The sequence below is a fragment of the Actinomadura sp. NBRC 104425 genome (assembly GCF_030269545.1).
GTDB lineage: Bacteria > Actinomycetota > Actinomycetes > Streptosporangiales > Streptosporangiaceae > Spirillospora > Spirillospora keratinilytica.
Genome location: NZ_BSTN01000006.1, coordinates 243888 through 299545 on the forward strand (window position 1 = coordinate 243888; position 55658 = coordinate 299545).

Annotated in this window: 61 protein-coding genes and 3 tRNA genes (1 of these 64 only partly in view); 3 read left to right on the top strand and 61 right to left on the bottom strand. The window is 70.0% G+C overall.

What is annotated here, in order from left to right:
* Positions 1 to 148 precede the first annotated feature (148 nt).
* Complete coding sequence (locus tag QSK22_RS12480) at positions 149 to 961, top strand: phosphodiesterase (RefSeq protein ID WP_285494261.1); 813 nt, start codon at positions 149 to 151, stop codon at positions 959 to 961.
* A gap of 52 nt (positions 962 to 1013) precedes the next feature.
* Here QSK22_RS12480 and QSK22_RS12485 read toward each other — a convergent pair whose 3' ends face one another.
* The 53 genes from QSK22_RS12485 to QSK22_RS12745 all read right to left on the bottom strand — a co-directional run bounded on the left by QSK22_RS12485 (position 1014) and on the right by QSK22_RS12745 (position 48382).
* A complete protein-coding gene (locus tag QSK22_RS12485; RefSeq protein ID WP_285494262.1) occupies positions 1014 to 1442 on the bottom strand; it encodes a DUF1707 SHOCT-like domain-containing protein in 429 nt (142 codons plus the stop codon).
* 20 nt (positions 1443 to 1462) lie between these two features.
* Positions 1463 to 2284, bottom strand: a complete 822-nt coding sequence (gene map / locus QSK22_RS12490; RefSeq protein ID WP_285494263.1) for a type I methionyl aminopeptidase — start codon at positions 2282 to 2284, stop codon at positions 1463 to 1465.
* A gap of 194 nt (positions 2285 to 2478) precedes the next feature.
* The gene (locus tag QSK22_RS12495; RefSeq protein ID WP_285494264.1) at positions 2479 to 3129 is read right to left on the bottom strand and encodes an adenylate kinase; all 651 of its coding nucleotides are present in this window, start codon (positions 3127 to 3129) and stop codon (positions 2479 to 2481) included.
* Positions 3129 to 4436, bottom strand: a complete 1308-nt coding sequence (secY, locus tag QSK22_RS12500; RefSeq protein ID WP_285494360.1) for a preprotein translocase subunit SecY — start codon at positions 4434 to 4436, stop codon at positions 3129 to 3131. Before secY ends, QSK22_RS12495 begins: the two co-directional genes overlap by 1 nt.
* A gap of 253 nt (positions 4437 to 4689) precedes the next feature.
* Positions 4690 to 5172 (bottom strand): 50S ribosomal protein L15, encoded by a 483-nt coding sequence (gene rplO, locus QSK22_RS12505; protein WP_285494265.1) that lies wholly within the window; start codon positions 5170 to 5172, stop codon positions 4690 to 4692.
* Positions 5173 to 5174: 2 nt separating this feature from the next.
* Entirely contained in the window at positions 5175 to 5357 is a 183-nt protein-coding gene (rpmD, locus tag QSK22_RS12510; RefSeq protein ID WP_285494266.1) for a 50S ribosomal protein L30, read from the bottom strand.
* Complete coding sequence (rpsE, locus tag QSK22_RS12515; RefSeq protein ID WP_378270532.1) at positions 5357 to 5977, bottom strand: 30S ribosomal protein S5; 621 nt, start codon at positions 5975 to 5977, stop codon at positions 5357 to 5359. The genes rpmD and rpsE overlap by 1 nt, the downstream gene beginning before the upstream one ends.
* 43 nt (positions 5978 to 6020) lie before the next feature.
* Positions 6021 to 6407, bottom strand: a complete 387-nt coding sequence (rplR, locus tag QSK22_RS12520; RefSeq protein ID WP_285494267.1) for a 50S ribosomal protein L18 — start codon at positions 6405 to 6407, stop codon at positions 6021 to 6023.
* A gap of 2 nt (positions 6408 to 6409) precedes the next feature.
* Positions 6410 to 6946 (bottom strand): 50S ribosomal protein L6, encoded by a 537-nt coding sequence (gene rplF, locus QSK22_RS12525; protein WP_285494268.1) that lies wholly within the window; start codon positions 6944 to 6946, stop codon positions 6410 to 6412.
* 14 nt (positions 6947 to 6960) lie between these two features.
* On the bottom strand, positions 6961 to 7359 hold the full coding sequence (rpsH, locus tag QSK22_RS12530) for a 30S ribosomal protein S8 (RefSeq protein ID WP_285494269.1): 399 nt from the start codon (positions 7357 to 7359) through the stop codon (positions 6961 to 6963).
* A gap of 106 nt (positions 7360 to 7465) precedes the next feature.
* Positions 7466 to 7651, bottom strand: a complete 186-nt coding sequence (locus QSK22_RS12535) for a type Z 30S ribosomal protein S14 (RefSeq protein WP_285494270.1) — start codon at positions 7649 to 7651, stop codon at positions 7466 to 7468.
* Positions 7652 to 7703: 52 nt separating this feature from the next.
* Positions 7704 to 8279 carry a 50S ribosomal protein L5 gene (gene rplE, locus QSK22_RS12540; RefSeq protein ID WP_285494271.1) on the bottom strand — a complete coding sequence of 192 codons (576 nt, stop codon included), beginning with the start codon at positions 8277 to 8279 and terminating at the stop codon, positions 7704 to 7706.
* 5 nt (positions 8280 to 8284) lie between these two features.
* The gene (gene rplX, locus QSK22_RS12545; protein ID WP_285494272.1) at positions 8285 to 8593 is read right to left on the bottom strand and encodes a 50S ribosomal protein L24; all 309 of its coding nucleotides are present in this window, start codon (positions 8591 to 8593) and stop codon (positions 8285 to 8287) included.
* Positions 8593 to 8961, bottom strand: coding sequence for a 50S ribosomal protein L14 (gene rplN, locus QSK22_RS12550; protein ID WP_067912161.1), 369 nt, complete (start codon positions 8959 to 8961; stop codon positions 8593 to 8595). Before rplN ends, rplX begins: the two co-directional genes overlap by 1 nt.
* Positions 8962 to 9046: 85 nt before the next feature.
* Positions 9047 to 9325, bottom strand: a complete 279-nt coding sequence (gene rpsQ, locus QSK22_RS12555; protein ID WP_285494273.1) for a 30S ribosomal protein S17 — start codon at positions 9323 to 9325, stop codon at positions 9047 to 9049.
* Positions 9318 to 9575, bottom strand: a complete 258-nt coding sequence (gene rpmC, locus QSK22_RS12560; RefSeq protein ID WP_285494274.1) for a 50S ribosomal protein L29 — start codon at positions 9573 to 9575, stop codon at positions 9318 to 9320. The genes rpsQ and rpmC overlap by 8 nt, the downstream gene beginning before the upstream one ends.
* A complete protein-coding gene (rplP, locus tag QSK22_RS12565; RefSeq protein ID WP_285494275.1) occupies positions 9575 to 9994 on the bottom strand; it encodes a 50S ribosomal protein L16 in 420 nt (139 codons plus the stop codon). The genes rpmC and rplP overlap by 1 nt, the downstream gene beginning before the upstream one ends.
* Positions 9995 to 10000: 6 nt before the next feature.
* Positions 10001 to 10828, bottom strand: a complete 828-nt coding sequence (gene rpsC / locus QSK22_RS12570; protein WP_285494276.1) for a 30S ribosomal protein S3 — start codon at positions 10826 to 10828, stop codon at positions 10001 to 10003.
* On the bottom strand, positions 10828 to 11205 hold the full coding sequence (gene rplV / locus QSK22_RS12575; protein ID WP_285494277.1) for a 50S ribosomal protein L22: 378 nt from the start codon (positions 11203 to 11205) through the stop codon (positions 10828 to 10830). The genes rpsC and rplV overlap by 1 nt, the downstream gene beginning before the upstream one ends.
* A 61-nt stretch (positions 11206 to 11266) precedes the next feature.
* Positions 11267 to 11548 (bottom strand): 30S ribosomal protein S19, encoded by a 282-nt coding sequence (gene rpsS, locus QSK22_RS12580; protein ID WP_067912145.1) that lies wholly within the window; start codon positions 11546 to 11548, stop codon positions 11267 to 11269.
* A 12-nt stretch (positions 11549 to 11560) separates the two neighbouring features.
* Positions 11561 to 12394 carry a 50S ribosomal protein L2 gene (rplB, locus tag QSK22_RS12585; protein WP_285494278.1) on the bottom strand — a complete coding sequence of 278 codons (834 nt, stop codon included), beginning with the start codon at positions 12392 to 12394 and terminating at the stop codon, positions 11561 to 11563.
* Positions 12395 to 12435: 41 nt separating this feature from the next.
* The gene (rplW, locus tag QSK22_RS12590; protein WP_067912139.1) at positions 12436 to 12735 is read right to left on the bottom strand and encodes a 50S ribosomal protein L23; all 300 of its coding nucleotides are present in this window, start codon (positions 12733 to 12735) and stop codon (positions 12436 to 12438) included.
* Positions 12732 to 13361 (bottom strand): 50S ribosomal protein L4, encoded by a 630-nt coding sequence (gene rplD, locus QSK22_RS12595; RefSeq protein ID WP_285494279.1) that lies wholly within the window; start codon positions 13359 to 13361, stop codon positions 12732 to 12734. The genes rplW and rplD overlap by 4 nt, the downstream gene beginning before the upstream one ends.
* On the bottom strand, positions 13358 to 14008 hold the full coding sequence (gene rplC / locus QSK22_RS12600) for a 50S ribosomal protein L3 (RefSeq protein ID WP_285494280.1): 651 nt from the start codon (positions 14006 to 14008) through the stop codon (positions 13358 to 13360). Before rplC ends, rplD begins: the two co-directional genes overlap by 4 nt.
* Before the next feature lie 14 nt (positions 14009 to 14022).
* Positions 14023 to 14331 carry a 30S ribosomal protein S10 gene (gene rpsJ, locus QSK22_RS12605; protein ID WP_018657599.1) on the bottom strand — a complete coding sequence of 103 codons (309 nt, stop codon included), beginning with the start codon at positions 14329 to 14331 and terminating at the stop codon, positions 14023 to 14025.
* Between the two features lie 105 nt (positions 14332 to 14436).
* Entirely contained in the window at positions 14437 to 15630 is a 1194-nt protein-coding gene (tuf, locus tag QSK22_RS12610) for an elongation factor Tu (protein WP_285494281.1), read from the bottom strand.
* Between the two features lie 78 nt (positions 15631 to 15708).
* On the bottom strand, positions 15709 to 17820 hold the full coding sequence (gene fusA / locus QSK22_RS12615) for an elongation factor G (RefSeq protein WP_285494282.1): 2112 nt from the start codon (positions 17818 to 17820) through the stop codon (positions 15709 to 15711).
* Positions 17821 to 17860: 40 nt separating this feature from the next.
* Positions 17861 to 18331: a 30S ribosomal protein S7 gene (gene rpsG / locus QSK22_RS12620; RefSeq protein WP_285494283.1), complete on the bottom strand. Its 471-nt coding sequence runs from the start codon at positions 18329 to 18331 to the stop codon at positions 17861 to 17863.
* Positions 18331 to 18705 (bottom strand): 30S ribosomal protein S12, encoded by a 375-nt coding sequence (gene rpsL / locus QSK22_RS12625; RefSeq protein ID WP_019632621.1) that lies wholly within the window; start codon positions 18703 to 18705, stop codon positions 18331 to 18333. The genes rpsG and rpsL overlap by 1 nt, the downstream gene beginning before the upstream one ends.
* A gap of 559 nt (positions 18706 to 19264) precedes the next feature.
* A complete protein-coding gene (locus QSK22_RS12630; protein WP_285494284.1) occupies positions 19265 to 20800 on the bottom strand; it encodes a hypothetical protein in 1536 nt (511 codons plus the stop codon).
* A gap of 424 nt (positions 20801 to 21224) precedes the next feature.
* A complete protein-coding gene (locus QSK22_RS12635; protein ID WP_285494285.1) occupies positions 21225 to 25097 on the bottom strand; it encodes a DNA-directed RNA polymerase subunit beta' in 3873 nt (1290 codons plus the stop codon).
* 20 nt (positions 25098 to 25117) lie between these two features.
* A complete protein-coding gene (rpoB, locus tag QSK22_RS12640; protein ID WP_285494286.1) occupies positions 25118 to 28585 on the bottom strand; it encodes a DNA-directed RNA polymerase subunit beta in 3468 nt (1155 codons plus the stop codon).
* Between the two features lie 478 nt (positions 28586 to 29063).
* Entirely contained in the window at positions 29064 to 30224 is a 1161-nt protein-coding gene (locus QSK22_RS12645; protein ID WP_285494287.1) for an Rv1363c family protein, read from the bottom strand.
* Entirely contained in the window at positions 30221 to 30742 is a 522-nt protein-coding gene (locus QSK22_RS12650) for an Rv1363c family protein (protein ID WP_285494288.1), read from the bottom strand. The genes QSK22_RS12645 and QSK22_RS12650 overlap by 4 nt, the downstream gene beginning before the upstream one ends.
* A 71-nt stretch (positions 30743 to 30813) precedes the next feature.
* On the bottom strand, positions 30814 to 32316 hold the full coding sequence (locus QSK22_RS12655; RefSeq protein WP_285494289.1) for an MCE family protein: 1503 nt from the start codon (positions 32314 to 32316) through the stop codon (positions 30814 to 30816).
* Positions 32313 to 33674 (bottom strand): MCE family protein, encoded by a 1362-nt coding sequence (locus QSK22_RS12660; protein WP_285494290.1) that lies wholly within the window; start codon positions 33672 to 33674, stop codon positions 32313 to 32315. Before QSK22_RS12660 ends, QSK22_RS12655 begins: the two co-directional genes overlap by 4 nt.
* Entirely contained in the window at positions 33671 to 34957 is a 1287-nt protein-coding gene (locus tag QSK22_RS12665) for an MCE family protein (protein WP_285494291.1), read from the bottom strand. Before QSK22_RS12665 ends, QSK22_RS12660 begins: the two co-directional genes overlap by 4 nt.
* Before the next feature lie 21 nt (positions 34958 to 34978).
* The gene (locus QSK22_RS12670; RefSeq protein WP_285494292.1) at positions 34979 to 36055 is read right to left on the bottom strand and encodes an MCE family protein; all 1077 of its coding nucleotides are present in this window, start codon (positions 36053 to 36055) and stop codon (positions 34979 to 34981) included.
* Positions 36056 to 37120, bottom strand: a complete 1065-nt coding sequence (locus QSK22_RS12675) for an MCE family protein (RefSeq protein WP_285494293.1) — start codon at positions 37118 to 37120, stop codon at positions 36056 to 36058.
* Positions 37117 to 38460 (bottom strand): MCE family protein, encoded by a 1344-nt coding sequence (locus QSK22_RS12680; RefSeq protein WP_285494294.1) that lies wholly within the window; start codon positions 38458 to 38460, stop codon positions 37117 to 37119. The genes QSK22_RS12675 and QSK22_RS12680 overlap by 4 nt, the downstream gene beginning before the upstream one ends.
* A gap of 7 nt (positions 38461 to 38467) precedes the next feature.
* The gene (locus QSK22_RS12685; protein ID WP_285494295.1) at positions 38468 to 39316 is read right to left on the bottom strand and encodes an MlaE family ABC transporter permease; all 849 of its coding nucleotides are present in this window, start codon (positions 39314 to 39316) and stop codon (positions 38468 to 38470) included.
* Positions 39317 to 39319: 3 nt separating this feature from the next.
* Positions 39320 to 40171, bottom strand: coding sequence for an MlaE family ABC transporter permease (locus tag QSK22_RS12690; protein ID WP_285494296.1), 852 nt, complete (start codon positions 40169 to 40171; stop codon positions 39320 to 39322).
* Positions 40171 to 41301, bottom strand: a complete 1131-nt coding sequence (locus tag QSK22_RS12695) for an ABC transporter ATP-binding protein (RefSeq protein ID WP_285494297.1) — start codon at positions 41299 to 41301, stop codon at positions 40171 to 40173. Before QSK22_RS12695 ends, QSK22_RS12690 begins: the two co-directional genes overlap by 1 nt.
* Positions 41302 to 41738: 437 nt before the next feature.
* On the bottom strand, positions 41739 to 42131 hold the full coding sequence (gene rplL / locus QSK22_RS12700; protein WP_285494298.1) for a 50S ribosomal protein L7/L12: 393 nt from the start codon (positions 42129 to 42131) through the stop codon (positions 41739 to 41741).
* A gap of 78 nt (positions 42132 to 42209) precedes the next feature.
* A complete protein-coding gene (rplJ, locus tag QSK22_RS12705) occupies positions 42210 to 42785 on the bottom strand; it encodes a 50S ribosomal protein L10 (protein ID WP_285494299.1) in 576 nt (191 codons plus the stop codon).
* A gap of 612 nt (positions 42786 to 43397) precedes the next feature.
* Positions 43398 to 43844 carry an SCO4651 family lipoprotein gene (locus QSK22_RS12710; protein WP_285494300.1) on the bottom strand — a complete coding sequence of 149 codons (447 nt, stop codon included), beginning with the start codon at positions 43842 to 43844 and terminating at the stop codon, positions 43398 to 43400.
* Positions 43845 to 44237, bottom strand: coding sequence for a hypothetical protein (locus tag QSK22_RS12715; RefSeq protein WP_285494301.1), 393 nt, complete (start codon positions 44235 to 44237; stop codon positions 43845 to 43847).
* 151 nt (positions 44238 to 44388) lie between these two features.
* Positions 44389 to 45270 (bottom strand): hypothetical protein, encoded by an 882-nt coding sequence (locus tag QSK22_RS12720; protein ID WP_285494302.1) that lies wholly within the window; start codon positions 45268 to 45270, stop codon positions 44389 to 44391.
* A 161-nt stretch (positions 45271 to 45431) separates the two neighbouring features.
* Positions 45432 to 46148 (bottom strand): 50S ribosomal protein L1, encoded by a 717-nt coding sequence (gene rplA, locus QSK22_RS12725; protein ID WP_285494303.1) that lies wholly within the window; start codon positions 46146 to 46148, stop codon positions 45432 to 45434.
* Positions 46149 to 46232: 84 nt separating this feature from the next.
* A complete protein-coding gene (gene rplK / locus QSK22_RS12730) occupies positions 46233 to 46661 on the bottom strand; it encodes a 50S ribosomal protein L11 (protein ID WP_285494304.1) in 429 nt (142 codons plus the stop codon).
* Between the two features lie 365 nt (positions 46662 to 47026).
* Positions 47027 to 47818, bottom strand: coding sequence for a transcription termination/antitermination protein NusG (gene nusG / locus QSK22_RS12735; RefSeq protein WP_285494305.1), 792 nt, complete (start codon positions 47816 to 47818; stop codon positions 47027 to 47029).
* A gap of 131 nt (positions 47819 to 47949) precedes the next feature.
* Positions 47950 to 48198, bottom strand: coding sequence for a preprotein translocase subunit SecE (gene secE, locus QSK22_RS12740; protein ID WP_285494362.1), 249 nt, complete (start codon positions 48196 to 48198; stop codon positions 47950 to 47952).
* Between the two features lie 111 nt (positions 48199 to 48309).
* Positions 48310 to 48382: transfer RNA gene (locus QSK22_RS12745), tRNA-Trp, on the bottom strand.
* Positions 48383 to 48644: 262 nt separating this feature from the next.
* Between QSK22_RS12745 and QSK22_RS12750 the strand changes: the two genes are divergently transcribed.
* Positions 48645 to 49856 carry a pyridoxal phosphate-dependent aminotransferase gene (locus tag QSK22_RS12750; RefSeq protein ID WP_285494306.1) on the top strand — a complete coding sequence of 404 codons (1212 nt, stop codon included), beginning with the start codon at positions 48645 to 48647 and terminating at the stop codon, positions 49854 to 49856.
* Positions 49857 to 50301: 445 nt separating this feature from the next.
* Entirely contained in the window at positions 50302 to 51399 is a 1098-nt protein-coding gene (locus QSK22_RS12755) for an adenosine deaminase (protein WP_285494307.1), read from the top strand.
* Between the two features lie 38 nt (positions 51400 to 51437).
* Here the strand turns inward: QSK22_RS12755 and QSK22_RS12760 are convergent, their stop codons facing one another.
* The 8 genes from QSK22_RS12760 to QSK22_RS12795 form a co-directional block, all read right to left on the bottom strand.
* Positions 51438 to 52142: a GntR family transcriptional regulator gene (locus QSK22_RS12760; protein ID WP_285494308.1), complete on the bottom strand. Its 705-nt coding sequence runs from the start codon at positions 52140 to 52142 to the stop codon at positions 51438 to 51440.
* Between the two features lie 159 nt (positions 52143 to 52301).
* Positions 52302 to 53384 carry a UDP-N-acetylmuramate dehydrogenase gene (locus QSK22_RS12765; protein ID WP_285494309.1) on the bottom strand — a complete coding sequence of 361 codons (1083 nt, stop codon included), beginning with the start codon at positions 53382 to 53384 and terminating at the stop codon, positions 52302 to 52304.
* 189 nt (positions 53385 to 53573) lie between these two features.
* Positions 53574 to 53999 (bottom strand): MaoC family dehydratase, encoded by a 426-nt coding sequence (locus QSK22_RS12770; RefSeq protein ID WP_285494310.1) that lies wholly within the window; start codon positions 53997 to 53999, stop codon positions 53574 to 53576.
* Positions 53999 to 54436 (bottom strand): MaoC family dehydratase N-terminal domain-containing protein, encoded by a 438-nt coding sequence (locus QSK22_RS12775; RefSeq protein WP_285494311.1) that lies wholly within the window; start codon positions 54434 to 54436, stop codon positions 53999 to 54001. Before QSK22_RS12775 ends, QSK22_RS12770 begins: the two co-directional genes overlap by 1 nt.
* A gap of 307 nt (positions 54437 to 54743) precedes the next feature.
* Entirely contained in the window at positions 54744 to 54908 is a 165-nt protein-coding gene (gene rpmG / locus QSK22_RS12780) for a 50S ribosomal protein L33 (protein WP_285494312.1), read from the bottom strand.
* Positions 54909 to 55047: 139 nt separating this feature from the next.
* Positions 55048 to 55121 (bottom strand) — tRNA-Met (locus QSK22_RS12785).
* 258 nt (positions 55122 to 55379) lie between these two features.
* Positions 55380 to 55455: transfer RNA gene (locus QSK22_RS12790), tRNA-Thr, on the bottom strand.
* 129 nt (positions 55456 to 55584) lie between these two features.
* On the bottom strand, positions 55585 to 55658 hold the 3' end of the coding sequence (locus QSK22_RS12795) for an acyl-CoA dehydrogenase family protein (protein WP_285494313.1). The gene runs 1054 nt beyond the window's last position; the window shows 74 of its 1128 coding nt (coding positions 1055–1128); its start codon lies off the right edge, out of view; the stop codon is at positions 55585 to 55587.

The window sequence follows — 55658 nt, forward strand, 5'->3', positions numbered from 1 at the left end:
ACGGTCCCGCGGTGGGATGGCTCACGTCCCCGGGCGGCGAGTCGACACGGCGGCCGCGCGGCAGCCAAGATCAACAAATCCGGCACAGGAGACGGACGCCGCACGGCCGTCCGGACGCTTCGTGGTATGCCGGGAGAAGGGGGGACGAATGGCGATCATCGCGCAGCTCAGCGACATCCACCTCGCGGCGGGCCGGGACGGCGCGGTCGACGACGCCTCGGGCCCGGTGCGGGCGCTGCGGGCGGCGGTGGCGAGCCTGCTGGCGCTGCCCGCCCGGCCCGACGCCGTGGTGCTGACCGGCGACCTGGCCGACGGCGGCCGACCCGCCGAGTACGAGCGGCTGCACGCGCTGCTGTCGCCCCTGCCGATGGCCGTCTACCCGCTGCCCGGCAACCACGACGACCGCGACGCCCTCCGCGCGGCCTTCAGCGACCACCCCGCCGTCGCCGCCACCGGCGGGGAGCCCCAGGCCCCGGTGCAGTACGCCGTGGACGTGGCCGGCACGCGCCTGGTGTGCTGCGACACCAGCGTCCCCGGCAAGTCGCACGGGTCCATGGACGACGGGCGCCTGGAATGGCTCGACCGCACGCTGGCGAAGCAGCCCGACACCCCCACGATCGTGGCCACGCACCACCCGCCGTACCCGATCGGCATCCGCTTCATCGACGACATGCGCTTCGCCGAGACCGCCGAGTTCGCCGAGATCATCGCGCGGCACCCGCAGGTCGTGCGCGTCATCAGCGGGCACGTGCACCGGGGGACCGTCGGGTCGCTGGCCGGGACGGTCGGCACCACCTGCCCCAGCACCTACCGGCAGCTGTTCCTCGACATGACCCGCCCGGGACGCGCCGCGCTCACCGGCGAACCCGCCGGATTCGCCGTGCATCTGGTCGCCGACGGGACGGCCACCACGCACTTCGTGCCGACCGGCAACTACCGGCCGCTCATGCAAGTGGAATGACCCCGCCGCCGGGAAGGCCGGGGCTGCCCGGACGACTGCCTCGGGCGCGGGCTCAGCGCCGCCGCCCCAGCACCGTGATGAGGAGCAGCACCGCGCCCCACGGCCCCGCCACCCAGATCCACCACGGGTAGACCATGGTGCCGGTGACCGCCAGCAGCAGCCAGATCGCCAGATTGATCCCGCTGACGGCGGCCCACGCACCCCATGCCTCCCGGCCGTGCCGCTCCAGGACGCCCGAAGCGCGCACGGGCTCCACGGTGGCGCGCTGCGACTCGGGGACGGGCAGCTCGTACAGGTCCTCCTCGGGCAGGTCCGCGGTGACCTCCTGCAGCTGCCCCAGCGTCTTGGACGCGTAGACGGTCTCCAGCCGCTCGTTCAGCTCGTCCACGGTGATGCGGCCCTGTGCACAGTGCTCGCGCAGCAGCTCGGCCACCCGGTCGCGGTCGGCGTCGGAGGCGCGGATGTCAGGGTTCGGCGGCATGCCAGCCCCTTCACGTCTTCTCAAGAAGTACTACTACCCGCCGGCTTGGCCGGCCACTCGCGCCCCTCGTCAATGGCCGTCAGCACCCGCGGGCCCTGCGGCGTCACCGCGAAGGTGTGCTCGAAATGCGCCGACACGCTGCCGTCGACGGTGACCACCGTCCAGCCGTCGGCCAGCTCCCGGGTGTCCTTGCCGCCCAGGTTGACCATCGGCTCGACCGCGAAGCACATGCCCGGCCGCAGCACCGGCCCGTGCCCCGGCTCGCCGTGGTTGGCGATCAGGGGGTCCATGTGCATCTCGGTGCCGATGCCGTGCCCCCCGTACCCCTCGACGATGCCGTAGCGGCCCTGAGATCGGATGTGCGACTCGATCGCGTGCGAGATGTCGGTCAGGTGCGCCCCCGCCACTCCGGCCGCCAGACCAGCCCACAGGGCCGCCTCGGTGACCTCCAGCAGCCGCCGCCGCTCGGCGGAGATCTCCCCCACCGGGACGGTCACCGCCGAGTCGCCGTGCCAGCCGTGCACGATCGCACCGCAGTCGATGGAAATCACGTCGCCGTCCCGCAGCACCTTGTCGGCCCGCGGGATGCCGTGCACGATCTCGTCGTTCACCGACGTGCAGATCGTCGCCGGGAAGCCGTGGTAGCCCTTGAACGACGGCACCCCGCCGTGGTCGCGGATGTGCGTCTCGGCCAGCACGTCCAGGTCCATCGTGGTGATGCCCGGCTTGACCGCCTCGCGCAGCAGCTCCAGGGTGCGGGCCACCAGCAGGCCCGCCTCCCGCATCAGCTCGACCTGCTCGGGCGTCTTGATCTGGATCGCGGGCCTACGCCATCGGAACATGCCACTCCCTTGCCGCGCGCCGGAGCCGCCTGCGCGGCCTTCCTGCCCGTGGGGGCGCGCCGGTGCGGGGCCGGGGCGCCGTCCCCTTTGACCGCCCTCGATCACTTCGGGGGCATGCGTCCAGCGTACGCGCGCGCCGCCGCTGCGACGGACGCGCGCGTACGCCGGAACCGCCTGCTGCTAGCCCCGGAGGGTCACCGGTCCAGCGGGCGCAGCGCCGCCAGTGCCCGGTTGGTCACCTCTTCGATCGGCCCGGTGGCGTCGATGCCGACCAGGATGCCCTCGTCGGCGTAGAACTGGACCAGCGGCGCGGTCTGCTGCTGGTACACCTCCAGCCGGTGCCGGACGACCTCCTCGCGGTCGTCGTCGCGCTGGAACAGCTCGCCGCCGCAGTCGTCGCAGATGTCGTCCTGCTTGTCGTCGAAGTCGACATGCCAGATGCGACCGCAGCGCGAGCAGGTGCGGCGACCGGACAGGCGGCGCACCACCTCGTCCTCGTCGACCACGAGTTCCAGCACGATGTCCAGGCGGGCATCCCACTCGGCCAGGATCTTCTTGAGCGTCTCCGCCTGCGGGACGTTGCGCGGGAAGCCGTCCAGCAGGAAGCCATCCCGGGCGTCGTCCTGCGCCAACCGGTCGCGCACCATGGCGATGGTGATCTCGTCAGGAACCAGGTCGCCGCGGTCCATGTACGCCTTGGCCTTGCGGCCGAGCTCGGTGCCGCTGCTCACGTTCGCCCGGAAGATGTCACCTGTCGAGATCTTCGGGATGGACAGATGCGATGCGATGAACTGGGCCTGCGTCCCCTTGCCCGCGCCCGGGGGGCCCACCAGGACGATACGCACTACCGGAGGAAGCCCTCGTAGTTGCGCTGCTGGAGCTGACTTTCGATCTGCTTCACGGTATCCAGTCCCACGCCGACGACGATGAGGATGCTCGTGCCCCCGAAGGGGAAGTCCTGGGTGGCGTTCAACAGCGAGAACGCCACCATCGGGATGAGGGCGACGAGCCCCAGGTACAACGCGCCGGGCGTGGTGATCCGGGTGAGCACATAGTCGAGGTACTCGGCGGTCGGCCGGCCCGGACGAATACCCGGGATGAACCCACCATACTTCTTCATGTTGTCGGCCACTTCGGTGGGGTTGAAGGTGATGGCGACGTAGAAGTACGTGAAGAAGATGATGAAGGCGAAGAACACCGCCATGTGCCAGGGGTTGTCCTGCTGCAAGTAGGGCGAGATGCTCTGCAGCCACTTGGTGTCCGGCCACAGCTGCGTGGCCAGAACCGGCAGGTACAGCAGCGACGAGGCGAAGATGACCGGGATGATGCCGGCCTGGTTGACCTTCAGCGGGATGTAGGTGGACGTGCCGCCGTACATCCGCCGGCCGACCATCCGCTTGGCGTACTGCACCGGGATCCGGCGCTGGGCCTGCTCGACGAACACCACGCCCGCCATGATCGCCAGACCCACCAGAATCACCAGGGAGAACACGAAGACCCGGCGGTCCTCCGGCTGGCCCTGGTAGATCGCCCAGAACTGGGCCGGGAACACCGCGACCACCTGGGTGAAGATCAGGATGGACATGCCGTTGCCGACCCCGCGGTCGGTGATCAGCTCGCCCAGCCACATGATGACCGTGGTGCCCGCGGTCATGCAGATCACGATCGTGATGATCGTGGTGAGGTCGTTGTTGTAGAGGACGTCGCCGCCGGTCGTCGTGCCCTGGAACAGCTGCCCGGTACTGGCCATCGCCACGATGCCGGTCGCCTGCAGGATCGCCAGCCCCACGGTCAGGTACCGGGTGTACTGGGTGATCTTCGTGGTGCCGGCCTGGCCCTCCTTCTTGAGGGCCTCCAGCTTGGGGATCACGACGGTCAGCAGCTGCAGGATGATGCTGGCGGTGATGTAGGGCATGATGCCCAGCGCGAACACCGACAGCTTCAGCAGCGCGCCGCCGCTGAACAGGTCCACCAGGCCGTAGAGCTGGTTGCTCTGCTTGGCCTGGTCGGCCGTCTCGCGCAGGACCTCGGTGTTCACGCCCGGGGACGGCAGTACCGACCCGATGCGGAAGACCACGATGATGAAAAGCGTGAAGAGTATTTTCTTACGCAGGTCAGGCGTACGAAATGCCCGAACGAACGCGGTCAGCACCATTCCTCCTGCGCGACTGGTGTATCCATGGCCGCCGAGGGGCCGGTTACAGGTCCTAGACGGCGGACGCCGAAAGATACCACCGCCGTCGCCCTGACTCTAACAGGACGCGACACCGGGGCCGTGGCGCCGACCACACCGACCCGAAGGTCGCCCCCGCCCCGGAGGCCGGGGGTCCGCGGAGGGCGCTCCCCCCGCGGAATGTTCGGCCGCATCGCCAACGGCCCCGGTGTCACTGTGCCGGTGTCCTTCTTTACAGCGTCTCGGCCGACCCGCCGGCCGCCTCGATCTTCTGCTTGGCCGAGGCGGAGAAGGCGTGCGCCCGGACCTGGACGGCCACGGAGATGTCGCCGTCGCCGAGCACCTTGACCGGACGGCCGCGGCGCACCGCGCCCCGCGCCGCCAGGTCCTCGGCGGTCACCTCGCCGCCCTGCGGGTACAGCTCGGCCAGCTTGTCCAGGTTGACCACCTGGTACTCGACCCGGTTCGGGTTCTTGAAGCCCTTGAGCTTCGGCACCCGGCGGATCAGCGGCATCTGGCCGCCCTCGAACCCGACCGGCACGGTGTCGCGGGCCTTGGTGCCCTTGGTACCGCGGCCGGCGGTCTTGCCCTTGGACGCCTCGCCGCGGCCCTTGCGGATCTTGCGGCGGTTGGCGCCCGGCGCCGGACGCAGGTCGTGCAGCTTGAGCGGAGCGCCCTCGGCGCCGGCCGAGTCCTTGCTCAGATCGGTCGCCATGGTCAGTCGACCTCCTCGACGGCGACCAGGTGGTTCACCGTCCGGATCATGCCGCGCAGCTGCCGGGAGTCCTCCCGGACCACGCTCTGCCCGATCTTCTTCAGACCGAGCGTGCGCAGCGTGTCACGCTGGTTCTGCTTCTCGCTGATCACCGACTTGATCTGGGTGATCTTCAGCTGGGCCATTACGACGCCACCTCCGCCCGCGGCTCGCTGCCGGCGGCGCGCGCCCGCAGCATGGCGGCCGGGGCCACGTCCTCCAGCGGCAGCCCGCGCTTGGCCGCGATCTCCTCGGGCCGCTTGAGCTGCTTGAGCCCGGCGATCGTGGCGTGCACGATGTTGATCGCGTTGTCGCTGCCCAGCGACTTGCTCAGCACGTCGTGGATGCCCGCGCACTCCAGCACCGCGCGCACCGGGCCGCCGGCGATCACGCCGGTACCGGGGCTGGCCGGCCGCAGCAGGACCTCGCCCGCCGCGTCCCGCGCCTGCACCAGGTGCGGAATGGTGCCCTGGATGCGCGGCACCTTGAAGAAGTGCTTCTTGGCCTCCTCGACGCCCTTGGCGATCGCCGCGGGCACCTCCTTGGCCTTGCCGTATCCGACGCCGACCGTGCCGTTGCCGTCACCGACGATCACCAGAGCGGTGAAGCTGAAGCGCCGGCCGCCCTTGACGACCTTGGCGACCCGGTTGATCGCCACGACCTTCTCGATGTACGACTGGCCCTTGTCGGCGCCACCGCGGCGGTCGTCGCGGCGGCCGTCGCGACGGTCGCCACCCTGACCGCCACCGCGCCTCTGCGCTGCCATCAGTGGTACCTCTTCTCGTCTTGCGGTTCGTGGGCCATGAGTCTCAGAACTCCAGCCCGCCCTCGCGCGCACCGTCCGCCAGGGCGGCGATGCGGCCGTGGTACTTGTTGCCGCCGCGGTCGAAGACCACGACGCTGATCCCGGCCTGCTTGGCACGGGCGGCGACCAGCTCGCCCACCTTGCGGGCCTTGGCGGTCTTGTCGCCGGAGTCGGCGCGCAGCTCGGCCTCCATGCTGGACGCCGACACCAGGGTGTGCCCCCGGTCGTCGTCGATCACCTGCGCCCGGATGTGCAGGTTGGAGCGGGTCACGACGAGGCGAGGCCGCTCGGCGGTGCCGTAGACCTTCTTGCGGACCCGCAGGTGCCGGCGCCGCCGGGCCTTCACCCGCGCCGAGGTGTTCTTCCTGGCCAGGGTCTTGGTGCCCGCCATGATCACTTACCAGCCTTTCCGACCTTGCGGCGGATCTGCTCGCCCTCGTACCGCACGCCCTTGCCCTTGTACGGGTCGGGCTTGCGCAGCTTGCGGATGTTGGCGGCGACCTCGCCGACCTTCTGCTTGTCGATGCCCTCGACGACCAGCTGGGTCGGCTTCTCGACGCGGAAGGTGATGCCCTCCGGCGGCGACACGTTGATCGGGTGGCTGTAGCCCAGGGAGAACTCCAGGTCCTTGCCCTTCTGCTGCACCCGGTAACCCACGCCCTGGATGACCAGGGTCTTGCGGTACCCCTCGGTCACGCCGATCACCATGTTGTTGATCAGCGTGCGGGTCAGGCCGTGCAGCCCCCGGACGGTGTTGATGTCGTTCGGCCGGGTCACGGTGACCTTGCCGTCCTCCAGCTTCACCTCGATGGGCTCGGCGACGGTGTGCCGCAGCTCACCCTTGGGCCCCTTGACGGTGACCTCCCGGCCGTCGATCCTGACCTCGACGCCGCTGGGCACGGTGATGGGGAGTCGTCCGATACGCGACATGTCCTACAACCCCCTCACCAGACGTAGGCGAGGACTTCGCCGCCCACGCCGCGCTTAGCCGCCTGCCGGTCGGTCATCAGACCCGAGGACGTCGAGATGATCGCGACGCCCAGGCCGCCCAGGACCTTGGGCAGGTTGTCCTTCTTGGCGTACACCCGCAGACCCGGCTTGGACACCCGCTTGATGCCGGCGATCGAACGCTCCCGGGTCGGGCCGAACTTCAGCTCGATCACGAGCTTCTTGCCGACCTCGGCGTCCTCCACCTGCCAGCCGGAGATGTAGCCCTCCTGCTGCAGGATCTCGGCGATGTGCGCCTTGATCTTCGAGTACGGCATCGCCACGGTGTCGTGGTAAGCCGCATTCGCGTTGCGCAGACGCGTCAGCATGTCTGCGATCGGGTCGGTCATCGTCATGGCCTAGTGGCCCTCCCTCGCCACGGTTTCCTCCACGGACCTTTGGCGTGGTCGTGGGCACCCGCGCTGCCGCGGGCGCCCGGTGGTTATTACTGGCTGGTGATCGTCACCAGCTGGACTTGGTGATGCCGGGCAGCTCGCCCCGGTGCGCCATCTCCCGGAAGCAGACCCGGCACAGGCCGAACTTCCGGTAGACCGAACGCGGCCGTCCGCAGCGCGAGCACCGGGTGTACGCACGCACCTTGAACTTGGGCCGGCGGGCCGCCTTGGCGATCAGTGCCTTCTTCGCCATCCTCAGCTCTCCTTGTCGCGATCCTCAGCCGGATCCCCGGCTGCCAGGAAGCTCAGGCTTCCTTGAAGGGGAAGCCCAGGAGCTTGAGCAGCTCGCGGCCCTCCTCGTCGGTCGTGGCGGTGGTCACGATGGTGATGTCCATGCCCCGCTGCCGGTCCACCTTGTCGGGGTCGACCTCGTGGAACATGACCTGCTCGGTGAGCCCGAACGTGTAGTTGCCGTTGCCGTCGAACTGCTTGGGCGACAGCCCGCGGAAGTCGCGGATGCGGGGCAGCGCCAGCGTCAGCAGACGGTCGAGGAACTCCCACATCCGGTCGCCGCGCAGCGTGCAGTGCGCGCCGATCGGCATGCCCTCGCGCAGCTTGAACTGCGCGATGGACTTGCGCGCCCGGTTCACCCTCGGCTTCTGCCCGGTGATCAGGGACAGGTCGCGGATCGCGCCCTCGATCACCTTGGCGTCGCGGGCCGCCTCGCCGACCCCCATGTTGACCGTGATCTTGGTCAGCGTGGGGATCTGCATCACGTTCTTGTAGCCGAAGCGCTCGCGCATCGCCGGGGCGATCTCGTCCCGGTAGCGCAGCTTCAGCCGCGGCTTCGGCACGGGCCGCTCGGTAACGGTCTCGGTCATCGAAATCAGATCTCCTTACCGCTGCGGCGCGAGATCCGGACCTTCGTGCCGTCTTCCTTGATGCGGTACCCGACCCGGACCGGCTTGCCGTCCTCGACGAGCGCGACATTGCTGACGTGCAGCGGCGCCTCGACCGTCACACGGCCGGTCTGCTTGCCCGGACGCGCCTGGTCGGCCTTGACGTTCTTGGTGATGAGGTTGACGCCCTCGACGACGACGCGCTCCTCGCGCGGGAGGACGCGCAGGACCTTGCCGGTCGCGCCCTTGTCCTTGCCGGCGATGACGATGACCTCGTCGCCCTTCCTGATCTTCATCACAGCACCTCCGGCGCGAGCGAGATGATCCGCATGAACTTCTTCTCGCGCAGTTCGCGGCCCACGGGGCCGAAGATACGGGTGCCGCGGGGGTCGCCGCCGTCCCGGATGAGCACGGCCGCGTTCTCGTCGAAGCGGATGTAGGAGCCGTCCGGGCGCCGGCGCTCCTTGCGGGTGCGCACGACGACCGCCTTGACGACGTCGCCCTTCTTCACGCCCGCGCCGGGAAGGGCATCCTTCACCGTCGCGACGATGACGTCGCCGACTCCCGCGTAGCGCCGACCCGAGCCGCCGAGCACCCGGATGCAAAGGATCTCCTTGGCACCCGTGTTGTCGGCGACCTTGAGTCGCGACTCCTGCTGGATCACGTCAACTCCTGTTCGTCACACCGGTTCTCCTCCAGGGCCGGGCCTGGAGGAGCCTGGCGGAACCAATGGGTTTACCTGGCCTCGATCACTTGGCCTTTTCGAGGATCTCCACCACGCGCCAGCGCTTGGTCGCCGACAGCGGGCGGGTCTCCATGAGGCGGACGCGGTCGCCGACGCCGCACGCGTTGGCCTCGTCGTGCGCCTTGTACTTCTTCGTGCGCCGGATCACCTTGTGGTACTTGGGGTGCTTGACGCGGTCCTCGACGGACACGACCACGGTCTTGTCCATCTTGTCGCTGACCACAAGCCCCTCCAGCACCTTGCGGGTGCCGCGCTGCGCCTGCCCAGTCGTGGTTTCAGTCATCGTCGCCCTTGCCCTCCGCGGACTCCGTCTCTTCGGCGACCGTGACGATGCCGAGCTCACGCTCCCGCATCACGGTGTAGATGCGGGCGATCTCACGCTTGACGGTGCGCAGCCGCCCGTGGCTCTCCAGCTGGCCGGTGGCCGCCTGGAAGCGGAGGTTGAAGAGCTCCTCCTTGGCCTCCTTGAGCTTCTTGACCAGCTCATCCTGGGGCTCTGCGCGCAGCTCTTCGGCGGTAAGACCCTTGGCCATCAGCCCTCACCGACCTCTCGCTTCACGATCTTGCACTTCATCGGCAGCTTGTGGATGGCGCGCTGCAGCGCCTCCCGGGCCACCTGCTCGTTCGGGTAGGAGATCTCGAACATCACCCGGCCCGGCTTGACGTTGGCCACCCACCACTCGACCGAGCCCTTACCGGAACCCATCCGGGTCTCGGCGGGCTTCTTGGTCAGCGGACGGTCCGGGAAGATGTTGATCCACACCTTGCCGCCACGCCGGATGTGCCGGGTCATGGCGATACGTGCGGCCTCGATCTGCCGGTTGGTGACGTACGACCCCTCGACGGCCTGGATGCCCCACTCGCCGAACGTCACCTTGGTGCCGCCCTTGGCCATCCCCTTGCGCTTGGGGTGGTGCTGCTTGCGGTGCTTCACCTTCCGGGGGATCAGCATGGTCGATCAGCTCCCCTCACCGCTGGGAGCGGACTCGGCGGCCGACGCCGACTGCTCCTGGCTCTGCTGCTGCTTGGGCGCGCGGTCGCCGCCGCCCTGGCCCTGGCCGCCGCCGCGGCCCCGGCCGCCGCGCCCGCGGCGCTCGCCGCGACGCTCCCGGCCGCCGGCCGCCCGCTGCTGGGCGGCCTGCTGCTCGCGCTCAAGGCGGGTCTGCGCGGCCTCGCCCTTGTAGATCCACACCTTGACGCCGATGCGGCCGAACGTCGTACGGGCCTCGTAGAACCCGTAGTCGATGTCGGCGCGCAGCGTGTGCAGCGGCACCTGGCCCTCGCGGTAGAACTCCGACCGCGACATCTCCGCGCCGCCGAGGCGGCCGGAGCACTGCACCTTGATGCCCTTGGCGCCGGACTTCATCGCCGACTGGATCGCCTTGCGCATCGCGCGGCGGAACGCCACCCGGCTGGACAGCTGCTCGGCCACGCCCTGCGCGACCAGCTGCGCGTCCACCTCGGGGTTCTTGACCTCGAGGATGTTCAGCCGCACCTGCTTGCCGGTCAGCTTCTCCAGGTCGCCGCGCAGCCGCTCGGCCTCCGCGCCGCGGCGGCCGATGACGATGCCCGGCCGGGCGGTGTGGATGTTGACCTCGACACGGTCACGGGTCCGCTCGATCTCCACCTTGGAGATGCCCGCCCGGTCCATGCCCTTGTTGAGCATGCGCCGGATCTGGACGTCTTCCTTGACGTAGTCCTTGTAGAGCTTGTCGGCGAACCAGACGCTCTTGTGGTCGGTGGTGACGCCGAGCCGGAACCCGTGCGGGTTGATTTTCTGACCCACTACCGGGCCCTCCTCTGCTTCCTGCCGCCGCCCGCCGAAGCCTCCTCGCGCGACTCCAGCACCACGGTGATGTGGCTCGTGCGCTTGTTGATGCGGTAAGCCCGGCCCTGGGCGCGGGGCCGGAACCGCTTCAGCGTCGGCCCCTCGTCCACCCACGCGCGGCTCACGACCAACGTGTCGGTGTCGAGCTTGAAGTTGTGCTCGGCGTTGGCGATGGCGCTCGCCAGCACCTTGCCCACCGGCTCACTCGCAGCCTGGGGGGCGAACCGCAGCACCGCCTGAGCCTCCGTGGCCGGCAGGCCGCGGATGAGGTCCACCACGCGGCGGGCCTTCCTGGGCGTGACGCGGATGTACCGCGCCTGGGCCCTGGCTTCCATCGCTAGTTCCTCTCCGTGTTGCGATCCTCGCCCGCCGCGACGGGCGAGACCCTCTGCCTGCTCAGCCGCGACGGCTGCGGCGGTCTTCCTTGACGTGGCTGCGGAACGTGCGCGTCGGCGCGAACTCGCCGAGCTTGTGCCCCACCATGGCCTCGGTGATGAACACCGGGACGTGCTTGCGGCCGTCGTGCACCGCGATCGTGTGCCCGATCATCTCGGGAATGATCATGGAGCGCCGCGACCACGTCTTGATGACGTTCTTGGTCCCCTTCTCGTTCTGCTCCTCCACCTTCTTCAGAAGGTGGTCGTCCACGAAGGGGCCCTTCTTAAGGCTACGTGGCATGACGAGCGACTCCTACCGCTTCTTCTTCGTGCGCCGACGGACGATCAGCCGGTCGCTGGGCTTGTTGGCCCGGCGGGTGCGGCCTTCCTTCTTGCCCTTGGGGTTGACCGGGTGCCGACCGCCGGAGGTCTTGCCCTCACCACCACCGTGCGGGTGGTCGATCGGGTTCATGGCCACACCGCGGACGGTCGGGCGCCGGCCCTTCCAGCGCATGCGGCCCGCCTTGCCCCAGTTGATGTTGGACTGCTCGGCGTTGCCGACCTCGCCCACGGTGGCGCGGCAGCGCACGTCCACCATCCGCATCTCACCGGAGGGCATGCGCAGCGTGGCGTACTTGCCCTCCTTGGCCAGCAGCTGCACGCCCGCGCCCGCACTGCGGGCGATCTTGGCGCCGCCGCCCGGCCGCAGCTCGATGGCGTGGATGACGGTACCGGTCGGAATGTTGCGCAGCGGCAGGCAGTTGCCCGGCTTGATGTCGGCGTTCGGGCCGTTCTCGACCCGGTCGCCCTGCTTGAGCCCGTGCGGGGCGAGGATGTAGCGCTTCTCGCCGTCCACGTAGTGCAGCAGCGCGATGCGGGCGGTGCGGTTCGGGTCGTACTCGATGTGCGCGACCTTCGCCGGGATGCCGTCCTTGTCGTCCCGCCGGAAGTCGATGATCCGGTAGGCGCGCTTGTGCCCACCGCCCTGGTGCCGCGTGGTGATGCGACCGTGGTTGTTGCGCCCGCCCTTCTTCGGCAGCGGGCGCAGCAGCGACTTCTCCGGCTCGGTGCGCGTGATCTCGACGAAGTCGGACACGCTCGCACCGCGACGGCCGGGCGTCGTCGGCTTGTACTTACGGATGCCCATCTTTTTCGTTCATCCCTTGTCTGCTCCGGCGATCCCGGCCGTCAGGCCGGGGTCCCGAAGATGTCGATCCGGTCGCCCTCGGCGAGGCTGACGATGGCGCGCTTGGTGTCCTTGCGCTTGCCCCAGCCGTACCGCGTGCGCTTGCGCTTGCCCGGCCGGTTGAGGGTGTTCACGTTCGTCACCTTGACGTTGAACACCTCCTCCACGGCCTGCTTGATCTGCGTCTTGTTGGCGTCCGGGCGGACGATGAAGGTGTACTTGTTCTCGTCCAGCAGCCCGTAGCTCTTCTCCGAGACGACCGGCGCGATGATGATGTCGCGAGGGTCAGCGATCTTGTTCATTCGGCCACCGCCTCCGAAGCACGGGACTTCTTGGTAGCGCGCGCGATGAACTCGTCGTAGGCGGCCTTCGTGAAGACCACGTCGTCGTTCACCATCACGTCGTAGGTGTTGAGCTGGTCGGACACCAGCAGGTGGACGCTGGGCTCGTTGCGCAGGCTCTTCCAGGTGACCTCGTCCTCGCGGTCCAGGACCACCAGCACCCGCCGCGCATCGGTCACGCCGCGCAGCGCGGCCAGCGCCGTCTTGGTCTTGGGCGTGTCGCCCTCGATCAGGTGGTCGACCACGTGGACCCGGCCGTGGCGGGCCCGGTCCGACAGGGCGCCGCGCAGCGCGGCGGCCTTCATCTTCTTCGGCGTCCGCTGGGTGTAGTCGCGGGGCTGCGGCCCGTGGACGGTGCCGCCGCCGGCGAACTGCGGCGCGCGGGTCGAGCCCTGACGGGCCCGGCCGGTGCCCTTCTGCCGGTACGGCTTCTTGCCGCCGCCGCGCACGTCCCCGCGGGTCTTCGTGGCGTGGGTGCCCTGCCGCGCCGCGGCCTGCTGCGCCACCACGACCTGGTGGATCAGCGGCACGCTGGTCTTGGCGTCGAAGATCTCGGCAGGCAGGTCGACATCCAGCTTGCTGGTCACTTGCCCGCTCCCTTCACTGCGTTGCGAACCATGACCAGCCCGCCGTTCGGGCCGGGAACCGCGCCCTTGATGAGCAGCAGGTTCTTCTCCGGGTCGATGGCGTGGATGGTCAGGTTCTGCACGGTGGTCCGGGCGTTGCCGTGCCGCCCCGCCATGCGGAGGCCCTTGAAGACGCGACCGGGGGTCGCACAGCCGCCGATCGAGCCCGGCGAACGGTGCTTGCGCTGGGTGCCGTGCGAGGCGCCGAGGCCGCCGAAGCCGTGGCGCTTCATCACACCAGCGGTGCCCTTGCCCTTGCTGGTGCCGGTGACGTCGACCTTCTGCCCGGCCTCGAAGACCGTAACGGTGATCTCCTGGCCGAGTTCGTACTCGGAGGCGTCATCGGTCCGGATCTCGGCCAGGTAGCGGCGCGGGGTGACACCGGCCTTCTCGAAGTGGCCCGTGCGCGGCTTGTTCACCTTGCGCGGGTCGATCTGGCCGTACCCGAGCTGCACGGCGCTGTAGCCGTCGCGGTCCTGGGTGCGGATCTGGGTGACGACGCACGGCCCGGCCTGGACGACGGTCACCGGAACGATCCGGCCCTCATCGTCGAAGACCTGGGTCATGCCGAGCTTCTCGCCCAGGACGCCCTTCCTGTTCCTACTCATCTTCGGTGCGTCCCTCAGAGCTTGATCTCGATGTCAACGCCGGCCGGAAGGTCGAGCCGCATGAGCGAGTCGACCGTCTTGGGCGTGGGATCGATGATGTCGATCAGCCGCTTGTGCGTGCGCATCTCGAAGTGCTCGCGCGAGTCCTTGTACTTGTGCGGCGAGCGGATGACGCAGTACACGTTCTTCTCGGTCGGCAGCGGCACCGGGCCCGCGACCTTGGCGCCCGTCCGCGTCACCGTCTCAACGATCTTCTTCGCGGAGGTGTCGATGACCTCGTGGTCGTAGGCCTTGAGCCGGATGCGGATCTTCTGTCCCGCCATGGTGGCCTCGGTGTCCTTTGCTGGTAGTGCCGCTGGGTGTTCGATCGCGACGCGGCGGCCCGGCCAGTGGTTCTGGCGGCCGGGCCGCCGCGTCGACGAGAGGTGTTACTTGATGACCTTGGTGACGCGACCCGCGCCCACGGTCCGGCCACCCTCACGGATGGCGAACTTCAGGCCCTCCTCCATGGCGACGGGCTGGATCAGCTCGACGCGCATCTCGGTGTTGTCGCCCGGCATGACCATCTCGGTGCCCTCGGGCAGGTTGACGACGCCGGTCACGTCCGTGGTCCGGAAGTAGAACTGCGGACGGTAGTTGTTGAAGAACGGCGTGTGCCGGCCACCCTCGTCCTTGGACAGGATGTAGACCTGCGCCTCGAACTCGGTGTGCGGGGTGTTGGTGCCCGGCTTGATGACACACTGGCCGCGCTCCACCTCCTCGCGCTTGACACCGCGCAGCAGGAGGCCGACGTTGTCGCCCGCCTGGCCCTGGTCGAGGAGCTTGCGGAACATCTCGACGCCGGTGACGGTCGTCTTGAGCGACTCCTCCTTGATGCCGATGATCTCGACTTCCTCGTTGACGTTGATCACGCCACGCTCGATGCGGCCGGTCACCACGGTGCCGCGGCCGGTGATCGAGAAGACGTCCTCGATCGGCATCAGGAACGGCTTGTCGGTGTCGCGCTGCGGCTCGGGGACGTTCTCGTCCACGGCCTTCATGAGCTCCTTGATGGACTCGGCCCACTTGGCGTCGCCCTGCAGGGCCTGGAAGGCCGAGACGCGGACGACCGGAACCTCGTCGCCGGGGAACTCGTACTCGCTGAGCAGCTCGCGGACCTCGAGCTCGACCAGCTCCAGGATCTCCTCGTCGTCGACCATGTCGCACTTGTTCAGGGCGACGACGATGTAGGGCACGCCGACCTGGCGGGCCAGCAGCACGTGCTCCTTGGTCTGCGGCATCGGGCCGTCGGTGGCGGCCACGACCAGGATCGCGCCGTCCATCTGGGCGGCACCGGTGATCATGTTCTTGATGTAGTCCGCGTGACCCGGGCAGTCCACGTGCGCGTAGTGCCGAGCCTCGGTCTGGTACTCGACGTGCGCGATGGAGATGGTGATACCGCGCTCGCGCTCCTCGGGGGCCTTGTCGATGTCCTCGAAGGGCGTGAACGGGTTGAGGTCGGGGTACTCGTCGTGCAGCACCTTGGTGATCGCCGCGGTAAGGGTGGTCTTACCGTGGTCGATGTGCCCGATGGTGCCGATGTTTACGTGCGGCTTGGTCCGCTCGAACTTGGCCTTCGCCACTGGTTGCTCCTTGTTGCGATCGTCGGCCGGCTGGACCGGCCGCCTGATGCTGCTGGCTGGTGACCTCGGGCTCGGGTGCTACTCGCCCCGCGCCTTGGCGATGATCTCCTGCGCGACGTTGCTGGGCACCTCCGCGTAGGAGTCGAACTGCATCGTGAAGACCGCCCGGCCCTGGGTCTTGCTGCGCAGGTCGCCCACGTAGCCGAACATCTCCGAGAGGGGCACGAGCGCCTTGACGACCCGCATCCCCGCGCGCTCGTCCATGGCCTGGACCTGACCGCGCCGGCTGTTGAGGTCACCGATGACATCGCCCATGTTGTCCTCGGGGGTGGTGACCTCGACCGCCATCAGCGGCTCCAGCAGCGTCGGCGCCGCCCTGCGGGCGGCCTCCTTGAACGCCATGGAACCGGCGACCTTGAAGGCCATCTCCGAGGAGTCGACCTCGTGGTAGGCGCCGTCCTGGAGGGTGACCTTCACACCCACCATCGGGTAACCGGCGAGCACACCGAACTCGGCCGCCTCCTGGCAGCCGGCGTCCACCGACGGGATGTACTCCCGCGGGATGCGCCCACCGGTGACCTTGTTCTCGAACTCGTAGCCGTCGTTGCCCTCGCCCAGCGGCTCCAGGTCGATGATCACGCGGCCGAACTGGCCCGAGCCACCCGTCTGCTTCTTGTGGGTGTACTCGACCTTCTCCACCTTCTTGGTGATCGTCTCCCGGTAGGCCACCTGCGGCTTGCCGACGTTGGCGTCGACCTTGAACTCCCGCTTCATGCGGTCGACCAGGATCTCCAGGTGCAGCTCGCCCATGCCGGAGATCACCGTCTGGCCGGTGTCCTCGTCGGTGCGGACCTGGAAGGACGGGTCCTCCTCGGCCAGCCGCTGGATCGCCGTGGACAGCTTCTGCTGGTCGGCCTTGGTCTTCGGCTCGATCGCCACGTGGATGACCGGAGCCGGGAAGGTCATCGACTCCAGGACGATCGGGTCCTTGTCGTCGCACAGCGTCTCGCCGGTGGTGGTCTGCTTGAGACCCATCACCGCGACGATGTCGCCGGCGCCGACCCGGTCGATCTCCTCACGCTTGTTGGCGTGCATCCGGTAGATCTTGCCGATCCGCTCCCTGCGCTCCTTGACGGAGTTCAGGACCTGGGAGCCGGACTCCAGGACGCCCGAGTAGACGCGGATGAAGGTCAGCTTGCCCAGGTGCGGGTCGGACACGATCTTGAAGGCCAGCGCGGAGAAGGGCTCCTCCTCGCTGGGCTTGCGGGCCAGCGTGGTCTCCTCGTCGCGAACCGCGTGCCCCTCGATGGCCTCCACGTCCAGCGGCGAGGGCAGGTAGCGGACGATCGCGTCCAGCAGCGGCTGCACGCCCTTGTTCTTGAACGCCGTGCCGCACAGCACCGGGGTCACGTTGCCCGCGATGGTGGCGCGCCGGATCGCCGGGTAGAGCTGCTCCACGGTGGGCTCGGTGCCCTCCAGGTACAGCTCCATGATCTCGTCGTCGTTCTCGGCGAGGGTCTCGATCAGCTTGTCGTGCCACTCGCGGGCGATCTCGACGTGGGTGTCGGGGATGTCCACGACGTCGTACATCTCGCCGAGCTTGGCCTCCTCGTTCCACAGGAGGGCCTTCATCGTGACCAGGTCGACGACGCCCCGGAAGTCGGCCTCGGCGCCGATCGGCAGCTGCATGGCCAGCGGGGTGGCCTGCAGCCGGTCACGGATCATGTCGACGCAGCGGTGGAACTCGGCGCCGACCCGGTCGAGCTTGTTGACGAAGCAGATCCGCGGGACGCCGTAGCGGTCGGCCTGACGCCAGACGGTCTCCGACTGCGGCTCGACGCCGGCCACACCGTCGAACACCGCGACCGCGCCGTCCAGGACCCGCAGCGACCGCTCGACCTCGATGGTGAAGTCGACGTGGCCCGGCGTGTCGATGATGTTGATGGTGTGCTTGACGTCGTCGACCGGCCAGGTGCAGGTGGTCGCGGCGGAGGTGATGGTGATCCCCCGCTCCTGCTCCTGCTCCATGTAGTCCATGGTGGCGGCGCCGTCGTGGACCTCGCCGATCTTGTAGCTGATGCCCGTGTAGTACAGGATCCGCTCGGTCGTCGTGGTCTTGCCCGCGTCGATATGGGCCATGATCCCGATGTTGCGGACCTTGGCCAGGTCTACACCGGTCTTGGTAGCCACTGTCGTCCTCGCGTAAGTCGTAGTGGGTCGGTGACCGCGGTCACCAGCGGTAGTGGGCGAACGCCTTGTTGGACTCCGCCATCTTGTGCGTGTCCTCGCGCTTCTTCACCGAGGCGCCGAGTCCGTTGCTCGCGTCCAGCAGCTCGTTCATCAGCCGCTCGGTCATGGTCTTCTCGCGGCGCTGCCGGGCGTACTGCACCAGCCAGCGCAGCGCCAGCGTGGTGCTGCGGGCCGGCCGCACCTCCACCGGGACCTGGTAGGTCGCGCCACCGACGCGACGGCTCTTGACCTCGATGGTCGGCTTGACGTTGTCGAGGGCGCGCTTGAGCGTGACGACAGGGTCGTTGCCGGTCTTCTCGCGGCAGCCCTCCAGGGCGTCGTAGACGATGCGCTGCGCCAGCGAGCGCTTGCCGTCCAGGAGCACCTTGTTGATGAGCGCGGTGACCAGCGGCGAGTTGTACACCGGGTCGGCGATGAGCTGGCGCTTGCCAGCAGGGCCCTTGCGCGGCATCAGCTCTTCTCCTTCTTCGCGCCGTAGCGGCTGCGCGCCTGCTTGCGGTTCCGCACGCCCTGGGTGTCCAGCGAACCGCGGATGATCTTGTAACGAACGCCCGGGAGGTCCTTCACACGACCGCCGCGCACGAGCACGATGGAGTGCTCCTGCAGGTTGTGGCCGACCCCGGGGATGTAGGCGGTCACCTCGATCCCGCTGGTCAGCCGGACACGAGCGACCTTGCGAAGCGCGGAGTTCGGCTTCTTGGGCGTCGTGGTGTAGACGCGCGTGCAGACACCCCGGCGCTGCGGGCTGCCCTTCAGCGCGGGCGTCTTGTTCTTGGTCACCTTGTCCTGGCGGCCCTTGCGGACCAGCTGCTGGATCGTGGGCACCGCGTCTCCGTCTTCCTCGTACCGAGCCGGTATGTGTTCGTTCTGGGGTGGATTCCGCTCGCACGGAACCCGTCATCACCACCTCTGACGAGGCTGTGACCTGCCGGTTTCCCGACCTCTCCGACCCACGCGGTCGGGCGTGTCGCACTCTGCTTGGCCACACACGACCGCCCGGCCCCAGGGGGCCGAAACAAGCCGGGGAGTGTTTCGCGGCGCCGGCCCTGGCACCTGGGCCTTGCCGGTGCGCACGCGGATCGGCCCGCACACCGGCGGGCGCGAAGCAAGAGACTACCCAGCCCCGCGCCAAAGTGCAAAGCGAGTTCCGCACTATCGCGCCGGCCCCCTCCGGCGCAAGTACCGGGCCGCTGGAACCGGTGTGACGTGCACGGCCGCGCTCGTTATGGGTAACCGCCCGAGCGCGAGTGAAACGCCGGATTGTCACCGAATTTTTGCAGCTTGTTTGTTTCGTCCCCCGGGGCCCGGAATCAGCGCCTTTGCGGGGGAAGCCGTGGAGGCCGCGGCGACCGCGCCGGCATCCCGGCCCCGGTCGCCGCGTCCGCTACATCACGAAGGCGACGATCAGCACGATGAGGATCACCAGGACGGCCACGCCGCCGACGATGTAGAGCGTCTTGCCGCCCTTGCCGCCCTTGTCGTCCGAACCGCCCGCGGCGCCGTAGCCGGGGTAGCCGCCCTGCTGCCGGCCGTACTGCCCCTGCTGCCCGTACTGGGCCGGAGCCTGCTGGCCGTACTGGCCCTGCTGCCCCTGCTGCTGGCCGTAAGCCTGCTGCCCGTACTGCTGTTGCTGCTGCCCCTCCGGCTGCCCGTACGGGTTCTGCTGCTGCCCGCCGTACGGGCCCTGCTGCTGGCCGTACGCGGCCTGCTGGCCGTACTGCTGCTGCTCACCCTGCCCGTAGCCCTGCTGACCGAACTGCCCCTGCTGGGCCTGGCCCTGCCGGCCCCACTGCTGCTGGCCGATGTCCATGCGCGTGGCGCCATCGGTGCCGGCTCCGGCGGGGTTGCTGAAGGCCTGCGTCGACCGCGCGTCCTCACCGCCGGACTGCTCGTGCTGCCCCTGGGCGGCGCCGTACGGCGCGGCCGGGTGCTCCTCGCCCGACGAGGCGGTGCCCGCCCCGGCCTCGGGAGGCGGCACCATCAGGGTGCGGGCGGAGTCGACGCCCTGCTTGTCGTCCTGGGGCGCCCACGGCTCGGGGGTGGACGGCGGCGTCGGGGCCTGCCACGGCTCGCCCTGCGCCTCCGGCTGCCTGCGCTCGGGCCCCGTCGCCACGGGGATGTCGGTGCCGGGCGACCACGCGGTGGTGGCCTGGTCGCCGGCGACGGGCCGGGGCCTGTCGGCCTCGGGCGCGCCGGCCCCCGGACCGGGGACGATCAGGGTGCGCTCGCCGCCCTCGCCGCCCTCGGACTGCTGCTGCGGCTGCTGCTGTTGCTGGGCCTGCTGCTGCTGGTGCTGCTGCACCTGCGGCGGCGGGGAGTAGAGGTCCTGCGCGGGGTTGTACGCCGGCTGCGGCTGGCCGTATTGGGGCTGCCCGTACTGCTGCTGCTCGGGCTGCTGCCCGTAGCCCTGCTGCTGGGCGTACGGCTGCTGCGGATACGGCTGCTGGCCGTAGGGCGGCTGGGGCGGCGCCTGAGGCGGGGTGTACCCGGCCGGCCCCTGGGCCTGCTGCCCGTACGGCGCCTGCTGGTGCTGCTGACCGGGCGCCTGCTGCTGGCCCGGCGCGGCCTGCTGCTGCCCGTACGGCGCCTGCGGCTGCTCCTGCCCCTGCCCGAACTGCTGCAGCGGCTCGACCATGGTCGGCGGCGGAGGCGGGGGCGTACCGCCCTGCTGCGGCTGCTGGGGCTGCGGCTGCTGGGGCTGCGGCTGCTGCGCCGGGGGCTGCTGCCCCTGGTCCTGGGGCGCGGCGTGGCGGCCGCCTCCGGCGGCGCCGCCGAGCTGCGGTGCGCCGAACACCACGGTCCGGTCGCCCATCGGCCGCCCCGGCTGCTGCCCTGCGGACCGCCCGCCCGGCGCCTCGGGCGACTCCTGGTCGCCCGGCGACGGCGGCTGCGGTCCCTGCGTGCCGTCATGCTCGGTCATCGTGGGGGCTCCTTCAGTGCCGTCGTCCCGGACCTCTCCACGCCCGGACCTTTCCGCGCTCCCGGACGTGGCCGTTCGACCCCGCCCGGTCCCTTCCTGCCCCAGCCTGCCCCGATCGGCCGGTCTATCGCAAATCACCAGCACCCGCCGTGGCGCCGGCGTCGCGCACCGCCACCGGACGCGGCGAAAGACGCGGTGAAGACCGCCCCGCCGGAGCCCCGGCGAGACGGCCTTCGCGACAACAGCACCGGAGCACCGCGCCGCGAGCAGACAGCGCCCCGGATTCCGGTCGCGCACCGGAGACTCACGATCCTATCCCCGCCCGCGCCCCACCGATCTCCCCCGCCCCAGTGGCACGCGCCGGAAAAGGCGAAAGGCCGCCCCGATCCGCGATCGGGGCGGCCTCGACACGACCGTGCGGCCGTTACCGGTTGTACTGGCCGAAGTCGTACTCCTCCAGCGGGACGGCCTCGCCGGAGCCCTGCCCGAAGGCGTACTCGGCGCCGTCGTCGTAGGAGCCGACGGAGTACACCGCCGCCTTGGCCTCCTCGGTCGGCTCGACCCGGACGTTGCGGTACTGCGGCATGCCGGTACCGGCCGGGATGAGCTTACCGATGATGACGTTCTCCTTCAGGCCCAGCAGCGGGTCGCTCTTGGCGTGCATGGCCGCCTCGGTGAGGACCCGGGTGGTCTCCTGGAAGGAGGCCGCCGACAGCCACGACTCGGTGGCCAGCGAGGCCTTGGTGATGCCCATGAGGACGGGACGGCCCGCGGCGGGCGTGCCGCCCTCGGCGACCACGTTGCGGTTGGTCTCCTCGAACAGCGGACGCTCCACCAGGTCGCCGGGCAGCAGCTCGGTGTCGCCCGACTCCAGGATGTTCACCCGCTTGAGCATCTGGCGGACGATCACCTCGATGTGCTTGTCGTGGATCGACACACCCTGCGAGCGGTAGACGTCCTGGACCTCCTGCACCAGGTGCAGCTGCACGGCGCGCGGGCCGAGGATGCGCAGCACCTCGTGCGGGTTGACCACACCGGCGATCAGCTTCTGGCCGACCTCGACGTGCTCGCCCTCCTTGACCAGCAGGCGCGAACGCATCGGCACCGGGTAGGCGATCTCGTCGGAGCCGTCGTCGGGGACGATGACGACCTTGCGGGTCTTCTCCGTCTCGTCGATCTTGACCCGGCCGGCGACCTCGCTGATCGGGGCCACGCCCTTGGGCACGCGGGCCTCGAACAGCTCCTGCACACGCGGCAGACCGTGCGTGATGTCCGCACCGGCGACACCACCGGTGTGGAAGGTTCGCATGGTCAGCTGGGTGCCGGGCTCGCCGATGGACTGGGCGGCGATGATGCCGACGGCCTCGCCGACGTCCACCCGGTTGCCGGTGGCCAGGCTGCGGCCGTAGCAGGCGGCGCACACGCCGATCTTGGCCTCGCAGACCAGGGCGCTGCGGGTGCGCACCTCCTCCACGCCGGCCTCGATCAGCCGGGTCAGCACCGCGTCCGACAGGTCGGTGCCGGCCTGCACGATCACCGTGCCGTCGACCTCGATGTCCTCGGCGATGGTCCGGCCGATCAGGCTGGTCTCGGCGTTGGCCGGCTTGACCAGGTTGCCCGCGGCGTCCCGCTCGGCCACCCGGAACGGGATGGTGCGGTCGGTGCCGCAGTCCTCCTCGCGGACGATGACGTCCTGCGCCACGTCCACCAGACGCCGGGTCAGGTAACCCGAGTCGGCGGTGCGCAGCGCGGTGTCGGCCAGCCCCTTGCGGGTGCCGTGGGTGGAGATGAAGAACTCCACCACCGACAGGCCCTCGCGGTAGGACGACTTGATCGGCCGCGGGATGGTCTCGCCCTTGGGGTTGGAGACCAGGCCGCGCATGCCGGCGATCTGGCGCAGCTGCAGCGGGTTGCCCCGGGCACCCGACTGGATCATCATCCAGACCGGGTTGGTCTTGGGGAACGCCGCCTCCATGTCGGCGGCCACGTCCGCGGTCGCCTTGTTCCAGATCTCGATGAGCTCCTGCCGGCGCTCGTCGTCGGTGATCAGGCCGCGGTTGAACTCCCGCTGCACCTTGTCGGCGCGCTGTTCGTAGGTGACCAGGATCTCCTGCTTGTTCGGCGGGACCACCACGTCCTCGATCGCGATGGTCGTGCCGGACCGGGTCGCCCAGTGGAAGCCGGTGCTCTTCAGCTCGTCCAGCGCCGCCGCCACCTCGACCTTGGGGTAGTTCTCGGCCAGCTGGTTGACGATCGCCGACAGCTGCTTCTTGCCGACCTCGTAGTTGACGAACGGGAAGTCGTTCGGCAGCGTCTCGTTGAACAGGCAGCGGCCGAGCGTGGTCTCCAGCCGGTACGGCCGACCCGGCTCGTAGCCCTCGGGCGCCTGCCAGCCGCGCGGCGGCGGGACGTCCTTGAGCCGCACCGAGATCATCGCCTGCAGGTCCAGCTCACCGCGGTCGTAGGCCATGATCGCCTCGGCGACCGAGGAGAACGCGCGGCCCTCGCCGAGTGCGCCCTCGGCCTCGGTGGTCAGCCAGTACAGCCCGATGACCATGTCCTGGGTGGGCATGGTGACCGGCTTGCCGTCCGACGGCTTGAGGATGTTGTTGGTGGACAGCATCAGGATCCGCGCCTCGGCCTGCGCCTCGGCCGACAGCGGCAGGTGCACCGCCATCTGGTCGCCGTCGAAGTCGGCGTTGAACGCGGTGCAGACCAGCGGGTGGATCTGGATCGCCTTGCCCTCCACCAGCTGCGGCTCGAACGCCTGGATGCCCAGGCGGTGCAGGGTGGGCGCGCGGTTGAGCAGCACCGGGTGCTCGGTGATGACCTCTTCCAGCACGTCCCACACCACCGGGCGGGCGCGCTCGACCATCCGCTTGGCGGACTTGATGTTCTGCGCGTGGTTCAGGTCGACCAGGCGCTTCATCACGAACGGCTTGAACAGCTCCAGCGCCATCTGCTTGGGCAGGCCGCACTGGTGCAGCTTGAGCTGCGGGCCGACCACGATGACCGAACGGCCGGAGTAGTCGACGCGCTTGCCCAGCAGGTTCTGGCGGAACCGGCCCTGCTTGCCCTTGAGCATGTCCGACAGCGACTTGAGCGGACGGTTGCCCGGCCCGGTGACCGGGCGGCCGCGGCGGCCGTTGTCGAACAGCGCGTCGACGGCCTCCTGCAGCATCCGCTTCTCGTTGTTGACGATGATCTCGGGCGCGCCCAGGTCGAGCAGCCGCTTGAGCCGGTTGTTCCGGTTGATGACGCGCCGGTACAGGTCGTTCAGGTCGGACGTGGCGAACCGGCCGCCGTCCAGCTGGACCATCGGACGCAGGTCCGGCGGGATCACCGGGATGCAGTCCAGCACCATGCCCAGCGGGCTGTTGCGGGTGTTGAGGAACGCCGAGACGACCTTCAGCCGCTTGAGCGCGCGGGCCTTCTTCTGGCCCTTGCCGGTGCGGATGGTCTCGCGCAGCTTCTCGGCCTCGGCCTCCAGGTCGAAGTTCTGCAGCCGCGCCTGGATGGCCGCGGCGCCCATGCCGCCCTCGAAGTACTTGCCGAAGCGGTCGCGCATCTCGCGGTAGAGCAGCTCGTCGCCCTCGAGGTCCTGGACCTTGAGGTTCTTGAACCTCGTCCAGACCTCCTCCAGGCGGTCCAGCTCGCGCTGCGCCCGGTCGCGCAGCTGCTTCATCTCCCGCTCGGCGCTGTCGCGCAGCTTGCGCTTCTGGTCGGCCTTGGCCCCGGCCTCCTCCAGCTCCGCCAGGTCGGCCTCCAGCTTCTGCTGGCGGGCCTCGATCTGGGCGTCGCGGGCCTGCTCGATCTGCTGGCGCTCCACCGAGATGTGCGCCTCCAGCGTGGGCAGGTCGCGCTCGCGGCGCTCGGTGTCCACGCTGGTGATCATGTACGCGGCGAAGTAGATGATCTTCTCGAGGTCCTTGGGGGCCAGGTCCAGCAGGTAGCCCAGCCGCGATGGGACGCCCTTGAAGTACCAGATGTGGGTGACCGGCGCGGCCAGCTCGATGTGGCCCATCCGCTCGCGCCGCACCTTGGCGCGGGTCACCTCGACGCCGCAGCGCTCACAGATGATGCCCTTGAACCGGACGCGCTTGTACTTGCCGCAGTAGCACTCCCAGTCCCGGGTCGGGCCGAAGATCTTCTCGCAGAAGAGCCCGTCCTTCTCCGGCTTGAGGGTCCGGTAGTTGATCGTCTCCGGCTTCTTCACCTCGCCGTGGGACCACTGGCGGATGTCGTCGGCGGTCGCCAGACCGATGCGAAGCTCGTCGAAGAAGTTGACGTCAAGCAACAGTTTTCCCCTTGAGTTGATCAGACCTCTTCGACACTGCTCGGCTCACGCCGGGACAGGTCGATGCCGAGCTCCTCCGCGGCGCGGAAGACGTCCTCGTCGGTGTCGCGCATCTCGATGGACATGCCGTCGCTGGACAGCACCTCGACGTTGAGGCACAACGACTGCATCTCCTTGATGAGCACCTTGAAGGACTCGGGAATGCCGGGCTCGGGGATGTTCTCGCCCTTGACGATGGCCTCGTAGACCTTGACCCGGCCGAGGACGTCGTCGGACTTGATGGTCAGCAGCTCCTGCAGGGCGTAGGCGGCGCCGTACGCCTCCAGCGCCCACACCTCCATCTCACCGAAGCGCTGGCCGCCGAACTGCGCCTTACCGCCCAGCGGCTGCTGCGTGATCATGGAGTAGGGGCCGGTCGAGCGAGCGTGGATCTTGTCATCGACCAGGTGGAGCAGCTTGAGGATGTAGATGTAGCCGACCGAGATAGGGTCCTTGTACGGCTCGCCGGTGCGGCCGTCGAACAGCCGCGCCTTGCCGCCCGGCCCGACCAGGCGCATGCCGTCCCGGTTGGGCAGGGTGCTCTCGATCAGCCCGGTGACGTCGTCCTCGCGGGCGCCGTCGAACACCGGCGTGGCGGTCTTGGTCCACGGCGGCGCCTCCGCGGCGCCGAGCGCGCGCAGCGTCCGCTTCCACTCGGCGTCGTCGCCCTCGATCTTCCACCCCTGGCTGGCGACCCAGCCCAGGTGGGTCTCCAGCACCTGGCCGACGTTCATCCGGCCGGGCACGCCCAGCGGGTTGAGGATGATGTCGACCGGGGTGCCGTCCTCCAGGAACGGCATGTCCTCGACCGGCAGCACCTTGGAGATGACGCCCTTGTTGCCGTGCCGGCCGGCCAGCTTGTCCCCGTCGGTGATCTTGCGCTTCTGCGCGACGTACACCCGGACCAGCTCGTTGACGCCCGGGGGCAGCTCGTCGCCCTCCTCGCGGGAGAACACCCGGACGCCGATGACCTTGCCCTGCTCGCCGTGCGGCACCTTCAGCGAGGTGTCGCGGACCTCGCGGGCCTTCTCACCGAAGATGGCGCGCAGCAGCCGCTCCTCGGGGGTCAGCTCGGTCTCGCCCTTCGGGGTGACCTTGCCGACCAGGATGTCGCCGGGGACGACGTCGGCGCCGATGCGGATGATGCCGCGCTCGTCGAGGTCGGCCAGCACCTCCTCGGAGACGTTCGGGATGTCCCGGGTGATCTCCTCGGGGCCCAGCTTGGTGTCGCGGGCGTCGACCTCGTGCTCCTCGATGTGGATCGAGCTGAGCACGTCGTCCTGCACCAGGCGCTGGGACAGGATGATCGCGTCCTCGTAGTTGTGCCCCTCCCAGGGCATGAACGCCACCAGCAGGTTCTTGCCGAGCGCCATCTCGCCGTTGTCGGTGCACGGACCGTCGGCGATGACCTGCCCGACCTCGACCCGCTGCCCCTCGTCCACGATGGGCTTCTGGTTGAAGCAGGTGCCCTGGTTGGACCGCTTGAACTTGGCGATCCGGTAGGTGGTGCGGGTGCCGTCGTCGTTCATGACGGTGACGTAGTCGGCGGAGACCTCCTCCACCACGCCGGCCTTCTCGGCCAGGATCACGTCGCCGGCGTCGGTCGCGGCGCGGTACTCCATGCCGGTGCCGACCAGCGGCGCCTCGCTGCGCAGCAGCGGCACCGCCTGGCGCTGCATGTTGGAGCCCATCAGCGCCCGGTTGGCGTCGTCGTGCTCCAGGAACGGGATCATGGCGGTGGCCACGGAGGTCATCTGCCGCGCCGACACGTCGATGTACTGGACCTCGCCCGGCGGCACCAGCTCGACCTCGCCGCCCTTCTTGCGGACCAGGACGCGGTCCTCGGCGAAGCGGCCGTCCTCGGTCATCGGCGAGTTGGCCTGCGCGATGACGTAGCGGTCCTCTTCGTCGGCGGTCAGGTAGTCGATCTCGTCGGTGACCCGGCCGTCGACCACCCGGCGATACGGGGTCTCGACGAAGCCGAACGGGTTGACCCGGCCGAAGGCGGCCAGCGAGCCGATCAGGCCGATGTTCGGGCCTTCCGGCGTCTCGATCGGGCACATGCGGCCGTAGTGCGACGGGTGGACGTCGCGGACCTCCATGCCCGCGCGCTCACGGGACAGACCGCCCGGCCCCAGCGCGTTCAGGCGCCGCTTGTGGGTCAGCCCGGCCAGCGGGTTGGTCTGGTCCATGAACTGCGACAGCTGGCTGGTGCCGAAGAACTCCTTGATGGAGGCGACGACCGGCCGGATGTTGATCAGCGTCTGCGGCGTGATCGCCTCGACGTCCTGGGTGGTCATCCGCTCGCGGACGACCCGCTCCATGCGGGCCAGGCCCAGCCGGACCTGGTTCTGGATCAGCTCGCCGACGGTGCGCAGGCGGCGGTTGCCGAAGTGGTCGATGTCGTCGACCTCGATCGGCACCGGCACCACGCCGACGGTGGCCTCCTCCTCGCCGGCGTGCAGCCGGACGAGGTACTCGATGGTGGCCACGATGTCGTCCTCGGTCAGGGTCCCGGTGTTCATGTCCAGGTCCAGACCGAGCTTCTTGTTCACCTTGTAGCGGCCGACCTTGGCCAGGTCGTAGCGCTTGGGGTTGAAGTACAGGTTCTCCAGCAGGGTCTGCGCCGACTCTTTGGTCGGCGGCTCGCCCGGCCGCAGCTTGCGGTAGATGTCCAGCAGCGCGTCGTCCTGGCCGGAGGTGTGGTCCTTCTCCAGGGTGACGTTGATCGACTCGTAGCCGCCGAACCGCTCGCGGATGCGGGCCTCGTCCCAGCCCAGCGCCTTGAGCAGCACGGTCACCGGCTGCTTGCGCTTGCGGTCGATGCGCACGCCCACGTTGTCGCGCTTGTCGATTTCGAACTCCAGCCAGGCGCCGCGGCTGGGGATGACCTTGCACCCGTAGATGTCCTTGTCGGACGCCTTGTCCAGGGCGCGGTCGAAGTACACGCCGGGCGAGCGGACCAGCTGGGAGACCACCACCCGCTCGGTGCCGTTGATGATGAAGGTGCCCTTGGGGGTCATGAGCGGGAAGTCGCCCATGAACACCGTCTGGCTCTTGATCTCACCGGTGGTGTTGTTGATGAACTCCGCCGTGACGAACATCGGGGCGGAGTAGGTCATGTCCTTGTCCTTGCACTCCTCGACGGAGTACTTGGGCGGCTCGAAGCGGTGGTCCCGGAACGACAGCGACATGGTCCCGGAGAAGTCCTCGATGGGACTGATCTCCTCGAAGATCTCCTCAAGGCCCGACTGCGTCGGGACACTCTTACTACCGGCCTTCTGGGCCGCCTCGACCCGGGCCTTCCACCTCTCGTTGCCCAGCAGCCAGTCAAACGATTGGGTCTGCAGCGCGAGGAGGTCCGGGACTTCGAGCGGCTCCTTGATGCGCGCGAAGGAGACGCGGTGCGGACCGGTTGCGGTATTCGAGGCGTTGCGCGAGGCTGCCAAGAGTGGTCCTTCCGAGGGCTCGCGGCGTAACAGATGACGCGCACGCCAGACGATCCAGGTGCTGGACACCCCGGTGCAGCGCCCGCAAAGCGGGACATGACGGGGATGTTCAGCACATGGATAGTCAGAGGGCAGCGCAAAGGGGCAGTGTAGCCGACCACTACACCGCATGCAAGTCTAGCGCCGCTGTATGCATCACAACTGCCATGGAGCATCGCTCCTCAGCGGCCCCGAGTCAAGAGCGGACTTGGACTTTTCGGGCTCTGACCTGCAGTGAGGAAGGCCATAGTTTAGGATTCGGCCCCCTACCCGCCGGTAGCCCGGGGGCGTCCGCGCCCCGCCGGGTCCCAATCGGCGATCCAGGAAACCACCGAGCCCGGCCAAGAGCAAACTCGCGCCCGGCGGAGGCGGGCGCGAGAGGGGTGCGCGGCGGGATGGCGCGGCCGGACGCACCGTCCGGCCGCGCGCGGGGCCGGGGTCAGAGCATCTGCAGCTCGGAGACCAGCCAGCGGTCGCCGATCTTGCGCATGACCAGGCGCATCGAGAACTGGCTCGGTGTGCGCTGGCCGCTGCTCTCCTTGGCGGTCTGCTGGTTGAGGAACACCAGCGCGACGGCCCGGTCGCCGTCGACGCTCTCCACGGCCGTCTTGACCGCGGTGCCCTCGACCACCGCCTGCTGCTGGGTGGCCGACGTCCGCACCGTGCCGGTCAGCCGCTGGAACTCGGTCTTGAACGCGCCGGTGGTCTGCTCGGTGGCGCGCTTCAGGTCGGCGTCGATCGTGCGGTAGTCGTACGACGACAGGTCTTCGGCGGCCCGGGACGCGGCGAACTTCACCTGGTCGGCGGCCGCCTCCTGATCATCGGCCCGGTTCACGGCCGGCACCAGCCACACCAGGCCCGCCACGAGCGCCACGTTGACGACGATCAGGACATACCCGGGCACACCTGCGGACGCCACAGACCGGAAGAACCGCCGCACCCGTCCGGGGGCGCGCTTCTCCTCGGCGCCCTCCTCGTCGCCGTCGGCCTCGGCCTGCTCGGCGTCGTCGTCCTGCTCGGCGTCGTCGTCCTGCTCGGCGTCGGTCTCGGTCTCCGCCGCCGTCGTCGCCGTCGTCTCGGTCTTGGTGAGGGCGGGCTCGTCGTCCCCGGCTTCCTCGTCCTCGGTTTCCTCGTCGCCGGTTTCCGTGTCGCCGGCCTCTTCGTCGCCCGCCTCGGACGCGCCGGGGTCCCGCGGCCCGCTCTTGTCCGCCTCCCCGGCGCTGTCGGCGTCCCCAGGGGCCTTGGAGGCGTCGCCGCCGTCTTCGGAGCCGCCCTTGTTCTCGGACGCCTCAGCGGGCTTTTCCGGCTTATCGGACGTCTCGGAGCCGCCCTCGGCCTCCGGGGCCTCAGGGGCCTCCCCGTCCTCGGCCTTGGAGCCGGACTCGGGCCTGCTCTTGCTCCGCGCCCTGGACTCGGACTCAGGCCCGGTCTCGGCCTCCGCCTGCTCGGCCTCCGCCTCGGCCGCCTCGCGGGCCGCGCGCTCGGCGGCCTCGGCGGCCTCGCGGGCCTTGCGCGCCGCCTCCTCGGCGCGCCGCCGCGCCTTCTCCGCCTTCTTGGCCTTCTCGGCGGCGTCGCGCTTCCTGCGTCCGAGCATCGTCATGGGACAATCCCGAAGTTCGAGACGAGCCAGCGCCCGTCGGTACGGGTCAGATCCATCGAGTAGCGGTAGTACCGGGGCGCGCCCTGCGGCACCTTCGGGCTGGTGGTGGTCGAGGTGATCGACACGATGACCTCGGCGGAGTCGCCGTCCATCGACACCACGCCGGCGCGCACCTGCTGCACCTGGGACATCGACTGGTTCTTGGTGGCGACGTCGGCGACGGTCTTGGCCTGGGTGGCCCACTGGTTGCGAATGTCGCCGGTCAGCCCCGCCAGCACCCGGTCGATGCCCTTCTGGATGTTGCGGTAGTCGAGGCTGGACAGGTTGACGGCGGTCTGCCGGGCGGCCTGGGCGGCGGCCGCGCGCTGCTTCTCCTCGTCCTGCGCCCGCCAGTACCGGTAGCCGAACACCCCCGTCGCCACGGCCAGCGCCACGGCCAGCACGCCGAGCACGGACAGGGTGGTCCGGCGGCCGCGCGACGCCTTGGCGTCGATCGCGTCGGTCGCGCCGTACCTCAATCGCGTCGCCTCCTTCGCAGGCTTCGGCCCGGCCTTTTGTGGTCGGTGCGGGCCCGTGGTGGTTCGGCCGGTCAGTTCAGCCCCAGGGGGCCCAGCAAGAGCATCTTCCAGCCCGCCTCGCCGAGCAGGCGCGCCTGGCCGCCCGTCCAGCCCATGCCGTAACGCTTGCCGTCCGGCCCGTAGACCCATCCGGTCGATGGATCGTACCCGGCGAGTTCCACCCGGGTGGAGCCCAGCGGAACGGTGACGGCGCTCTGCGTCTGGACATCGGTGCCGTCACCCGCGGCGGCCTGCTTGGTCTCCCCCGTCTTGTTCTCCTCGGTCTTGTTCTGCTCGCCGGACGCCTTGGCCCCGTCCGAGCCGTCGGAGTCGCCGTCCGCGCCGCCGGGCGGGAACCCGGCGCCGTCGGTGGCGCCCGCGGGGACCTTCGGGTACGGGCGGATGCTGTCCTTGGGGAAGTTGCGGCTGCCCCGGACGGCCTTGTCGGAGTCGGCGGGCTCCTTGCACCCGGCCGTCAGCGACGGGTCCTTGGAGTCGGTGTACTGGGGCCAGCGCCGCTGGGTCCCCTCGTAGCCCTTGGTGCAGGGGGCCGGGGAGTTGATGTTGAGCGCCAGGCCGAGGTGCTGGGTGCCGTCGCCCGGCGTCACGGTGAACGCCCCGGCCACGGCAATCGGGTAGAGGATGAACAGCGACCGCAGCCCGTCCTGGCGGGACGCGATGACCTGCCCGGTGCTGGTCATGTTGGCCAGCAGCACCGGCAGGGTCGGCGCCAGGTCGTCGATGGTCGCGTCGAGCTGGTCGGCCGTGGACGGGGCCGCGTCGATGGTGGAGCGCAGGGCCGGGTCGTCGCGGCGCAGCTGGGTGGTGAGCTGGTTGAGGTTGCGGGCGAAGGCGCGGATGTCGGCGCCCTGGTTGCGCTGGGTGTTCAGCACGGTGCGGCTGTTGTCCAGCAGCTCCTTGGTCGCCGGGTACGACTCGTCGGCGGTCTTCAGCAGCCGGTCGGTGTCGTCCAGGATCTGCTGCAGGTCGGCGGCCGAGCCGGAGAACGCCTTGTCCAGCTCGTCGACGATCGTGCGCAGATTCTCCGGCTTGAGGTTGTTGCGCTCGATCAGCGTGTTGACGTTGCGCAGCAGCTCGGCGGTGGACACCGGCAGCCGGGTGTTCTGCCGGGGGATCGTGTACGGGTGTCCGTTGACGTATTCGTGCAGGTAGGGACGGCCGCTGCGGGCGGGTTGCAGGTCGATGTACTGCTCGCCGACCGCGGACCGGTTGGCCACCACGGCGATCAGCCCGTCGCGCGGGATGGAGCGGCCGCGCTCCAGGTCCAGCCGGACGCGGATGCCGTCGCGGGTGAGCTGGATCGGGCCGACCCGGCCGACCGCCACGCCGCGATAGGTCACCTCGGCGCCGGTGAACACGCCGCCGGCGTCGGTGAGGTCGACGTAGGCGGTGTACTGCCGGTTGAACACCTCGCGGCCCAGCCCGATGTAGTTGACCGTCACCACGTACACGCCGATCACGGTGATGACCGCGAAGACCAGCAGCTGGATCTTGACGCCCGTTTTGAGGATCACGCCAGGCCCCCCGTCATCAGGGTCTCCAGATCGCGCTGTTGCGGGGCCATCGCCCCCGGCCGGCTCTGCCCGCCGCTGCGCTGCCCGCTGCCCGTCCGGCCGCTGCTCTGGTCGGTCTGGCCGGTCTGGCCGGTGTTTCCGGAGGACGGGAGCCCGGGCAGCCCGCCGCTGCCGCCGGTGGTGCCGCCTGCCGTCTGCGGCAGCACGCCGAGCGGCGTCTGCGGCAGGGTGACGTTCGGGACGGTGAGCATGTCGCGCATCTGGCGGCCGCTGTCGGCCAGCTTCTCCAGATCGGTGCCGCCGAACAGGTTCTTGGCGATGTTCTCGAAGTCCAGGTCGATGGTGAGCCGGACGTTGCCGTAGTCGCCGCGGATGACGTTGCTGAAGGTCGGCGGGAACGGGAACGTCATCAGGGTCTCCAGCGACTTGGGCAGGTTCTCGCCGGCCTTGTTGAGGTTGCGCAGGATCGTGTCGATCTCGCGGAGGTTGGCCACCATGTCGGCGTGCGACTTGTTCAGCACATCGGTGGTGGTGCGGCTGAGCTTGTCGAGGCTGACCAGCATCTTGGTCAGGTCGGCGCGGTTGCGGCGCAGGATCTCGACGGCCGGGCCGGTGCGGTCGGCGGTATCGGTGATGGTGCGCCGTTCGGCCGACAGCTTGGCCGACAGCCGGTCGATGCTGTCCAGCGCCCGGGTGATCGCGGTGCGGTTGCGGTCCAGGGTGCCGACGAAGGTGTCGACCCGGTTCAGCACGGACCGGATCTGCGGCTCGCGGCCGCTCATCGCCGCGTTCAGCTCGTGGGTGATGGTGGAGATCTGCTCCAGGCCGCCGTTGTTGAGCAGCATCGACATCGCCGACAGCACCGTCTCGACCTCGGTGCCCTGCCGGGTGCGCGACAGCGGGATCACATCGCCCGAGCCGAGCTCGCCGCGCGGCGTCTCATTCGTCGGGTTGGCCAGCGAAACGTACTTCTCACCCAGCAGGCTGGTCTGGTTGATCGAGGCGACGGCGTTGTCGGCCAGTTTCACGTCCCGGCGGAGCTTGACGGTGACGACCGCGTGCCAGCCGCCGGGACCGCCGGCCAGGTCCACCTTGTCGACCTTGCCGACCGACACGTCGTTGACCTTCACCACCGACTGCGGCACCAGATCCAGCACATTGGAGAATTCGATCTTGACGGTGCGGGGGTCGGGGCCGAGGTCGGGGCCGCCCGGCAGCGGGAGCGAGTCCACGCCGCGGAACGAGCAGCCCGACAGTGCCGCCGCGGCGGCCAGCGCGACGGCGCCCAGCCTGCGGACGGCCGCGGCGCCCGTCCGGCGGCCCGCCCGGGTCGCGTGCTCGGTTCGGCGCCTGCTCATCGGCCACCTCCTGGCAGCAGGGCCGTGAAGTCCCTGCGCGTGCTCGCGGTCTTGGCCTGGTTCGTCTTGGCGTTCGTCTTGCCGTTCGCCTTGGCCGACGTGCTCGACGAGCTCTTGGTCGAGCCCGAGCCCGCATTCGGGCCGTAGGCGTCCGCCGGGATCGGCTCGGGGTCGTAGTGCGTGGTCAGCGCCGTGATCCAGGACAGGTCGAGGCTCAGCCCGCTGAGCGCCTTGCCGATGCCGTTGTAGGGGGTGACGAAGTCCAGGCACTGCTTGGCGGGGGTGCCGACCGAGTAGGCCAGCGAGCACAGCCAGTCGGCGAGATTGTCGAACTGCAGGAAGTTCACCCGGTTGTGGATGGTGCCGCTGATCGGGTCGTAGGCGCGGCCCAGGTTGTTGATCGCCAGCGGCGCCGTCTCCAGCAGCTCGGCCAGGGCGTCCTTCTCCTTGACCAGCACGCCGGTGATCTGCGCGAGCTGCCGCACGTTGTCCGACAGCTGCTCGCGGTTCTCCTTGACGAACCGCTGCACGTTGCGCAGCGTCGGCCCGAGCGTGTTGAGCGCCGCGCTCAGCTCCTCGCGCTCGGCCGACAGCTGCGCCGACACTCCGCTCAGGTGCTGGGTGAACTGCTTGACCTGCGTGTCGTTGTCCTTGAGCGCCCGGGTGATGATCCGCAGGTTCTCGATGGTCTCGGCCACGTCCCCGCGGTCTTCGCTGAGCGTGCTGAGCAGCTCGGAGGTGTCGGAGATCGTCTGCCGGATGTCCTCGCCCTGCCCGTTCAGGGTGTCCGCGCCGACCTGCAGCAGCCGCGTCAGGGCGCCCTGCGAGTTGGCGCCCTGCGGGCCGAGCGCCTTGGACAGCTCGTTCAGGCTGGAGCCGACCTGGTCGACCTCGACGGGCACCTGCGTGCGATTGACCGCCAGCGTCGCCCCGTCGGCCATCACCGCGCCGCCCTTGTAGACGGGGGTGAGCTGCACGTACCGGTCGGACACCAGCGTCTGGTTGACGATGACGGCCTGGGCGTCGGCGGGCACCTTGTACTTGGCGTCGTAGCGCATCTTCACCCGCACCGAGGCGCCGACCGGGGTGACCTCGGTGACCTCCCCGACGGGGATGCCGAGGATCCGCACGTCGGCGCCCGGGTACAGGCCGACCGTCCGGGTGAAGTACGCCGTCAGGTGCTTGTGCTCGGGCTTGTGCAACACCGACACGAGCACGGCCGCCAGCACGGCGACGGCGAGGACGACGCCGCCGATGCGGAGGATGGTCCCTTTGTTACGCACGGATGCCTGCCTGGTGCTCGCTCACGGGAGGAACGGCAACACGCTGTTGCCCTGCCCGTTGCCTGACTGTCCTGACCGGCCCCCCTGCTGCGTGCCGGTGCCGCTCTGAGTGCCGGTACTGCCGCTCTGCGTCTGCGGATTCTGGATCGACGCCGGGATCGGCAGCAGGTTCTGCAGGTAGGCGTCGAACCAGCGGCCGGTGCCCGTGACGTCGGCGAACTGCCGGGTGAACGGGGCGTACAGCTTGAGCATGCGGTCCAGGTTGTCCTGGTTGCGCAGCAGGACCTTGTTGACCTGCTCCAGGTTGTCCAGCATCGGCCCCAGTTGCGCCTCGTTCTCCTTGATCAGCGCGTTCACCTGCTGGGTCAGCGCGACCGTGTTGACCAGCAGCTGGTGGATCACCGCGCGGCGGGCCTGCACCTCCTGCAGGAGCTTGTCGCCGTCCTGCAGCAGCTTGACGAAGTCCTGGTTGCGGTCGGCCAGCAGCTGCGAGACGTCCTTGGCGCGGTCGGCCAGCTCGTGCAGCTCGTCGTCGCGGGACGCGACCGTGTGCGAGAGCCGCCGCAGCCCCTGCAGCGCCGCCTGGATCTCGTCCGGGGAGTTCTGGAAGGTGTCCGACAGCACGTCGAACGACTTGGCCAGCTGCTGGGTGTTGATCTTGTCGACCCGCTCGCTCAGCTCGCTGACCGCCGGGACGACCTCGAACGGGGTGCTGGTGCGCTCGCGCGGGATGTGCTTGAGCCGTCCGGTGCCGTCCGGCTTCAGCTCCAGGTAGTGCGAGCCGAGCAGGGTCTTGATCTTGATGGCGGCCCGGGTCTTCCAGCCCAGCCGCACCTCGTCGTCCACCCGGAAGGTGACCTTGACGTGGTCGCCGGCCAGCTCCAGCCCGGTGACCTTGCCGACCTTGACCCCCGCGATGCGCACCTCCTCGTCGGCCCGCAGCCCGGCCGCCTCGGCGAAGTCCGCGGTGTACGTGCGCTGCCCGTTGACCAGCGGCAGGCTATCGAGGTTCAGCGCCACCAGCAGCGCGACGGCGATGACCGCGAACGCGGTGAGGCCGATGGGGACCGGGTTGCGCTCCCGGAACGGGATCCTCATCTACTTGCACCTCGCGTTCTCGTTCACGATCGCCGGGGTCTGGTAGACCGGTCCGCCCGGCAGCCGCACCCGCGCGTCCAGGCCGCAGAGGTACATGTTGAACCAGGACCCGTACGAGGAGATGTTGACCAGCCCCTCCAGCCGGTCCGGGGTCCGCTTGAGCGCGTTGTCCACGTCCTTCTCGTTGGCGTTGAGGGTCGCGGTGAGCCGGCGCAGGCCCGCGATGTCGTCGCGCACGTCGGGGCGCACGTCCTTGAGCAGCGCCGCGGTGGTGGAGCTCAGCCCGTTCAGCGCCGACACCGAGTCGAAGATCGCGTCCCGGTCCGCCGCGACCCCGCTGACCAGGCCGCGCAGGTCGGTGATCAGTTGGTTGATCTCGGTGTGCCGGGAGTCGATCGCGCCCAGCACGTTGTTCAGGTTGGTGATCACGTTGCCGATCACCCGGTCCCGGTCGGCGAGCGTGTTGGTCAGCGACGCCAGGTGCGCCAGCAGGCTGTTGACGGTGCCGGACTCGCCCTGCAGCACCTGGACGATCTCCATGGCCAGCTTGTTGACGTCCTGCGGCTCCAGCGCGCGAAACAGCGGGCGGAACCCGTTGAACAGCGCGGTGAGGTCGAGGGCCTCCTCGGTCTTGGAGTCGGGGATCACCGCGCCCGGCCGCAGGTAGCCGTTGACCTGGCCCGGCTGCTCCTGGCTCAGCGACAGGTACCGCTGCCCCATCAGGTTGCGGTAGCGCAGCTGCACGGCGGTCGACTCCGGCAGCCCGGCCCGCAGCGCCCCGTCGCGCTGCACGCTGAAGGTGACCAGCGCCTTCATCTTCCCGCCGTCGGAGCGGTCGGAGTACAGCTTGACGTCGTCGACCTGCCCGACCCGCACCCCGGCGATCCGCACGTCGTCGTTGGCCAGCAGCCCGGTCGCGTCGGAGAACACGGCCTTGTAGGTGCGGGTGTCGGCGAACCGCACGTTGGAGATGGTCATCGCCAGCACACCGGTCGCCAGGGAGGTGAGGGCGATGAAGATGCCCAGCTTGATCGCGGCACTGGTCGTCTTGCCCACGGCGCTCACCTGACCTCCACCACCGCTCCGTCCAGCAGCGGGCCGAACAGCAGCTGGGCCGAGTCGGGGACCTGGTCGGACGGGGTCCGGGTCAGCGGCCCCACCATGGCCTTGACCTTCTCCTTGTCGCTCATCTGGGTGCCGGGGTCGACCAGCACGCCCGAGGCGGCCCGGCCGCGGGAGCCGGCCTGCCCGCTGCTGTCGGCGTCCTTCCACCACAGGTCGTCCTGCGTGCCGTCCAGCGCCATGTAGTCGGGGAAGGGGACCTTGGGGTTGGGCAGGTTGTAGCAGCGCGGCCCGCGGTAGTCCTTCACCTCGGGCAGGTCCAGCGGGTACTTGTAGGCCGGCCGCGGCTTGACGATCTCGAGGGTGAGGTTGAACGTCGGGGTGCGGCCGCCGCCCGCCTCCTCGGCGCGCGGCTTGAGCTTCATGATCCCCTCGGTGACGCAGGGCAGCTCGGGCGAGTAGCGGGCGATCAGCGCCAGCCCGTCCCGGTTGGCGATGTTGAACCCGATGATCTTGGGGCCGTTGTTCTGCATGAACTGGTCGCCCTTGGCGGCCAGACCGGTGATCTGCGGGATGAGGTCCTCGATCGTGGCGCGCTTCTGCGTGATCGTGTCGCTGGTGACGTTGAGGTTGCGCAGCGTTTGCAGCAGGTCCGGGGCGGCCTGGTTGTAGACGTCGGCGGTGTCGGCCAGCGCCGACAGGTCGTAGACCAGCGTGCTCAGCTGCGGGTTGATCTTCTTCAGCAGGGCGTCGGCCTGCTCCAGGTTGCGGCCGATCTGGTCGCCGCGGCCCTGCAGCGCGGTGGCCACGGCGTTGAGCGTGGCGTTCAGCTTGGCCGGCGGCACCGCCTTCAGCAGCGGCAGCAGGTTGTCCAGCACCTGGTCGATCTCCACCGCGGCCTGCGAGCGGTCCTGCTGGATCACCTGGCCGGCGCGCAGCCCGACCGGGCCGGGCTGCGCCGGGATCTGCAGATCGACGTACTTCTCGCCGAACAGCGTCTTGGGCAGCAGCCGCGCCTGCACGTTGCGCGGGATCAGCTTGGCCTTGTCCCGGTTGATCGCCAGGTCGAGGATCGCGCCGTCGGACGTCGCCCGGGTGCCGCGCACCTCCCCGACGATCAGCCCGCGCACCTTGACGTCGGAGCGGGGCAGCAGCTGCAGCCCGGCCCGCTCGGCGGCCACCTTCACCCGGACCACGGGGGTGAGCGCCTTGTTGTACAGCGCCACGACCAGCGCCAGCAGCAGCGCCAGCACCACCAGCATGGACAGCCCGAGCAGCCGGTGGCGGATCTGCTGCGACATGCCGCCGAACGGACGCGACGGGCTCTGCGGAAGCGACGTCATCCCCGGCTCACCCCGCGATCCGCACGGTCGTGGTGGCGCCCCAGATGGCCATGCCGAGCAGCAGGTCCGCCACGTTGACGACGACGATGCTGGTGCGCACGGCGCGGCCCACCGCCACGCCCACCCCGGCCGGGCCGCCGCTGGCGTTGTAGCCGTAGTAGCAGTGGATCAGCATCACGAGCATCGAGAAGACGATCACCTTGCCGAACGACCAGAGGATGTCGTACGGCGGTAGGAAAAGATGGAAGTAGTGGTCGTAGGTGCCGGTGGACTGGCCGTAGAAGAGCGTCACGATCAGCCGGGTGGCGCCGTAGGAGGCCAGCAGGCCCACCACGTACAGCGGGATCACCGCGATCATCCCGGCCAGCAGCCGCGTGGTCACCAGGAACGGCATGGACGGGACGGCCATGACCTCCAGCGCGTCGATCTCGTCGGAGATCCGCATCGCGCCCAGCTGGGCGGTGAACCCGCAGCCCACCGTGGCCGACAGCGCCAGCGCCGACACCAGCGGGGCGATCTCGCGCGTGTTGAAGTAGGACGCCACGAACCCGGTGAACGCGGCCGTGCCGATCTGGTTCAGCGAGTTGTAGCCCTGCATGCCGACCTGGCTGCCGGTGAAGAACGTCATGAACCCGACGATCACCACGCTGCCGCCGATCACCGCCAGCCCGCCGGTGCCGAGGCTGACCTCGGCCAGCAGCCGCAGCACCTCGGTGCGGTAGCGGCGCAGCACGCGGAACACCCACGCGAAGGCCCGCGCGTAGAACGACAGCTGGTGGCCGAAGTCGTCCAGCCGCTCCAGCGGGGCGTTGACCATCCGGGAGACGGCCTTGCCCGTCTTTCCTGGCGCCGCCATCGCCTACATGCCCTTCTGCGGGACGAACTGGAAGTACAGGGTGGTGATCAGGAAGTTCTCCAGGAACAGCAGCATGAACGTGATGACGACGGTCTGGTTGACCGCGTCGCCCACGCCTTTCGGGCCGCCCTTGGCGTTCAGCCCCTTGTAGGCGGCGACCAGCCCCGCGGTGATGCCGAACACGAACGCCTTGATCTCGGCCTGCACCAGGTCGGGCAGCTGCGCGATGGCGTTGAACGAGGCCAGGTAGGCGCCCGGCGTGCCGTCCTGCAGCAGCACGTTGAAGGTGTAGCCGCCGACCAGCCCGACCACCGACACCAGGCCGTTGAGGAACAGCGCGACGAACGCGCAGGCCAGCATGCGCGGGACCACCAGGCGGTGCAGCGGGTTGATGCCCAGCACCTCCAGCGCGTCGATCTCCTCGCGGATCTTGCGGGAGCCGATGTCGGCGCATATGGCCGAGCCCGCCGCGCCCGCCACCAGCAGCGAGGTGACCAGCGGGCTGGCCTCGCGGACGATCGCCACCACCGCGGTCGCGCCGGTGAACGACTGCGCGCCCAGCTGCCGGATCAGCCCGCCGACCTGCAGCGACAGGATTCCGCCGAACGGGATCGCCACCAGCATCGTCGGGATCACCGTGACCGACACGATGAACCAGGACTGCTGGATGAACTCCCGCCACTGGAACGGCCACACGAACATCGCCCGGACGGTGTCCAGGCACAGGGCGAAGAACCGGCCGGGCTCCTTGACGGCGACGTTGACCGCGCCGTCCCCGACCTTGCGGAACACGTCGGAGGCGCCGTTTCTGCGGGTGCCCTCTCGCTGGTTCGCGCCGATACCAGGAGACGACATCAGTGCCGGCCTCCGGGGGGCGGCGAGGTGGGCGGCGGCGGCCAGGCGCTGGGGGGCGGCGGAGCGCCCGTGCCGGGCTGGGCGGGCGGCGCCGGCCGGCCCTGCGGCGGGGGCGGGGGCGCCCCCTGGCCCGCGGGCACGCCGGACATGGCCGCGACGTAGCGCGGCCACTCCTCGACCCAGTTGCGGCCCTGGTCGTCGATGAACGAGCCGGGCGGCGGCGTCACGCCGTTCGCGGCGCACCAGGCGCCCGGGGCGTGCTGGCCCGCGCGCACCCGCCCGTCGCTGGGCATCAGCTGCGGCGGGATCGGCGGCAGCTTGCCGGGGTCGTGGCCCATCCTGGCCTCGGCCTCCAGCTCGGAGACGTCCTTCTCCTCCGACATGCCGATCGGGCCGACCCGGCGGGCGTTGAGGAACTGGCGGACCACCGGCTCCTCGCTGGACAGCAGCATCTCGCGCGGCCCGAACATCACCAGCTCGCGGCGGAACAGCAGGCCGATGTTGTCCGGCACGGTCCGCGCGGTGTTGATGTCGTGGGTGACGATCAGGAACGTCGCGTTGATCTGCGCGTTCAGGTCGACGATCAGCTGGTTGAGGTAGGCGGTGCGGACCGGGTCCAGGCCCGAGTCCGGCTCGTCCACCAGCAGGATCTCCGGCTCCAGCACCAGCGCGCGGGCCAGGCCGGCGCGCTTCTTCATGCCGCCGGAGATCTCTCCGGGGAGCTTGTGCTCGGCCCCGAGCAGGCCGACCATGTCCATCTTCTCCAGGACGATCCGCCTGATCTCCGCCTCGGTCTTGCGGGTGTGCTCGCGCAGCGGGAAGGCGATGTTGTCGTAGATGTTCATCGACCCGAACAGCGCGCCGTCCTGGAACAGCACCCCGAACAGCTTGCGGGTCTCGTACAGCTGCGCCTCGGGCAGGCGCGGCAGGTCCCGGTCGCCGATCCAGATGTGGCCGCGGTCCGGCTTGAGCAGCCCGACAAGCGACTTCAGGAACACCGACTTGCCCGTGCCGGAAGGCCCGAGGAGCACGTTGATCTCTCCCGCGGGCAGCGTCAGCGACACGTCCTGCCAGATGGTCTGACGGCCGAAGGACTTGGTCAGTCCCTCAACCCTGATCTCGACGCCCACTCGTCACCTTTCGTCCAGGCCGGGGGGAATCCGGAACCAAAGACCGAGCAGCTGTGTGGTCGTAGCACTCCGTGCGTCGTCGTCACTCAGCGGACCACTCCCGTTGCTACCGCCGGGTAGCTGTGGTGGGTGTCACTACCGTAGCGGCCCGACGCGGAAATGGAAGAGGGTGCGCCGGATTAGACCCGCCGTCCAGTGAGGTCGTAAGAGAATCGTTACTTACGTGCCTGGTGAGACTACTGGTCCGAGATGGGCGTCACAAGGACGTGACCGGAATGCCTTCCGTCCCGGTATGCCCTGTCGCGGGTGCTCGCGCACCGGCCGGGCGGGACGGCGCCGGAACGCGACAAGGCGGCCACCCCACGCGGGATGACCGCCTCGTGCGAAGCGCGCCGAAGCGCGCCGAAGCGAGCGCTTCGGAATGCCGTTGAGAAGCCTTACTTGACGGTGACCGTCGCGCCGGCCTTCTCCAGGGCCTCCTTGGCCTTGTCGGCCTGCTCCTTGTTGACCTTCTCCAGCAGCGGCTTGGGGGCGCTGTCGACCAGGTCCTTGGCCTCCTTCAGGCCGAGGCTCGTCAGGGCGCGGACCTCCTTGATGACCTGGATCTTCTTGTCGCCGGCGGCCTCGAGGATGACGTCGAACTCGTCCTTGGTCTCCTCGGCCGGGGCCTCACCGCCGGCGGCCGGGGCGCCGGGGGCGGCGACGGCGGCCACCGGGGCGGCGGCCTTGACGTCGAAGGTCTCCTCGAACTGCTTGACGAACTCCGACAGCTCCAGGAGGGTCATCTCCTTGAACGCGTCGAGCAGCTCTTCGGTGCTGAGCTTCGCCATGGTGTCTCTTCCTCCGCTAGGGCTAGGCAGATGGGTCGTCGATACGACCGCGGGTGGTCGGTCCGGGCGGGACCCCGGTCACTCGGCGGACGCGTCGGCGTCGGCCGGGGCGGCCGGGGCCTCGGCGGTCTCGCCGGCCTCCTCGCGCTTGGCGCGCAGCGCCTCGGCGAGCTGGGCGGCCTGGGTCGGCAGCGCGTTGAACAGGGCGGCCGCGTTGGCCATGGAGCCCTTCATCGCGCCGGCCAGCTTCGCGAGGAGCACCTCGCGAGACTCCAGATCGGCGAGCTTGGTGACCTCGGCGGCGTCCATCGGCTTGCCGTCGATGTAACCGCCCTTGATCACCAGGAGCGGGTTCTCCTTGGCGAAGTCACGCAGCCCCTTGGCCGCCTCGACCACGTCGCCCTTGACGAAGGCGATCGCGGACGGGCCCTGCAGCAGGTTCCGGAACTCCTCGTCCAGACCCGCGTCGGACGCGGCGATCTTGGTCAGCGTGTTCTTCACCACGGCGAACCGGGCGTGCTCGCCGAGATTGGTGCGCAGCTTGTTCAGCTCTGCAACCGTCAGCCCGCGGTACTCGGTCAGCACGGCGCCGTTGGAGCTCCGGAACTCTTCCGTGAGCTCGGCGATCGCCGCGGCCTTGTCGGCCTTTGCCATGGGCCTCCTTCCGATTACCTGGGTGGAAGCCGCCGGGGCGAAAGGCTCTGCCAGAAACACAGAAACGCCCCGGCGTAGGCGCACGGGGCGTCGGCACGACGCGGAGGTCGCACGGAAGCTCTCGACTACACCTACGCGGGCCGCCCGGCGCCCTGGCGGGCGCGGGTCCTTCGGCCGCCCCGGAACGGGGCGACGACCGGCGGTCTTCGGCAATGTCAAGACTACGCGCTGGTTCGGCCGCGCACCAAATCCTCCACCCGGGAGATCGGGGAAATGCGCGGCCCCGAGCATGCGGCGAGGCCGCACCCCCGCCGGAGGTGCGGCCCCGTAGCGGTCCGGGTAAGCTGCCCGCGGGCAGGTTCTTCATCAGCTCGCTGAAGTCGGTGACCTGGTCGGCGGGCGGTACGCTGATCTGCACCGGCTTGCCGTAGTCCCGGTAGGTCATCCTGACCGTCATGTCGCTCTGGCCGCCCTGCGCGCTCTTCATCGTCGGCTTGCGCGGCAGCTGGTCCTTGTCGCCCCACAGGTCGAAGGTCATCGAGTCCATACCGGTTCCTGCAAGCCCGCGGGGCGGGCTCGCGGCGCGCTCGGCGGATCCGGGACGACCGGCGGTCAGTTGCCGAACAGGCCGTTCAACGACAGCTCGCCGACCTGGTCGGCGGGGGGCGGGTTCACGCTGAACGACGTGCCGTAGTCGCTGTAGCGCACGGTCAGCGAGCCGGTGTCGCCGCCCGTCCCCTTGGACACGATCTTGCGGGGCAGCTGGTCGCCGTCCGCCCACAGATCGAAGGTGATCTTCTCGTCGGACGCGCCCTGCGGGAACCAGCGGCTCACCCGCTGCCGCGCGTCGGGGTCGAGCCGGTCGAGCGCCTCCTTGACGGTCACCGTCCCGGTGTAGTGCACGGTGCGCACCCCGTCGACGGTCTCCTCGCCGACCCTGCGCACATCCTTGGAGGCGGTGAACATCTTGGTCTGCTCGGCCGGGTTCACCTTCTGCACCTGCTCGACCAGGCCGGCGACGTCGATGCCCGTCTGCCGCCCCACCTTCGCCAGGTCCACCTACACCCACGGCTTGCCGTCGGCCGCCAGCCGGGCGAGCTGCGGGACCTTGGCGTACAGCACGCCGCCGGTGTAGATCGCCTGCCCGCCGGCGCCCGTCAGGCCCGCGCCGTCGGCCTTCTGCAGCTGCGCGCTGAACGCCAGTTCCGGCCGCAGCCGGAACCTGCCGGTGGCCTGCACGTGCGCGCCGTTGCGCGCGTCGGTCACGGTCAGGTCCGCCTTGAACGTGTCGGCCTGCCCGGTCTTCTGCGACGACTGCAGGACCGCCTCGGCGGCGCTCAGCCTCATCGCGCCGGTGGACACGTCTTCAGAACCGTCACCGGCGCAGCCGGATAGCAGCAGCGCGGCGCTCACGGCGGTGCCTCCCGCGGCCACGGCGAAACGGCGTTTCATGAGGATCGAGCCTCCCTTGTTGCCTACCGATGACCACAGTCTCGTCCGGCCCAGGGGGACGGGCATCCCCCGTTGGTCTGAATGCCTCGCTCCGCGGTACGACCCGCGGCGTACCCGCACGGGACCGTGCGACACGGCGGCCGCGGCGTTCTCAGCGGTAGGAGCGGAACGCCATCGAGCCGCTGAACCGCCCGCCCGGCACGGCCGCGTTCAGGCCGATCCAGGTGGGACGGCCCTCGGCGTCCACCCGCATGTCGAGCGAGACCCCGATGCCGGACGGCACCGACCTCAGCGCCCGCCCCGCCGGTCCGGTCTCCGCCTCCGGCAGCAGGGCCAGCAGGTCGCCGATCGACACCCCGGCCGTGTAGCGCACCGAGCCGGACCGGTCGGGCGCCGACCTGTTCACGCCCGGCAGCGACCGAACCAGGTCGGCCAGCCGGCGCGGGTCGGATCCCTGCCGCAGCCCGGCGAGCTGGGCGTCGGTCAGCGTGCGGTGCTGCCATGCGGTGCCGTCGTAGCCCGACACCGTCCGGCCCTTGACGACCGCCCGCTGGGTGACGGTGGTCTTCTCGCCGCCGCGCACGCTCGTCCGCACGCCGGTGGCGTCCAGCGCGAACCGGGGCGCCAGGGTGAAGCGCGCGGTCTCGGTGGCGTGCTCGTAGTCGCCGTTGGCCGCTCCGGACAGCCGCACCTCGGTCACGCGGACGTACGAGCGCAGCGTCGTCCGAGTGTCGGACGCGCGCGGGGCGGGGGTGTCGGCGGCGGCCGCGTGGGAGGTGCGCCCCGGCGCGACCGAGGCGGTCGTCGGCGCGCCGCCCGTGGGCGCCGCCTCGGGCGTGTTCTCGGGGAGAGGGGAGCGGGACGCTCCTGCCGTCTCCGGGGCCGGGGCGCTTTGGACGGCCGCCACGGGCGTCCGCGGAGTGCCGCGGGACTCCTCCGGCCCCGCCTTGACGACGGCCGCGATCGCGGCGGGCACCACGGCAGCGGCCGTGACGACGGCCATCACGGCCAGGTGTTCGGCACGACGGTCCACGGTCCTCCGTCCCGTTGCGTCGACGACGCCTGCGCGGGCGGAGATCGATTTAACACCACCGTTCCCGCCGGCACCACAGACACCGCATTTCGGACGGAACACACAAGGCAAAAGGGCGCCCCCAACGGGGACGCCCTTCACGACTGCCGCCGGGTCGCCGGTCAGGCCTCCTCGAGCTCGGCGGTCAGGTTCCGCACGGCGTTCGGGTCGATCGGAACGCTCGGCCCCATCGTCGTGGTCACCACGGCCTTCTTGACGTACCGGCCCTTGGCCGCCGACGGCTTGAGCCGCAGCACCTCCTCGATCGCGGCGGCGTAGTTCTCCACCAGCTGCCGCTCGCTGAAGGAGGTCCGGCCGACGATGAAGTGCAGGTTCGCGTGCCGGTCCACCCGGAACTCGATCTTCCCGCCCTTGATGTCGGCGACCGCCTTGGCCACGTCCATGGTGACCGTGCCGGTCTTGGGGTTGGGCATCAGGCCGCGCGGGCCCAGCACCCGGCCCAGCCGGCCGACCTTGCCCATCTGGTCGGGGGTGGCCACCACGGCGTCGAAGTCCAGGAAGCCGCCCTGGATCTTCTCGATCAGGTCGTCGGACCCGACGATGTCGGCCCCGGCCTCACGCGCCTCCTCGGCCTTGGCGCCGCCCGCGAACACCAGCACGCGGGCGGTCTTACCGGTGCCGTGCGGCAGGTTGACCGTGCCGCGCACCATCTGGTCGGCCTTGCGCGGGTCCACGCCGAGCCGCAGCGCGACCTCCACGGTCGCGTCGAACTTGGTGACGCTTGTCTCCTTGGCCAGCCGCATGGCCTCGGCCGGGCTGTACAGGTGCTCGCGGTCGATCTTCTCGGCCGCGGCGCGGTACGCCTTGCTGCGCTTCATGTCTGTCTCCCTGGTGTGAAAGGAGGTCGTGGTACGGGCCGCGCCAGGCCCTTCCACGGTCGTACGGACGTCCCGTACGAGGCTTTACTTGACCTCGATGCCCATGGACCGGGCGGTGCCGGCGATGATCTTCTCGGCGGCGTCGATGTCCTTGGCGTTCAGGTCGGGCATCTTGGTCTGCGCGATCTCCCGGATCTGGTCGCGGGTGACCGAGCCGACCTTGTTCTTGTGCGGCTCGCCGCTGCCCTTCTCCACGCCCGCGGCCTTGAGGATCAGCTGCGCGGCCGGCGGGGTCTTGGTGACGAAGCTGAACGAGCGGTCCTCGTAGATGGTGATCTCTACGGGGATGACGTTGCCGCGCTGGGACTCCGTGGCAGCGTTGTACTGCTTGCAGAAGTCCATGATGTTGACGCCGTGCGGACCGAGCGCGGTACCGACCGGCGGCGCCGGGGTCGCCTGCCCGGCCTGCAGCTGCACCTTGACGATCGCGGCGACCTTCTTCTTCGGAGGCATCTGCACCCCTACGTCCCGTTTGCTTCGGTTCCGGTTCCCGCGTTTCACGGGCAACGTCGCGGCCGGGACTCAACCGCGACGTAGGAACCGCTATGCCTCGCCATCCCCGCGGGCGCGGGAACGACGCGGATATGGCTTAATCGGCGTGGAGCAGCGAGACGGAGCCGTCTCCGCGGCCGAGCCGGTGCGTCCGGCCCGAAAGCCGGGACGGGAGCACCGAGCCGAGGATCTCGCGCCCCAGGCCTTGGCGGGCACCGGCCTTCTCCACGCGGCGCGGAGCCGATCCGCGAACACTCGAGCGGACCTCCCCGCGCGCGATGCCGTCCCGACCAGGATACGCGTACGCGCCGGCCGCGGCCGCCCCGTCAGATCTTGGAGACCTGGTTGAACGACAGCTCGACGGGCGTCTCCCGGCCGAAGATGCTGACCAGCACCTTCAGCTTCTGCTGCTCGGTGTTGATCTCGTTGACGGTGGCGGGCAGGGTGGCGAACGGGCCGTCCATGACGGTGACGGACTCGCCCACCTCGAAGTCCACCGACGGCGCGGCCTTGACCTGCTCCTTGGCCTTGGCGGGCTCCTCCGGCTCGGGCGCGAGCAGCGCGGCGACCTCGTCCAGGCTGAGCGGGGACGGCTTGTTGGACAGGCCGACGAAGCCGGTGACGCCGGGCGTGTTGCGCACGGCGGCCCACGACTCGTCGGTCAGCTCCATGCGGACCAGGATGTAGCCGGGCAGGACCTTCTCGTTGACCTTCTGCCGCTTGCCGCCCTTGATCTCGGTCACCTCGTGCTGGGGGACCTCGATCTGGAAGATGTAGTCCTCCATGTTCAGGGTCTGGGTGCGGGTCTCGATGTTGGTCTTGACCCGGTTCTCGTACCCCGCGTAGGAGTGCACGACGTACCAGTCGCCCGGCTGCATCCGCAGCTGCATCTTGAACTCGGCGTACGGGTCGGCCGGGGGCTCGGCCTCGGCGGACTCCTCCGCCTCGGCGCTGTCGCCGGACTCGGCGGCGTCGCCCTCGGTCTCCGTGTCCACCGGCTCGGCGCCGGCGACGGGCGCATCCGCCCCGGCGGGCTCACCCGACGGCTCGGCCGCAGCAGCCTCGGCGGACCGGGCCTGTTCGACGGCCTCGTCGTTGGGCTGTGAGGACTCGGACACGGCGACTCTTTCCCTCGTACGAATGGTGATGATGGAGTTTCCGGGCGATGCGGGCGAACGCCCCCGCGGGGCCCCGGAAGGCCCTCGGCGGTGCGCCGGCGGCGGCGCGGCGGCCGCCCGGTGCCGGTGGCTCAGCCGAAGACCCAGAACACGCCTCGCTGCAGCAGCCAGTCGAGGCCGGAGACGATGGCGAGCATGATCAACACGAAGACCAGCGACACGGACGTGTAGGTGATCAGCTCACGCCGGGTCGGCCAGATGACCTTGCGCAGCTCGGCGACCACCTGGCGCACGAAGAGAGCGGGAGACGTCCGCTTCCGTGGGGCTTTCCCCTTGCCTTCGTCCTTGGCCGCGGCCTCGCCGCGCGTCTCAGTCGCCATTGTGCCGCCGTTCACCTCATAGGTCGTGACCAACCACCCTGTGGTTGACTCGCTCGCTCACCGTGCGGCGTGCCATCGCCTGGCAGGCACGGGTGCGCGCACCGCACCTCGCAGGGCAGGAGGGACTCGAACCCCCAACCGCCGGTTTTGGAGACCGGAGCTCTACCAATTGAGCCACTGCCCTTCACTTTTCTCTCCCGTGCAAGGAGACGTCCCGACCGTCGCCGGTCGGGTCGTGTCGTTCATAGCTTACGGCCTTTCGAGGACAGGACCGTATGCCGTGAGCCGCCACTAGGACGGTGAGTCTACGTCCCCGAGCCGCCCGCGTCGAACCGGAGCGCGCCGCCATGTCGCGAACAGGCCGTCCGGCCCGGCCGCGACACCCCGCCCCACCGGCGGGGATATACCGCTGAAGTCATGACCCCGGGTCTGTAACGATAGGAGGCATGAGCATCGATCGTCCTCGCCTGTCCAGGCGTATCGCCGCCATCTCCGAGTCCGCCACGCTGGCCGTCGACGCCAAGGCCAAGGCGCTGAAGGCGGCGGGCCGCCCGGTCATCGGGTTCGGTGCGGGCGAGCCGGACTTCCCGACCCCCGACTACATCGTCGAGGCCGCGGTCGCCGCGTGCCGGGAGCCGCGGTTCCACAAGTACACGCCGGCCGCCGGGCTGCCCGAGCTGCGCGCGGCCATCGCCGAGAAGACGGCCCGCGACTCCGGCCTGCGGGTGGAGGCCGCGCAGGTGCTCGTCACCAACGGCGGCAAGCAGGCGGTGTACGAGGCGTTCGCGGCGCTGCTGGACCCGGGCGACGAGGTGCTCGTGCCCACGCCGTACTGGACCACCTACCCCGAGTCGATCAAGCTGGCCGGGGGCGTGCCGGTGACCGTGGTGGCCGACGAGACCACCGGCTACCGGGTGACCGTCGACCAGCTGGAGGCGGCCCGCACCGAGCGCACCAAGGTGCTGCTGTTCGTGTCCCCGTCCAACCCGACCGGCGCCGTCTACACCCGCGACCAGATCGAGGAGATCGGCCGCTGGGCGTACGAGCACGGCCTGTGGGTGATCACCGACGAGATCTACGAGCACCTGGTGTACGGGGACGCCCGGTTCCACTCCATGCCGGTGCTGGTGCCGGAGCTGGCCGACCGCACGCTGGTGCTCAACGGCGTCGCCAAGACCTACGCGATGACCGGCTGGCGGGTCGGCTGGCTGATCGGCCCGCAGGACGTGGTGAAGGCCGCCGCCAACCTGCAGTCGCACGCCACCTCCAATGTCGCGAACGTGTCGCAGGCGGCGGCGCTTGCCGCGGTGACCGGCGACCTGTCGGCGGTGGCGCAGATGCGCACCGCGTTCGACCGGCGCCGCAAGACGATGGTGCGGATGCTCAACGAGATCCCCGGCGTGGTGTGCCCCGAGCCGGAGGGCGCGTTCTACGCCTACCCGTCGGTCAAGGCGCTGCTCGGCAAGGAGATCCGGGGCCGCCGCCCGCAGACGTCGGTGGAGCTGGCCTCGCTCATCCTGGAGGAGGCCGAGGTCGCGCTGGTGCCGGGCGAGGCGTTCGGCACCCCGGGCTACTTCCGGCTGTCGTACGCACTCGGCGACGACGACCTGGTGGAGGGCGTGTCCCGGGTCGCCAAGCTGCTGGCCGAGGCGCACTGAGCCGACCGCCCCGCATGACATGACGCCCCGGCGGGGGCGCCTCCACCGGACGTCCCGCCGGGGCGCTTTCGCGCCGACTGGCCACAAGCCGACTGGCCACAAGCCGACTGGCCACAAGAGGCCGCACGCCGCGCGGCCGGGCGCCGACGCCCTCGACGACGCACGTGAGCTCATCGTGTGCCGAGCCGTCCGGGCGTGCAGAGCCGGGGCGGTCGCCGACGACCGCCCGTACCCCGAGCGCCGAAGTGGAGCGGGCGGCGAAGCTCGTCGGCGCCGTCCAGTCCTCGGGGTCGGCCGGATACCTGCTTGCACGACGCGGTCGTCGTCCTGACGGTGCAGGTGAAGGGCGTCCGGGGTGGTCGTTTGGTGCCATGCGGCATGGCCTCGCCGGGTGGTCTGGCGAGGGTGCGGAGCGAACCGGGCGACGATCAGGCAACATTTGTGCATGGAGCCCCGTCCAGTTTCAGAGCGTCCGATTCGCGCCCTGCCCAAGGCGCACCTGCATCTGCACTTCACCGGCTCGATGCGCCACTCCACCCTGGTCGAGCTGGCGGCGCGGCACGGGGTGCACCTGCCGGACGCCCTGGTGGAGGACTGGCCGCCGCAGCTGCACGCCACCGATGAGCGCGGCTGGTTCCGGTTCCAGCGGCTGTACGACATCGCGCGCTCGGTGCTGCGCACCCCCGACGACATGCGGCGGCTGCTGCGCGAGACGGCCGAGGACGAGGCCGCCGAGGGGTCGGGCTGGCTGGAGATCCAGGTGGACCCGAGCGGCTACGCGGGGCGGTTCGGCGGGCTGACGCCGACCGTGGAGCTGGTGCTGGACGCCGCGCGGGAGGCGTCCGCCGCGACCGGGGTCGGCATCGGCGTGGTGATCGCCGCGAACCGCACCCGGCACCCGCTGGACGCCAGGACGCTGGCGCGGCTGGCCATCCGCTACACCGGCCAGGGCGTGGTGGGGTTCGGGCTGTCCAACGACGAGCGGCGCGGCCGGGCCTACGACTTCGACGGCGCGTTCCGCATCGCACGGCGCGGCGGCCTGCTGGCGGCGCCGCACGGCGGCGAGCTGCTCGGCCCGCAGAGCGTGCGCGAGTGCCTGGAGGCGCTGCGGGCCGACCGCATCGGCCACGGCGTGCGGGCGGTGGAGGACCCGCGGCTGCTGGAGGAGATCGTGCGGCGCCAGGTGACGCTGGAGGTGTGCCCGGCGTCCAACGTGGGGCTGGGGGTGGCGGCGACGGCGGCGGACGTCCCGGTGCGGACGCTGTTCGAGGCGGGCGCGCGCATCGCCCTGGGCGCCGACGACCCGCTGCTGTTCGGCGCGCGGCTGGCGCGGCAGTACGAACTGGCCCGCACCGAGCACGGGTTCACCGACGCCGAACTGGCCGAGCTGGCCCGGCAGTCGGTGCTCGGGTCGGCCGCCCCCGAGGACGTCCGCAAGCGGCTGTTGGCGGGCATCGACGACTGGCTGCGCCTGCCCGCCGGCGACGCGCCCCAGCCGGACGGGGCCGGCGCCCGGCGCGCGGCCTCCCCGGCCTCGTGCTAGCCGCCGACCGCCAGTCGTCGGCCGCTAGTCGTCGGCCGCTAGTCGTCGGCGTCGTCGAGGACGGAGCGCCACAGGCCCTGCCGTTCCAGGTGGGCGACCAGCAGCTCGCCCGACCGGGTGATGTGCTGGCGCATGGCGGCGCCGGTCGCGGGGGCGTCCTTGCGCTGCAGCGCGCGCAGGATGCGCCGGTGGTCCGCCCTGGCCACTTCCGGCCACTCGGGCAGTCGGGTCCACACCCCGCGCGGCACATACCGCACCACCGAACCGAGCGTCCAGGCGAGCTTGGCCGAGTCGGCGGCCAGGTTGATCGTCCGGTGGAAGGCGTGGTTGTGCTCCTCGACCAGGTCGAGCCGGCCGGCGTCCGTGGCCTGTTCCAGCGCCCGCTGCAGCCCGATCAGCTGCTCCAGCAGGTCGGGGCCCATGCGCTCGGCGGTGCGCGCGGCCAGTTCGGCGCCGATCGTGGCCTGCGCCCAGAACAGGTCCGCGACGTCCCGTTTGGACAGCGACGCGACCACGAAGCCGCGCCGGGGCTCCAGGTGCACGAACCCCTCGCTGCGCAGCGACTGCAGCGCCTCGCGAACGGGGGTGACGCTGATGCCGAACTGCAGTGCCAGCCGTTCCAGCCGCAGGAACTCCCCGGGCCGCACCCGGCCGTCCAAGATGAGCTCGCGGATCCGCGCCGCCACCTCGTCGCTGAGCTGGGGGCGCAGGCCGAGCCCCCGCTGGGTTCGCAGAGTCGCCACCGTTCATCTCCGCCCCATCGAGGCCCTCCCGCGTCAGGGGTCGCGGGAGCCAAGGGCCTGAGATTCTCATGATGCGTGCGAACCGCCCAGGGGGGAACCGCGAACCGGGAGCGCGTCGCGGCGCCCGTCCGCCCGGCGCCGGACGGGGCAGAGCGCGAGTCAGAGGCTGACGCCGACGAGCACCGGCTCGTTGACCAGCTCGATCCCGAAGGCCTCGCGGACGCCGTCGCGGACCTGGCGGGCCAGCGCGAGCAGGTCGGCGGTGCTGGCCCCGTCGGGGTTGGTCAGCGCGAGGGTGTGCTTGCCGGAGATGCGGACGGGCCCCAGCGCGTGCCCCTTGGCGAACCCCGCCCGGTCGATCAGCCACGCCGCGGACGTCTTGACGCGCGGCGAGCCGTCCGGCCCCGGGCGCTCGGGGTAGCGCGGGAAGGCCGCGTCCGGGCCGAGCCGCTCGGCGACGCGGCGTTCCAGCTCGGCGAGCTGCGCGGAGTCCAGGATCGGGTTGGTGAAGAAGGAACCGGCGCTGCGGGTGTCGGGATCGGAGGGGTCTAGCACCATGCCCTTGGCTCGGCGCAGTTCCAGGACCGCGTCGCGCGCCTCCTTCAGCGGCACCCGGGCGCCGAGTTCGACGCCGAGCGCGCGCGCCAGCTCGGCGTAGGCGATCGGCTGCGACTCGTCGGACTCGCGCAGCGCGTAGGTCACCTCCAGCACCAGGTACCGGTCGCCGCCCTTGAAGACGCTGTTGCGGTAGCTGAAGCGGCACGCGTCCGCGTCCAGCGTGACGACCCGGCCGGTGGTGCGGTCGTAGGCGCGCACCTCGGTGATCGTCTCGCTGACGTCCTGGCCGTAGGCGCCGACGTTCTGGATGGGGGTGGCGCCGACGCGTCCGGGGATGCCCGCCAGGCACTCCACCCCGGCCAGCCCGTCGGCGACGCAGCGCGCGACGAAGGGGTCCCACTCCTCGCCCGCCTGGACGCGCACCAGCACCCGTCCGGGCTCGTCCGGCACGCGCTCGGTGCCGCGGGTGCCGACGTGCACCACGGTGCCGGGGAAGCCGTCGTCGGCGACCACCACGTTGCTGCCGCCGCCGAGCACCAGCACCGGCTCGCCGTCCCGGTCCGCCGCGCGCACCACGGACACCAGTTCGTCCTCGGTCGTCGCCTCCACGAACCGGCGCGCCGGACCGCCGAGCCGCAGCGTGGTGTATCCGGCCAGGTTCACCTCTTCAGCGAACACCGCCACGCGCTTCCCCCTCCCGTAGTTGGGCCGCTGTCCGTCCCGTGCGGCGGGACGCCCGCGCTCCAGCGTGCCATCTCCGGCCGTCCGAACAGACGTTCGGCCGGGTGCCCGCCGGTGCGCCGCGGATCCGGCGCGTCCAGCGGGCACAGTCGCGCTGAGAGCGGTACTCGGGGGCCGGCGGGGCCGGCCCGGTCAGGCGAGGCGGACGACGGCCTTGGCCCGGGTGAGGACCTTCTGGTCGGCGGCGCGCGCGGTGAGCGCCACCACGACCTTGTTGTCGTCGAGCTTCTCCTCGACCTTGCCGCTGATCTGGAGGGTCGCGCCGCCGTCGTCCGGCACCACGACGGGGGCGGAGAAGCGCACGCCGTAGTCGACGACGGCGCCGGGGTCGCCCGCCCAGTCGGTGACGAAGCGGCCGGCCTGGGCCATGGTGTACATGCCGTGCGCGATGACGTCCGGCAGGCCCACGGCCTTGGCGAAGCTCTCCCGCCAGTGGATGGGGTTGAAGTCGCCCGAGGCGCCGGCGTACATCACCAGGTTGGCCCGGTCGATCTTGAAGGTGCGCTCCGGGATCTCGGTGCCGACCTCGACGTCGGCGTACTTCACCTGCGCGGTCATCAGGCCCCCCGCTCCACCAGCGTGTTGTAGGTCTTGCAGATCAGCTCGCCCTCGACGGTCTTGATGTCGGTCTCCACCGTCAGTTTCTCGTTGTTGCCGATCGACTTGATCTCGGTGATGGTGGAGGTGCAGGTCACCACGTCGCCGGCGCGCATCGGCCGGGTGTAGGCGAAGCGCTGCTCGCCGTGTACGACCATCGAGAAGTTGATGCCGAGTTCGGGGTCGGCCAGCGCCGGGTTGCCGAGGGAGACCACGATGGGGAAGGTGGGCGGCGCGATGACGTCGGGGTAGCCGGCGGCCTTGGCGGCCTCGGCGTCCCGGTAGAGCGGGTTGGGGTCGCCGATCGCGTCGGCGAACTCCCGGATCTTCACCCGGCTGACCTCGTACGGCTCGGTGGGCGGGAAGGTCCGCCCGATGAAATCACGGTTGATCGCCATGCGATCCGCTCCCTCCAGGTCGAACGGGGGCCGCCCCGCCCCTGCCCGTCGGGCGCCGACGGGCCCGCCCCATGATGCGGTCTCGCTCGGACGGTAACAGAACGACGTTCAGCCCGTCCTCGCCGGGTGGGCGGGAACGGGCTGGACGGTTGGGCAAGCCTCGCGTGTATCCGCGGGTTCTCGGCGGTCGCCCGAGCGGCGCCGCCGGGCGCGTCGCGGTCGCCGCGTGCGGCGGAAGACGCGCGCTGGTCAGCGGGTCCGGTCGTGCGGTCGGGCCGCAGCGGCGGTACCACCCGCCGCGAGCCGGTCAGCGGGTCTCGCGGTGCGGACGGTGCGTCCGGCAGTTGGGGCAGTACTTCTTGAGCTCCAGGCGGTCCGGGTCGTTCCGCCGGTTCTTGCGCGTGATGTAGTTGCGGTGCTTGCACTCCTGGCAGGCCAGCGTGATCTTCGGCCGGACGTCGGTGGCAGCCACGTTGGAGTGCCTTTCTGAGCTGGGGACAAGGACGTTCGTACGACGGGCCGCGCGGTCGCGCCCGTACGGGCGGCCGGTGCGGCGCGAAGAACCCAGCGCGCTCTCGCCCCCTTGCCGGGGGCGAGAGTCGCTCGGGTAGTAGCGAGGGCCGGACTTGAACCGGCGACACAGCGATTATGAGCCGCTTGCTCTGCCAGACTGAGCTACCCCGCCACGATGGTCGGTGTCCGACCGGAAAGCAAGGATACCGGATGTTCACCGGCGTCTGAAAACGCCGGGCCCGGCCCGGGGATCCGGCACATGCGTTCCGGTGGCCGACGCCATCGGGTAACAGGATACCGCTGCGGATCGGTGACCTGTCCAACCCGTTTTCCGGAACGGTCCGGCCGGCGCCCGGTCGGCGGCCGACCCCCCAACACAACGAAGGAGTGACGCCTGCCCGCGCAGACCGCCACTCCTGACCGCTGTTGCTGGAGCCCCTTTACGGAATCGAACCGTAGACCTTCTCCTTACCATGGAGACGCTCTGCCGACTGAGCTAAAGGGGCCTGCGTCCTCTCGACGCGTTGTAACCATACACGGCTCGCGGGCCGGATAGGAAATCGATTGGCCGGACCGCCCGCCGGGCTCCGGCAGCCGGCACCCGCACGAACCGGCCCGGCCGGCCTCTGCGCAGGTCAGCGCAGGAGATGGCGCCCGATGACCAGCTGCTGGATCTGGCTGGTGCCCTCGTAGATCCGAAACAGCCTGA

Bases quoted from the DNA above. Each gene is read 5' to 3' on its own strand.
- QSK22_RS12480 (WP_285494261.1), top strand. From the start codon at position 149: ATGGCGATCATCGCGCAGCTCAGCGACATCCACCTCGCGGCGGGCCGG.
- QSK22_RS12485 (WP_285494262.1), bottom strand. From the start codon at position 1,442: ATGCCGCCGAACCCTGACATCCGCGCCTCCGACGCCGACCGCGACCGG.
- map (WP_285494263.1), bottom strand. From the start codon at position 2,284: ATGTTCCGATGGCGTAGGCCCGCGATCCAGATCAAGACGCCCGAGCAG.
- rplO (WP_285494265.1), bottom strand. From the start codon at position 5,172: ATGGCGACCGATCTGAGCAAGGACTCGGCCGGCGCCGAGGGCGCTCCG.
- rpmD (WP_285494266.1), bottom strand. From the start codon at position 5,357: ATGGCCCAGCTGAAGATCACCCAGATCAAGTCGGTGATCAGCGAGAAG.
- rpsE (WP_378270532.1), bottom strand. From the start codon at position 5,977: ATGGCAGCGCAGAGGCGCGGTGGCGGTCAGGGTGGCGACCGTCGCGAC.
- rplR (WP_285494267.1), bottom strand. From the start codon at position 6,407: ATGGCGGGCACCAAGACCCTGGCCAGGAAGAACACCTCGGCGCGGGTG.
- rplF (WP_285494268.1), bottom strand. From the start codon at position 6,946: ATGTCGCGTATCGGACGACTCCCCATCACCGTGCCCAGCGGCGTCGAG.
- rpsH (WP_285494269.1), bottom strand. From the start codon at position 7,359: ATGACGATGACCGACCCGATCGCAGACATGCTGACGCGTCTGCGCAAC.
- QSK22_RS12535 (WP_285494270.1), bottom strand. From the start codon at position 7,651: ATGGCGAAGAAGGCACTGATCGCCAAGGCGGCCCGCCGGCCCAAGTTC.
- rplE (WP_285494271.1), bottom strand. From the start codon at position 8,279: ATGACCGAGACCGTTACCGAGCGGCCCGTGCCGAAGCCGCGGCTGAAG.
- rplX (WP_285494272.1), bottom strand. From the start codon at position 8,593: ATGAAGATCAGGAAGGGCGACGAGGTCATCGTCATCGCCGGCAAGGAC.
- rpsQ (WP_285494273.1), bottom strand. From the start codon at position 9,325: ATGACTGAAACCACGACTGGGCAGGCGCAGCGCGGCACCCGCAAGGTG.
- rpmC (WP_285494274.1), bottom strand. From the start codon at position 9,575: ATGGCCAAGGGTCTTACCGCCGAAGAGCTGCGCGCAGAGCCCCAGGAT.
- rplP (WP_285494275.1), bottom strand. From the start codon at position 9,994: ATGCTGATCCCCCGGAAGGTGAAGCACCGCAAGCAGCACCACCCCAAG.
- rplV (WP_285494277.1), bottom strand. From the start codon at position 11,205: ATGGAAGCCAGGGCCCAGGCGCGGTACATCCGCGTCACGCCCAGGAAG.
- rpsS (WP_067912145.1), bottom strand. From the start codon at position 11,548: ATGCCACGTAGCCTTAAGAAGGGCCCCTTCGTGGACGACCACCTTCTG.
- rplB (WP_285494278.1), bottom strand. From the start codon at position 12,394: ATGGGCATCCGTAAGTACAAGCCGACGACGCCCGGCCGTCGCGGTGCG.
- rplW (WP_067912139.1), bottom strand. From the start codon at position 12,735: ATGAACAAGATCGCTGACCCTCGCGACATCATCATCGCGCCGGTCGTC.
- rplC (WP_285494280.1), bottom strand. From the start codon at position 14,008: ATGAGTAGGAACAGGAAGGGCGTCCTGGGCGAGAAGCTCGGCATGACC.
- rpsJ (WP_018657599.1), bottom strand. From the start codon at position 14,331: ATGGCGGGACAGAAGATCCGCATCCGGCTCAAGGCCTACGACCACGAG.
- rpsG (WP_285494283.1), bottom strand. From the start codon at position 18,331: ATGCCGCGCAAGGGCCCTGCTGGCAAGCGCCAGCTCATCGCCGACCCG.
- QSK22_RS12630 (WP_285494284.1), bottom strand. From the start codon at position 20,800: ATGACCGAGCATGACGGCACGCAGGGACCGCAGCCGCCGTCGCCGGGC.
- QSK22_RS12645 (WP_285494287.1), bottom strand. From the start codon at position 30,224: ATGACGATGCTCGGACGCAGGAAGCGCGACGCCGCCGAGAAGGCCAAG.
- QSK22_RS12660 (WP_285494290.1), bottom strand. From the start codon at position 33,674: ATGAGCAGGCGCCGAACCGAGCACGCGACCCGGGCGGGCCGCCGGACG.
- QSK22_RS12670 (WP_285494292.1), bottom strand. From the start codon at position 36,055: ATGAGGATCCCGTTCCGGGAGCGCAACCCGGTCCCCATCGGCCTCACC.
- QSK22_RS12680 (WP_285494294.1), bottom strand. From the start codon at position 38,460: ATGACGTCGCTTCCGCAGAGCCCGTCGCGTCCGTTCGGCGGCATGTCG.
- QSK22_RS12685 (WP_285494295.1), bottom strand. From the start codon at position 39,316: ATGGCGGCGCCAGGAAAGACGGGCAAGGCCGTCTCCCGGATGGTCAAC.
- QSK22_RS12690 (WP_285494296.1), bottom strand. From the start codon at position 40,171: ATGTCGTCTCCTGGTATCGGCGCGAACCAGCGAGAGGGCACCCGCAGA.
- rplL (WP_285494298.1), bottom strand. From the start codon at position 42,131: ATGGCGAAGCTCAGCACCGAAGAGCTGCTCGACGCGTTCAAGGAGATG.
- rplJ (WP_285494299.1), bottom strand. From the start codon at position 42,785: ATGGCAAAGGCCGACAAGGCCGCGGCGATCGCCGAGCTCACGGAAGAG.
- QSK22_RS12715 (WP_285494301.1), bottom strand. From the start codon at position 44,237: ATGAAACGCCGTTTCGCCGTGGCCGCGGGAGGCACCGCCGTGAGCGCC.
- rplA (WP_285494303.1), bottom strand. From the start codon at position 46,148: ATGAAGCGCAGCAAGGCGTACCGCGCCGCGGCCGAGAAGATCGACCGC.
- rplK (WP_285494304.1), bottom strand. From the start codon at position 46,661: ATGCCTCCGAAGAAGAAGGTCGCCGCGATCGTCAAGGTGCAGCTGCAG.
- secE (WP_285494362.1), bottom strand. From the start codon at position 48,198: ATGGCGACTGAGACGCGCGGCGAGGCCGCGGCCAAGGACGAAGGCAAG.
- QSK22_RS12750 (WP_285494306.1), top strand. From the start codon at position 48,645: ATGAGCATCGATCGTCCTCGCCTGTCCAGGCGTATCGCCGCCATCTCC.
- QSK22_RS12755 (WP_285494307.1), top strand. From the start codon at position 50,302: ATGGAGCCCCGTCCAGTTTCAGAGCGTCCGATTCGCGCCCTGCCCAAG.
- QSK22_RS12770 (WP_285494310.1), bottom strand. From the start codon at position 53,999: ATGACCGCGCAGGTGAAGTACGCCGACGTCGAGGTCGGCACCGAGATC.
- QSK22_RS12775 (WP_285494311.1), bottom strand. From the start codon at position 54,436: ATGGCGATCAACCGTGATTTCATCGGGCGGACCTTCCCGCCCACCGAG.